The sequence below is a fragment of the Bacillus luti genome (assembly GCF_001884105.1).
Taxonomy (GTDB): domain Bacteria; phylum Bacillota; class Bacilli; order Bacillales; family Bacillaceae_G; genus Bacillus_A; species Bacillus_A luti.
On sequence record NZ_MACI01000053.1, the window covers coordinates 1 to 57,671 of the forward strand.

At 36.4% G+C, this 57,671-nt stretch carries 62 protein-coding genes (1 of these 62 running past the window's edge); 59 read left to right on the top strand and 3 right to left on the bottom strand.

The annotated features are described in order from the left end of the window. Window positions 1-80: 80 nt before the first annotated feature. Together BAQ48_RS11650 and BAQ48_RS11655 are read right to left on the bottom strand one after the other, a co-directional pair. Window positions 81-692, bottom strand: a complete 612-nt coding sequence (locus BAQ48_RS11650) for a flavin reductase family protein (RefSeq protein WP_071711202.1) — start codon at window positions 690-692, stop codon at window positions 81-83. Between the two features lie 167 nt (window positions 693-859). Then, the gene (locus BAQ48_RS11655; RefSeq protein ID WP_000968694.1) at window positions 860-1,246 is read right to left on the bottom strand and encodes a DoxX family protein; all 387 of its coding nucleotides are present in this window, start codon (window positions 1,244-1,246) and stop codon (window positions 860-862) included. Between the two features lie 386 nt (window positions 1,247-1,632). Between BAQ48_RS11655 and BAQ48_RS11660 the strand changes: the two genes are divergently transcribed. From BAQ48_RS11660 to BAQ48_RS11750, 20 genes are all read left to right on the top strand, one after another. After that, window positions 1,633-2,130: a PTS sugar transporter subunit IIA gene (locus BAQ48_RS11660; RefSeq protein ID WP_000473666.1), complete on the top strand. Its 498-nt coding sequence runs from the start codon at window positions 1,633-1,635 to the stop codon at window positions 2,128-2,130. Between the two features lie 235 nt (window positions 2,131-2,365). After that, entirely contained in the window at window positions 2,366-2,806 is a 441-nt protein-coding gene (locus BAQ48_RS11665; protein ID WP_071711203.1) for a low molecular weight protein arginine phosphatase, read from the top strand. Between the two features lie 97 nt (window positions 2,807-2,903). Then, window positions 2,904-3,347 (top strand): ribose 5-phosphate isomerase B, encoded by a 444-nt coding sequence (gene rpiB, locus BAQ48_RS11670; RefSeq protein WP_000869918.1) that lies wholly within the window; start codon window positions 2,904-2,906, stop codon window positions 3,345-3,347. Window positions 3,348-3,368: 21 nt separating this feature from the next. Then, window positions 3,369-3,986 (top strand): TIGR01440 family protein, encoded by a 618-nt coding sequence (locus BAQ48_RS11675; RefSeq protein WP_242660458.1) that lies wholly within the window; start codon window positions 3,369-3,371, stop codon window positions 3,984-3,986. Window positions 3,987-4,201: 215 nt separating this feature from the next. After that, window positions 4,202-5,443, top strand: a complete 1,242-nt coding sequence (gene glyA / locus BAQ48_RS11680) for a serine hydroxymethyltransferase (RefSeq protein WP_071711205.1) — start codon at window positions 4,202-4,204, stop codon at window positions 5,441-5,443. Between the two features lie 271 nt (window positions 5,444-5,714). Then, entirely contained in the window at window positions 5,715-6,344 is a 630-nt protein-coding gene (gene upp / locus BAQ48_RS11685) for a uracil phosphoribosyltransferase (protein ID WP_000517536.1), read from the top strand. A 377-nt stretch (window positions 6,345-6,721) separates the two neighbouring features. Further along, window positions 6,722-6,835, top strand: coding sequence for a DUF4024 domain-containing protein (locus tag BAQ48_RS11690; protein ID WP_000232963.1), 114 nt, complete (start codon window positions 6,722-6,724; stop codon window positions 6,833-6,835). Between the two features lie 26 nt (window positions 6,836-6,861). Then, the gene (locus BAQ48_RS11695; protein ID WP_001171223.1) at window positions 6,862-7,086 is read left to right on the top strand and encodes an AtpZ/AtpI family protein; all 225 of its coding nucleotides are present in this window, start codon (window positions 6,862-6,864) and stop codon (window positions 7,084-7,086) included. Next, entirely contained in the window at window positions 7,086-7,478 is a 393-nt protein-coding gene (locus tag BAQ48_RS11700) for an ATP synthase subunit I (protein ID WP_071711206.1), read from the top strand. The genes BAQ48_RS11695 and BAQ48_RS11700 overlap by 1 nt, the downstream gene beginning before the upstream one ends. Before the next feature lie 7 nt (window positions 7,479-7,485). Continuing rightward, window positions 7,486-8,205: a F0F1 ATP synthase subunit A gene (gene atpB, locus BAQ48_RS11705; protein WP_000399876.1), complete on the top strand. Its 720-nt coding sequence runs from the start codon at window positions 7,486-7,488 to the stop codon at window positions 8,203-8,205. A gap of 56 nt (window positions 8,206-8,261) precedes the next feature. Then, window positions 8,262-8,480, top strand: coding sequence for a F0F1 ATP synthase subunit C (atpE, locus tag BAQ48_RS11710; protein ID WP_000052064.1), 219 nt, complete (start codon window positions 8,262-8,264; stop codon window positions 8,478-8,480). A 129-nt stretch (window positions 8,481-8,609) separates the two neighbouring features. Further along, on the top strand, window positions 8,610-9,116 hold the full coding sequence (gene atpF / locus BAQ48_RS11715) for a F0F1 ATP synthase subunit B (protein ID WP_001142621.1): 507 nt from the start codon (window positions 8,610-8,612) through the stop codon (window positions 9,114-9,116). Continuing rightward, complete coding sequence (gene atpH / locus BAQ48_RS11720; protein WP_000064676.1) at window positions 9,113-9,655, top strand: F0F1 ATP synthase subunit delta; 543 nt, start codon at window positions 9,113-9,115, stop codon at window positions 9,653-9,655. The genes atpF and atpH overlap by 4 nt, the downstream gene beginning before the upstream one ends. A gap of 11 nt (window positions 9,656-9,666) precedes the next feature. Next, complete coding sequence (gene atpA, locus BAQ48_RS11725) at window positions 9,667-11,175, top strand: F0F1 ATP synthase subunit alpha (protein ID WP_000027520.1); 1,509 nt, start codon at window positions 9,667-9,669, stop codon at window positions 11,173-11,175. Between the two features lie 214 nt (window positions 11,176-11,389). Then, window positions 11,390-12,250, top strand: a complete 861-nt coding sequence (gene atpG, locus BAQ48_RS11730; protein WP_000157703.1) for a F0F1 ATP synthase subunit gamma — start codon at window positions 11,390-11,392, stop codon at window positions 12,248-12,250. 29 nt (window positions 12,251-12,279) lie between these two features. Further along, window positions 12,280-12,417 carry a hypothetical protein gene (locus tag BAQ48_RS27945; protein ID WP_165613794.1) on the top strand — a complete coding sequence of 46 codons (138 nt, stop codon included), beginning with the start codon at window positions 12,280-12,282 and terminating at the stop codon, window positions 12,415-12,417. 70 nt (window positions 12,418-12,487) lie between these two features. Then, window positions 12,488-13,894, top strand: coding sequence for a F0F1 ATP synthase subunit beta (gene atpD, locus BAQ48_RS11735; protein WP_001032594.1), 1,407 nt, complete (start codon window positions 12,488-12,490; stop codon window positions 13,892-13,894). A gap of 20 nt (window positions 13,895-13,914) precedes the next feature. Then, window positions 13,915-14,316, top strand: a complete 402-nt coding sequence (gene atpC / locus BAQ48_RS11740; protein WP_000847215.1) for a F0F1 ATP synthase subunit epsilon — start codon at window positions 13,915-13,917, stop codon at window positions 14,314-14,316. Window positions 14,317-14,446: 130 nt separating this feature from the next. Then, entirely contained in the window at window positions 14,447-15,232 is a 786-nt protein-coding gene (locus tag BAQ48_RS11745; RefSeq protein ID WP_071711207.1) for a DUF975 family protein, read from the top strand. A 44-nt stretch (window positions 15,233-15,276) separates the two neighbouring features. Beyond that, a complete protein-coding gene (locus tag BAQ48_RS11750) occupies window positions 15,277-15,930 on the top strand; it encodes a DUF975 family protein (protein ID WP_071711208.1) in 654 nt (217 codons plus the stop codon). A gap of 76 nt (window positions 15,931-16,006) precedes the next feature. Here BAQ48_RS11750 and BAQ48_RS11755 read toward each other — a convergent pair whose 3' ends face one another. Then, entirely contained in the window at window positions 16,007-18,736 is a 2,730-nt protein-coding gene (locus BAQ48_RS11755) for a putative bifunctional diguanylate cyclase/phosphodiesterase (protein ID WP_071711209.1), read from the bottom strand. Window positions 18,737-19,028: 292 nt separating this feature from the next. Here BAQ48_RS11755 and nuoA point away from each other — a divergent pair, with 292 nt between their 5' ends. The 39 genes from nuoA to BAQ48_RS11950 form a co-directional block, all read left to right on the top strand. After that, window positions 19,029-19,397, top strand: coding sequence for an NADH-quinone oxidoreductase subunit NuoA (gene nuoA / locus BAQ48_RS11760; RefSeq protein ID WP_000179277.1), 369 nt, complete (start codon window positions 19,029-19,031; stop codon window positions 19,395-19,397). Further along, on the top strand, window positions 19,388-19,906 hold the full coding sequence (gene nuoB / locus BAQ48_RS11765) for an NADH-quinone oxidoreductase subunit NuoB (protein ID WP_071711210.1): 519 nt from the start codon (window positions 19,388-19,390) through the stop codon (window positions 19,904-19,906). Before nuoA ends, nuoB begins: the two co-directional genes overlap by 10 nt. Continuing rightward, entirely contained in the window at window positions 19,903-21,141 is a 1,239-nt protein-coding gene (locus tag BAQ48_RS11770; protein ID WP_071711211.1) for an NADH-quinone oxidoreductase subunit C, read from the top strand. The genes nuoB and BAQ48_RS11770 overlap by 4 nt, the downstream gene beginning before the upstream one ends. 3 nt (window positions 21,142-21,144) lie before the next feature. Beyond that, window positions 21,145-22,245 (top strand): NADH-quinone oxidoreductase subunit NuoD, encoded by a 1,101-nt coding sequence (gene nuoD, locus BAQ48_RS11775; protein WP_071711212.1) that lies wholly within the window; start codon window positions 21,145-21,147, stop codon window positions 22,243-22,245. Continuing rightward, window positions 22,245-23,246 carry an NADH-quinone oxidoreductase subunit NuoH gene (gene nuoH, locus BAQ48_RS11780; protein ID WP_071711213.1) on the top strand — a complete coding sequence of 334 codons (1,002 nt, stop codon included), beginning with the start codon at window positions 22,245-22,247 and terminating at the stop codon, window positions 23,244-23,246. Before nuoD ends, nuoH begins: the two co-directional genes overlap by 1 nt. A 25-nt stretch (window positions 23,247-23,271) precedes the next feature. Beyond that, a complete protein-coding gene (gene nuoI, locus BAQ48_RS11785) occupies window positions 23,272-23,691 on the top strand; it encodes an NADH-quinone oxidoreductase subunit NuoI (RefSeq protein ID WP_000677191.1) in 420 nt (139 codons plus the stop codon). Continuing rightward, window positions 23,688-24,215 carry an NADH-quinone oxidoreductase subunit J gene (locus tag BAQ48_RS11790; protein ID WP_071711214.1) on the top strand — a complete coding sequence of 176 codons (528 nt, stop codon included), beginning with the start codon at window positions 23,688-23,690 and terminating at the stop codon, window positions 24,213-24,215. Before nuoI ends, BAQ48_RS11790 begins: the two co-directional genes overlap by 4 nt. Further along, a complete protein-coding gene (gene nuoK, locus BAQ48_RS11795; protein ID WP_000100075.1) occupies window positions 24,208-24,522 on the top strand; it encodes an NADH-quinone oxidoreductase subunit NuoK in 315 nt (104 codons plus the stop codon). Before BAQ48_RS11790 ends, nuoK begins: the two co-directional genes overlap by 8 nt. 29 nt (window positions 24,523-24,551) lie before the next feature. Next, the gene (gene nuoL / locus BAQ48_RS11800) at window positions 24,552-26,414 is read left to right on the top strand and encodes an NADH-quinone oxidoreductase subunit L (RefSeq protein ID WP_071711215.1); all 1,863 of its coding nucleotides are present in this window, start codon (window positions 24,552-24,554) and stop codon (window positions 26,412-26,414) included. Continuing rightward, a complete protein-coding gene (locus tag BAQ48_RS11805) occupies window positions 26,411-27,913 on the top strand; it encodes an NADH-quinone oxidoreductase subunit M (protein WP_071711216.1) in 1,503 nt (500 codons plus the stop codon). The genes nuoL and BAQ48_RS11805 overlap by 4 nt, the downstream gene beginning before the upstream one ends. Window positions 27,914-27,920: 7 nt before the next feature. After that, entirely contained in the window at window positions 27,921-29,435 is a 1,515-nt protein-coding gene (gene nuoN / locus BAQ48_RS11810; protein ID WP_071711284.1) for an NADH-quinone oxidoreductase subunit NuoN, read from the top strand. Between the two features lie 211 nt (window positions 29,436-29,646). Further along, window positions 29,647-29,883, top strand: coding sequence for a DUF1146 family protein (locus BAQ48_RS11815; protein WP_000057886.1), 237 nt, complete (start codon window positions 29,647-29,649; stop codon window positions 29,881-29,883). Window positions 29,884-29,934: 51 nt separating this feature from the next. Next, window positions 29,935-30,639 carry a YwmB family TATA-box binding protein gene (locus BAQ48_RS11820; protein ID WP_415783957.1) on the top strand — a complete coding sequence of 235 codons (705 nt, stop codon included), beginning with the start codon at window positions 29,935-29,937 and terminating at the stop codon, window positions 30,637-30,639. 39 nt (window positions 30,640-30,678) lie between these two features. Beyond that, the gene (gene murA, locus BAQ48_RS11825) at window positions 30,679-31,983 is read left to right on the top strand and encodes a UDP-N-acetylglucosamine 1-carboxyvinyltransferase (protein ID WP_000411264.1); all 1,305 of its coding nucleotides are present in this window, start codon (window positions 30,679-30,681) and stop codon (window positions 31,981-31,983) included. 254 nt (window positions 31,984-32,237) lie between these two features. Then, entirely contained in the window at window positions 32,238-33,257 is a 1,020-nt protein-coding gene (gene spoIID / locus BAQ48_RS11830; protein WP_071711218.1) for a stage II sporulation protein D, read from the top strand. Between the two features lie 98 nt (window positions 33,258-33,355). After that, window positions 33,356-34,363 carry a LytTR family transcriptional regulator DNA-binding domain-containing protein gene (locus BAQ48_RS11835; RefSeq protein ID WP_071711219.1) on the top strand — a complete coding sequence of 336 codons (1,008 nt, stop codon included), beginning with the start codon at window positions 33,356-33,358 and terminating at the stop codon, window positions 34,361-34,363. Between the two features lie 181 nt (window positions 34,364-34,544). Then, on the top strand, window positions 34,545-35,387 hold the full coding sequence (locus BAQ48_RS11840; protein WP_071711220.1) for an ABC transporter ATP-binding protein: 843 nt from the start codon (window positions 34,545-34,547) through the stop codon (window positions 35,385-35,387). After that, on the top strand, window positions 35,387-36,091 hold the full coding sequence (locus tag BAQ48_RS11845) for an ABC transporter permease (protein WP_000144440.1): 705 nt from the start codon (window positions 35,387-35,389) through the stop codon (window positions 36,089-36,091). The genes BAQ48_RS11840 and BAQ48_RS11845 overlap by 1 nt, the downstream gene beginning before the upstream one ends. 161 nt (window positions 36,092-36,252) lie before the next feature. After that, the gene (spoIIQ, locus tag BAQ48_RS11850) at window positions 36,253-37,158 is read left to right on the top strand and encodes a stage II sporulation protein SpoIIQ (RefSeq protein WP_071711221.1); all 906 of its coding nucleotides are present in this window, start codon (window positions 36,253-36,255) and stop codon (window positions 37,156-37,158) included. A 141-nt stretch (window positions 37,159-37,299) separates the two neighbouring features. Then, window positions 37,300-37,434, top strand: coding sequence for a hypothetical protein (locus BAQ48_RS11855; protein WP_002019771.1), 135 nt, complete (start codon window positions 37,300-37,302; stop codon window positions 37,432-37,434). A 307-nt stretch (window positions 37,435-37,741) separates the two neighbouring features. Beyond that, window positions 37,742-38,014 carry a sporulation transcriptional regulator SpoIIID gene (gene spoIIID / locus BAQ48_RS11860; protein ID WP_000544012.1) on the top strand — a complete coding sequence of 91 codons (273 nt, stop codon included), beginning with the start codon at window positions 37,742-37,744 and terminating at the stop codon, window positions 38,012-38,014. 161 nt (window positions 38,015-38,175) lie between these two features. After that, a complete protein-coding gene (mreB, locus tag BAQ48_RS11865) occupies window positions 38,176-39,177 on the top strand; it encodes a rod shape-determining protein (RefSeq protein ID WP_000457992.1) in 1,002 nt (333 codons plus the stop codon). A gap of 468 nt (window positions 39,178-39,645) precedes the next feature. Beyond that, complete coding sequence (gene fabZ, locus BAQ48_RS11870; protein WP_000931959.1) at window positions 39,646-40,080, top strand: 3-hydroxyacyl-ACP dehydratase FabZ; 435 nt, start codon at window positions 39,646-39,648, stop codon at window positions 40,078-40,080. Window positions 40,081-40,461: 381 nt separating this feature from the next. Next, window positions 40,462-41,139: a CpsD/CapB family tyrosine-protein kinase gene (locus BAQ48_RS11875; RefSeq protein WP_071711222.1), complete on the top strand. Its 678-nt coding sequence runs from the start codon at window positions 40,462-40,464 to the stop codon at window positions 41,137-41,139. Between the two features lie 268 nt (window positions 41,140-41,407). Then, the gene (locus tag BAQ48_RS11880; protein ID WP_071711223.1) at window positions 41,408-42,151 is read left to right on the top strand and encodes a YveK family protein; all 744 of its coding nucleotides are present in this window, start codon (window positions 41,408-41,410) and stop codon (window positions 42,149-42,151) included. After that, the gene (locus BAQ48_RS11885; RefSeq protein ID WP_071711224.1) at window positions 42,141-42,845 is read left to right on the top strand and encodes a CpsD/CapB family tyrosine-protein kinase; all 705 of its coding nucleotides are present in this window, start codon (window positions 42,141-42,143) and stop codon (window positions 42,843-42,845) included. The genes BAQ48_RS11880 and BAQ48_RS11885 overlap by 11 nt, the downstream gene beginning before the upstream one ends. Before the next feature lie 108 nt (window positions 42,846-42,953). After that, complete coding sequence (locus BAQ48_RS11890) at window positions 42,954-43,721, top strand: tyrosine-protein phosphatase (RefSeq protein ID WP_071711225.1); 768 nt, start codon at window positions 42,954-42,956, stop codon at window positions 43,719-43,721. 241 nt (window positions 43,722-43,962) lie between these two features. Continuing rightward, window positions 43,963-44,844, top strand: a complete 882-nt coding sequence (gene bpsC, locus BAQ48_RS11895) for a UTP--glucose-1-phosphate uridylyltransferase BpsC (protein WP_071711226.1) — start codon at window positions 43,963-43,965, stop codon at window positions 44,842-44,844. Window positions 44,845-44,861: 17 nt separating this feature from the next. Then, window positions 44,862-45,542 (top strand): sugar transferase, encoded by a 681-nt coding sequence (locus BAQ48_RS11900; RefSeq protein WP_071711227.1) that lies wholly within the window; start codon window positions 44,862-44,864, stop codon window positions 45,540-45,542. A gap of 18 nt (window positions 45,543-45,560) precedes the next feature. Beyond that, window positions 45,561-46,505 (top strand): GDP-L-fucose synthase, encoded by a 945-nt coding sequence (fcl, locus tag BAQ48_RS11905; protein ID WP_071711228.1) that lies wholly within the window; start codon window positions 45,561-45,563, stop codon window positions 46,503-46,505. 37 nt (window positions 46,506-46,542) lie between these two features. Continuing rightward, window positions 46,543-47,514, top strand: a complete 972-nt coding sequence (gene gmd, locus BAQ48_RS11910) for a GDP-mannose 4,6-dehydratase (RefSeq protein WP_071711229.1) — start codon at window positions 46,543-46,545, stop codon at window positions 47,512-47,514. Next, window positions 47,504-48,778 (top strand): lipopolysaccharide biosynthesis protein, encoded by a 1,275-nt coding sequence (locus BAQ48_RS11915; protein WP_071711230.1) that lies wholly within the window; start codon window positions 47,504-47,506, stop codon window positions 48,776-48,778. The genes gmd and BAQ48_RS11915 overlap by 11 nt, the downstream gene beginning before the upstream one ends. A gap of 25 nt (window positions 48,779-48,803) precedes the next feature. Further along, window positions 48,804-50,090: a polysaccharide pyruvyl transferase family protein gene (locus BAQ48_RS11920; RefSeq protein ID WP_278248814.1), complete on the top strand. Its 1,287-nt coding sequence runs from the start codon at window positions 48,804-48,806 to the stop codon at window positions 50,088-50,090. 548 nt (window positions 50,091-50,638) lie between these two features. After that, window positions 50,639-52,054 (top strand): O-antigen ligase family protein, encoded by a 1,416-nt coding sequence (locus BAQ48_RS11925; protein WP_165613796.1) that lies wholly within the window; start codon window positions 50,639-50,641, stop codon window positions 52,052-52,054. Between the two features lie 84 nt (window positions 52,055-52,138). Then, window positions 52,139-53,365 (top strand): glycosyltransferase family 4 protein, encoded by a 1,227-nt coding sequence (locus tag BAQ48_RS11930; RefSeq protein WP_071711233.1) that lies wholly within the window; start codon window positions 52,139-52,141, stop codon window positions 53,363-53,365. Between the two features lie 5 nt (window positions 53,366-53,370). Then, complete coding sequence (locus BAQ48_RS11935; protein ID WP_071711234.1) at window positions 53,371-54,573, top strand: glycosyltransferase; 1,203 nt, start codon at window positions 53,371-53,373, stop codon at window positions 54,571-54,573. Then, complete coding sequence (locus BAQ48_RS11940; protein ID WP_071711235.1) at window positions 54,551-55,336, top strand: WecB/TagA/CpsF family glycosyltransferase; 786 nt, start codon at window positions 54,551-54,553, stop codon at window positions 55,334-55,336. The genes BAQ48_RS11935 and BAQ48_RS11940 overlap by 23 nt, the downstream gene beginning before the upstream one ends. 34 nt (window positions 55,337-55,370) lie before the next feature. Next, window positions 55,371-56,756 carry a sugar phosphate nucleotidyltransferase gene (locus BAQ48_RS11945; RefSeq protein ID WP_071711236.1) on the top strand — a complete coding sequence of 462 codons (1,386 nt, stop codon included), beginning with the start codon at window positions 55,371-55,373 and terminating at the stop codon, window positions 56,754-56,756. 41 nt (window positions 56,757-56,797) lie between these two features. Beyond that, a protein-coding gene (locus BAQ48_RS11950; protein ID WP_071711237.1) for a glycosyltransferase crosses the window boundary here: on the top strand, window positions 56,798-57,671 show its 5' portion. 194 nt of this gene lie beyond the right edge of the window; the window shows 874 of its 1,068 coding nt (coding positions 1-874); the start codon lies at window positions 56,798-56,800; the stop codon falls past the right edge of the window.

A 57,671-nucleotide genomic window follows, 5' to 3' on the forward strand; every position in this document is an offset into this window, starting at 1 on the left:
CGCGTCTTCCTGCGAGGCAAAAAGCGCCTCTACGTCAGAAGCTCCATCCTCCTCCCATTCTGGACGAGCCACTTCCGCTTTTAAATAGGCCTCACCAATTCAAATTGTTCTCCTAGTTTTGCGTAGTTGTGTCCTGCTAGGCGGCTTATTGGTTTTAGTCCTTCGGCGTGAATGCGGCCGTTTTCGTATAGGTGTTCTGCGACGTGGAAACGAACGACGCGTCCGATTAGTAGGTCGCAAGCCGGTGCGTCTTCTGTTCCGCCAAGAGGAATTGCCTGTTCTAATACGCATTCCATTCGAATGTTTGCTTCTTTTACACCTGGTACTGAAATGACATCGCTGTCGACCGGTGTTAGTTTTGCTAATTCGATTTCACTTTCATCAGGAGGTAGGTTGGCTGCTGTTTCGTTAATTGCTTCTACGTAAGATTCATCAGAGATATGTACGACAAATTCCCCTTTTTCAATTGCGTTTCGGGAAGTGTCCTTTCTTTCTCCAGCTTTTCGTTGTACAGAAACTGAAATAAGTGGTGGATTGGCAGCAACGATATTGAAATAACTATATGGTGCTCCATTTAATACACCGTCTTTTGTTACAGAAGTAACGAATGCGACAGGACGCGGAATGATACTTCCTGTTAGTAATTTGTAATTATCTTTTTCGGTTTGTTCGTTTGGATTAATGGATAACATGTTGTAATCCCCTTTCTAAATATGAAGACTTATTGTTTGTTTACAAGATATCAATGGGAATCTCCTGCTGGAAACAATATTTTTTTTGATGGTGTAAAAAAAGAGATTACCTCAATTGCCCTGAAGTAATCTCTTTTTTGGTAAATGTCTCGAAATTGAGATAAAAATTATAGTAAAACGTATGCGCCAGGTCCGATTAAAGCTACACCAATAGCGACAGCGATTAACATTAAGTTATATTCATATCCATTTTGAGTTACCCAGTAACCATTTTTTCCGTGAACAGTGAAGATTGCCATTAACATTGTTCCAACGATAAATAATGAACCAATTGCAGTGAAAATCCCTGATGCGAATAAGAAACCACCTAATAATTCAGTTGCGCCAGCCATAAATGCCATGAATACACCAGGGCGTAAACCGATTGATTCCATCCAGCCACCTGTTCCTTTTAAACCGTAACCGCCGAACCAACCAAATAATTTTTGAGCACCATGACCCATGAATGTAATACCTATAATAAGACGAATAATAAGAAGACCGATATCCATCATTTCAAAAACCTCCTAAAAGTTATTAACTTACCTTATGTAAGTAATAATAAAATAGTTACTTACTTTAGTCAAGCGGATTTTGAAAAAAGTTTGAAATTAATTTTACAAATTAACGACAAAAAATAAAATGTAGTAAAGACCTCTAGACAAGTTGGGTAAAAAAAGAGAAAATATAAGTAGAAGTTAACTTCTTATTGTTATTCAGACAATCAGAATTGACTGGAATTTTGTGAAGCGCTACAATAAGAGTCTATTAGTAATGACGTAATTTATTTCGAAAGCGTTTTTACAATATGATATTCGAAGTATGAAGTCTTACATGTATCCCGAGCTTTACTAGGGATTGCCCTATAAACTTTTAGGTAAATTATAAGGAGGACTATCCTATGTTTAAAAAATTATTCGGTCTTGGTTCAAAAACAAATGAAGAAACAATTGTAGCTCCATTAACTGGAGCAGTGAAAAATATTGAAGAAGTACCAGATCCAGTATTCGCTGGTCGTATGATGGGTGATGGTGTTGCAATTGATCCTACTGAAGGTGTTGTTGTATCTCCAGTTGATGGTGAAATCGTACAATTATTCCACACAAAACATGCTATTGGAATTAAAGCGAAAAACGGTACAGAAATCTTAATCCACGTTGGATTAGAAACTGTTAAAATGGAAGGCGAAGGTTTCGAAGCTCACGTTTCTGAAGGCCAAGCTGTAAAAGCTGGAGATAAATTAATCTCATTCGACTTAGAATTAATCCGTGAAAAAGCGAAAAGTACAATTACTCCAATCGTTATCACAAACACAGATGCAGCTGAGTCTATTAAGACAACTGTAGGCGTAACAGCTACAAAAGGTTCAACAGAAGTAATGAAAGTTACAATGAAATAATTATTGTATAGAAGGAATCCGTTTCGTATGAAATGGATTCCTTATTTTGTTTTGTAGTGCGCGCGTTATGTATGATAAAATACTTTGGGCACTTGGAAACAGGGTTTCACATATATGTGGATAAGGCGTATTTTTCTTAGAAAAATACGCCTTTCGTATATTCACATTTCTTTTGTTCTATCCTAATGTAAGCTATTATTAAAAGGAAAAGATACAGTATAAGGGGTGGGTTTGGATGAAACGAGTGTTATTTGTTTGCACTGGAAATACATGCCGTAGTCCGATGGCTGAGGCTTTACTTCGTCATTATGGAGAAGGTAAGTTTGAAGTGCAATCTGCTGGTGTTTTCGCCTATCCTGGAAGCGATGCATCGGTTTATGCGAAAGAAGCACTCATTGAAAAAGGGATTTCAATCGATCATGCTTCAAAGCAAATAAATGAAACGTTGCTTGATTGGGCTGATATTGTAATAACAATGACAGAAAATCATAAGGGAATTGTACTTGGGCATTATCCTAATAATGAAGAGAAAGTCTATACATTATATGGATTAACAGAAGGCGTAAGTAAGGATATTTCTGATCCGTTTGGAGGCTCTCTTTCTGTTTATAAGGAAACGTTAAAAGAGATGGAAGGTCTTGTACAAACTTTATTGAAAAAGCATTCAGAAGGTTGATGTTTCGTGTATAATACGATATTGGAGAGCATTTCATACCATTCAGGTAGTGGAGTGTGCGATGAAGATAATTGATTGAAATTTTGGAGGGGTAAAAATGAAAGTAGTAGTAGCATCTGATCACGGCGGTATGAATATCCGTAAAGAACTTGTAAGTTTATTAGAAGAATTAAATATTGAATATATTGATTTAGGTTGTGAATGTGAAGCTGGTTCTGTTGATTACCCTGATTTTGCATTTCCTGCAGCAGAAATGGTAGCGAATGGTGAAGTAGATCGTGGTATTTTAGTTTGTGGGACAGGCATTGGTATGTCAATTGCAGCAAACAAAGTAAACGGTATCCGTTGTGCGTTAGTTCATGATACTTTCAGTGCGAAAGCAACAAGAGAGCATAATGATACAAACATGTTAGCAATGGGCGAGCGTGTAATTGGTGCTGGTTTAGCACGTGACATCGCAAAAATTTGGTTAACAACTGAATTTGAAGGTGGCCGTCACGAAAACCGCGTAGGAAAAATTAAAACATACGAAACAAAGTAATAGATTCTAACTAGAAGCAGTATGAAATATAATTTGGTGAACCAACCTGTGAAAGGAAGAGGCGTAATGACAGAAATCGTAAAGGTAAGAGAACAGCTACAAATGTCGTTTTCTGATTTCCAAGAGCAAGCTTCATTACAAAGTGGTCAAATTTTTGTAGTGGGGTGTAGCACGAGCGAAGTGCTAGGAGAAAGAATTGGAACATCGGGAACGATGGAAGTGGCAGAAGCGATTTTTTCTGAGTTAAAACAATTTCAAGAGCAAACAGGTATCGAATTGGCTTTTCAATGTTGTGAGCATTTAAATCGTGCTTTAGTAGTTGAGAGAGATGTGGCGATGAAATATCAATTTGAAATTGTAACAGTTACGCCTGTTAGATCAGCAGGTGGTGCATTGGGGACATACGCGTATCACAATTTGAAAGATCCGGTAGTAGTTGAATTTATTAAAGCAGATGCTGGAATGGATATTGGCGATACATTTATCGGTATGCATTTAAAGCATGTAGCCGTTCCAGTTCGTACAAGTGTAAAGGAAATTGGAAGTGCGCATGTAACGATGGCGAAAACGCGTGGAAAGCTAATTGGTGGAGCACGTGCTGTATACGCGGCGAAGGAAGAAACTATCACTTGCCGTTAAATACGATAAAAAGTATGTTGTCTGACTTCATAATAGAAGAAAGAAAAGACCGATTTTCGGTCTTTTTTTTCTTTTATGATATAGAAAGTCATGTTAGAATGTAGTTGAAAACATGAAGGTTCGAAAGAATTACAACCTGAATTTTCGTTTTTTCTGAATAAAAAAGAAAAAACTATTGGGAATCGATGTAATTCGTTCAGAAAAGGGGGATTTTGGTGGATCATTTAAAACGTCAAGATGAAAAGGTATTTGCTGCAATTGAGGCAGAACTAGGTAGACAGCGTTCAAAGATTGAGTTAATTGCTTCAGAAAACTTCGTAAGTGAAGCGGTAATGGAGGCGCAAGGTTCTGTTTTAACGAATAAGTATGCTGAAGGATATCCTGGAAAACGTTACTATGGTGGCTGTGAACACGTAGACGTAGTAGAAGATATCGCACGTGATCGCGTAAAAGAAATTTTCGGCGCAGAGCACGTAAATGTTCAACCGCATTCTGGTGCACAAGCGAACATGGCAGTATACTTCACAATTTTAGAGCAAGGCGATACAGTACTTGGTATGAATTTATCTCATGGTGGTCACTTAACACACGGAAGCCCTGTTAACTTCAGTGGAGTACAATATAATTTCGTAGAATATGGCGTGGATGCTGACTCTCACCGTATTAATTACGATGATGTATTAGCAAAAGCGAAAGAACATAAACCAAAATTAATCGTTGCAGGTGCAAGTGCATACCCTCGTGTTATCGATTTCAAACGATTCCGTGAGATTGCAGATGAAGTAGGCGCATACTTAATGGTGGATATGGCTCATATCGCTGGTTTAGTAGCGGCTGGTTTACATCCAAACCCAGTACCATATGCACATTTCGTTACAACGACAACACATAAAACTTTACGTGGCCCACGTGGTGGTATGATTTTATGTGAAGAGCAATTTGCAAAACAAATTGATAAATCAATCTTCCCTGGTATTCAAGGTGGCCCACTTATGCATGTAATTGCTGCGAAAGCTGTTGCGTTCGGTGAGGCACTTCAAGATGATTTTAAAACATATGCACAAAACATTATTAACAATGCACACCGTTTAGCTGAAGGTCTTCAAAAAGAAGGACTTACACTTGTATCTGGTGGAACAGATAATCACCTAATCTTGATTGATGTTCGTAACTTAGAAATTACAGGTAAAGTAGCAGAGCACGTATTAGATGAAGTTGGTATTACAGTGAACAAAAATACAATTCCATTCGAAACAGCAAGCCCATTTGTAACAAGTGGTGTACGTATCGGTACAGCAGCAGTTACATCTCGTGGTTTCGGTTTAGAAGAAATGGATGAAATTGCGTCACTTATTGCTTATACATTAAAAAATCATGAAAATGAAGCTGCATTAGAAGAAGCACGTAAGCGTGTAGAAGCGTTAACGAGCAAATTCCCAATGTATCCAAATCTATAATAGATTGAAAAAGACTGCTGAGACGTAATTGTTTTGGCAGTCTTTTTTTTGGACATATATCGTTTTTAAAGTATGTATACAAATGATGAATAAATTTTGGCGATATAATGAAGGATACAGCTCCCAGAATTGGTAAAGATACTAGATAGATTCATGTAAAATCAGGATTTTACCAAATTTGCCCTTGAATATTAGTAGCGTTTTCTTTACAATCGTAAATAGTGTAAAAAAGCGTGTAAACGCATGAATATCATCTAAAGGAGAGATTCACATGGGAAAACTGTATGTATTTGATCACCCGTTAATTCAACATAAGATTACATATATTCGCGATAAGAATACAGGTACGAAAGATTTTCGTGAATTAGTGGATGAAGTAGCAAGTTTAATGGCTTTCGAAATTACTCGCGATCTTCCACTTAAAGACATTGAAATTGAAACACCTGTAAGCAAAGCGACAACAAAAGTGATCGCTGGTAAAAAACTTGGTTTAATTCCGATTTTACGTGCAGGCTTAGGAATGGTTGATGGAATTCTGAAATTAATTCCAGCAGCAAAAGTAGGACACGTTGGTTTATATCGTGACCCTGAAACATTGCAACCGGTAGAATACTATGTGAAACTTCCAACGGATGTAGAAGAGCGTGACTTCATCGTACTAGATCCGATGCTAGCAACAGGTGGTTCTGCAGCTGAAGCAATTAACTCTCTGAAAAAGCGCGGTGCGAAACAAATTAAATTAATGTGTATCGTAGCTGCTCCAGAAGGCGTGAAAGTAGTACAAGAAGAGCATCCTGATGTGGATATTTATGTTGCAGCATTAGATGAGAAATTAAATGATCACGGATATGTAGTGCCAGGTCTTGGTGATGCTGGTGACCGTTTATTCGGAACGAAGTAAGACAACTGACGAGAAGGGGAGATTCCCCAGCTCGTCTTTTTTTGTTCGAAGCAGGTGGGGGAGGGGAGGATAAATATACATCGTGTATACAACATAAGTAGTATACACATCGCATATAATATAGAAGTCTTACGTCTAGAGAACACTATATTATGGAAGGAAAGCGTTATATCTTAAAAATATAATAGTGACAAAGTTGTGAACATTTTCTTCTATTATAAAGAGAAAACTGTTAGAAATTGCATATCTCTAACCAGTATTTAGAAGGGGAACGTTTTCATTTTTGGGAGGAAATGACTAATACTCAAATTTTTTGATTTTTTACGATTTCTCGTTGACACTGTTAATACCCTATTGTATGCTAACAACGGGGATAGATGGTAGGGCTTTCAGTGACAAAAATGCATCTATTCCGTGACGAAAATGTAAACTTTTTATTTTGTATAGAATTTATGCAGAAAAATGAGTTATTATTAACACATCGTGAATGAGGGTTACATATTGGAGGGATGAATCCTTGCAAAAAAACGATCGCAGCCATATAAAAGCTTATGCTTTAATGTCAGGAATTCTTGCTCAGTTAGTCGGTTCTATTCTTGTTGGAATCTTTGGGGGGCAATGGATTGATAATAAGGTTGGAACGTTTCCGTTGTTTCTTATTATAGGGTTATTACTCGGATTAGGAACAGGGGTATACGCAATGATTCGACTCATTCGACATTACTATTCGGGAGAGCAATGATGATAGACGTACATGGACTTGTCCAAAGACAAAAGAAATATATGTACTACTTGCTTGCGCTTCTAGTGCTAGGATGGTGCTTTACCTCTTACAAGGATGTATTTCTTGGGCTGATTATCGGAACGATTTTCAGTTTTCTTAGTTTGCGCATCATTGCACGTAGAACAGACAAGCTGTTAGATCGCGTAACAAATGGAGAAAACGTGAAGTTTAAGGCAACAGCGGTAAGTACATATTCAAGGTTCGCCACGATTGGGTTATTAATTTTATTTGCAGCCAAATATCAAGAGTTAATTGCGATGTGGGGCTTAGGTGTAGGATTGCTGACAGGATACCTTGTCATGATCATAGATTTTCTTTATTTAGAGTATAAGAGCAGGGAAGAGAGGTGAATTACTAGTGGAACACGGTAAATTAGTTGAATTTCTAGGTTTAACGTTCGATTTGTCATCAGTTATGATGGTTACTGTAGCAGCAGTTATTGTTTTCTTAATCGCTGTTATCGGAACTCGCAGCTTAGCTCTTCGCCCAACAGGAATGCAAAATTTCATGGAATGGGTGTTTGACTTCGTGAAAGGGATTATCAATAGTACGATGGACTGGAAAACGGGTGGACGTTTCTTAACGCTTGGCGTTACGCTTATCATGTTTATCATCGTATCGAACTTCCTTGGTTTACCATTCATGTATTCAACAGTTGAGGCTGGCGAACATATTGCATGGTGGAGATCACCAACGTCTGATCCAGCAGTTACATTAACATTAGCCGTGATGGTAGTTACCCTCACCCATTATTATGGAATTAAGATGAAGGGTACGAAAGAATACGTTAAAGGTTATTTCCAACCTATGAAATTCTTATTCCCATTAAAGGTTATTGAGGAGTTTGCTAACACATTAACGTTAGGTCTTCGTTTATTCGGTAACATTTATGCAGGTGAGATCTTATTAGGATTACTTGCTAAGTTAGGCGGAGCATCAGTTCTTGGAGCATTAGGTGCACTTGTACCGATGTTAGCATGGATGGGATTCAGTGTATTCGTTGGATCAATCCAGTCATTTATTTTCGTTATGTTAACGATGGTTTATATGGCTCATAAAGTAAGCCATGACCATTAATATAATTTAAGTAAGAAAAAATTTATTTTTTTATAATACAAAGGAGGACAAATTAAATGAGTTTAGGTGTAATCGCAGCTGCAATTGCAATTGGTTTATCAGCATTAGGTGCAGGTATTGGTAACGGTCTTATCGTATCACGTACAATCGAAGGTGTTGCTCGTCAACCAGAATTAAAAGGCGCACTTCAAACAATTATGTTCATCGGGGTTGCTTTAGTTGAGGCACTTCCAATCATCGGTGTAGTTATTGCTTTCATCGTAATGAACAAATAAGGGAGACTCCCCTTACATAGATGGCGAAGAGTGTTTTTCCGAACTTTCTTCGCCATTGCTTTATGAACGAAACGTATGTCTTTTTTTTTCATATGATCAATTTAGATATTTTGAAGGGAGTGAATCCTTGTGCCAACTTTATTATTAGGGGCTGCCGTTCCATTTGGAACGATTGCTTATACATTGTTCATTTTCTTACTTCTATTAGTAATGCTACGCAAATTTGCGTGGGGTCCTTTAATGGGAATTATGAAAGAACGTGAAGAGCATGTTACTAATGAAATCGACGCTGCAGAAAGAAGTAACGCTGAAGCGAAGAAGTTAGTAGAAGAACAACGTGAAATGTTAAAACAATCACGTGTTGAAGCACAAGAGTTAATCGAAAGAGCGAAAAAACAAGCTGTAGATCAAAAAGATGTTATTGTTGCTGCTGCGAAAGAAGAAGCAGAATCAATTAAAGCATCTGCTGTACAAGAAATTCAACGCGAAAAAGAGCAAGCGATTGCTGCTTTACAAGAACAAGTCGCTTCTTTATCTGTTCAAATTGCTTCTAAAGTAATTGAAAAAGAATTAAAAGAAGAAGATCAAGTGAAGTTAATTCGCGATTATATTAAAGAAGTAGGAGAAGCGCGATGAGCAATGGGATTGTAGCAAAACGTTATGCTGTCGCTCTTTTTAAAATTGCAAAAGAAAAACACGTATTAGAAATGTTTGAAGAGGAATTACGCCTTGTACAAAACGTTTTTGTAAAGAACGGAGAACTACATAGCTTTTTAACGCAACCGAACATTTCAAAGGAGCAGAAGAAAACGTTTCTTGCAAACGTATTCGGATCTGTTTCTGAATCTATTTTAAATACGTTATATATTTTAATTGATAACAAGCGTATCGATATCTTACCTGAAATTGCAGATGAATATGTTGTTCTTGCTAATGAAGAACGTAACGTAGCGGATGCAACTGTATATTCTACTCGCCTTCTATCAGAGGAAGAGAAGCTTAACATTGCAGAAGCATTTGCAAAGAGAACAGGAAAAGATGCTATTCGCGTGAAAAATGTTGTAGATGAAGATTTACTAGGCGGCATTAAAGTACGCATTGGAAATCGCATTTATGACGGAAGTTTACAAGGAAAATTAGCACGTATTCAGCGTGAATTAATGAAGAATAGATAGGGGTGAAGCACATGAGCATCAGAGCTGAAGAAATTAGCGCACTGATAAAGCAACAAATCGAGAACTATCAGTCTGAAATCGAAGTTAGTGATGTTGGTACAGTTATCCAAGTTGGTGACGGTATTGCGCGTGCTCATGGTCTTGATAACGTTATGGCTGGTGAACTTGTAGAGTTCTCTAACGGCGTTATGGGACTAGCACAAAACTTAGAGGAAAACAACGTAGGTATTATCATTTTAGGACCTTACACAGAAATCCGTGAAGGTGACGAAGTTCGTCGTACTGGTCGCATCATGCAAGTACCAGTAGGAAAAGAACTAATCGGTCGTGTTGTAAACCCATTAGGTCAACCAGTTGATGGTTTAGGCCCAATCAATACAACAAACACTCGTCCAATCGAAAGTCCAGCACCAGGTGTAATGGATCGTAAATCTGTTCATGAGCCACTTCAAACAGGTATTAAAGCGATCGATGCTCTTGTACCAATTGGTCGTGGTCAACGTGAGTTAATCATTGGTGACCGTCAAACAGGTAAAACAGCAGTTGCACTTGATACAATCATTAACCAAAAAGATGAAGATATGATTTGTATCTATGTAGCTATCGGACAAAAAGAATCAACTGTACGTAACGTAGTAGAAACACTACGTAAGCACGGTGCATTAGAGTACACAATCGTTGTAACTGCATCTGCTTCTCAACCAGCTCCATTATTATACTTAGCTCCTTACGCTGGTGTAACAATGGGTGAAGAGTTCATGTACAATGGTAAACACGTATTAGTAGTATATGATGACTTATCAAAACAAGCAGCGGCTTACCGTGAGCTGTCATTACTATTACGTCGTCCTCCAGGTCGTGAAGCTTATCCAGGGGATGTATTCTACTTACATTCTCGCTTATTAGAGCGTGCAGCAAAATTAAGTGATGCAAGAGGCGGCGGTTCTTTAACTGCACTACCTTTCATCGAAACACAAGCAGGGGACGTATCAGCTTACATCCCAACAAACGTAATCTCGATTACGGATGGACAAATCTTCTTACAATCTGACCTATTCTTCTCTGGCGTACGTCCAGCGATTGATGCGGGTACTTCTGTATCTCGTGTTGGTGGATCTGCTCAGATTAAAGCGATGAGTAAAGTATCAGGTACACTTCGTCTTGACCTTGCATCTTACCGTGAGTTAGAAGCGTTCGCTCAGTTCGGTTCTGACCTTGATAAAGCAACACAAGCGAAATTAAACCGTGGTGCTCGTACTGTTGAAGTATTAAAACAAGGATTACACAAACCGTTACGTGTAGAGAAACAAGTTATCATTCTTTACGCTTTAACACGTGGATTCCTAGATGATATTCCAGTAGTAGACATCACTCGTTTCGAAGAAGAATTCCATGCTTGGTTAGATTCAAATGCAGCTGACTTATTAAACGAAATTCGCACAACTAAGAAACTTGCGGATGACGACAAATTTGCAGCAGCAATTAACGGATTTAAAAAAGTATTCGTAGCTTCTGAGTAATAAATAAAAGCCGAAGCGGCTCGTACAAACCGCCGAAGCTAGATAATATATAACGGCATCTCGGGCTCTGAGATTGCTAAAGGTCATGTAAAGGAAAAGAGTAGGTGCACCTATTCTTTTCCTTCAATCATGAGCAAGAATATCTTGCAACGTAGATTAGGAAGAGGATTCTTACTAATCGTGCCAACTTCCGGAAAAAAGGTGGTGAAAACCTGTGGCATCTTTACGCGATATAAAAGCGAAGATTACCTCGACAAAGAAAACGAGTCAAATTACGAAAGCGATGGAGATGGTATCTGCATCTAAGTTAAACCGTGCAGAGCAAAATGCTAAATCTTTCGTTCCGTATATGGAAAAGATTCAAGAAGTAGTAGCGAGCATTGCGCAAGGAAGCAAAGGGATTAATCATCCAATGCTAAATGCGCGTCCTGTAAAGCGTACAGGATACATCGTTATTACATCTGATCGCGGACTAGCAGGTGGTTATAACAGTAACGTATTACGTACAGTTAGTAACGTAATTCGTGAACGTCATAATATGGATTCAAACCAATATTCTATTATTGTGCTTGGACGACTAGGACGTGATTATTTAAAACGTCGCGGCTTTAACATCATTGATGAAGTAGTTGGATTATCTGACCACCCATCATTTACTGATATTAAAGACCTTGCTTCTCGAGCAATTGCGATGTTCGCAGATGGTGCTTATGATGAGCTGTACATTTACTACAACCATTACGTAAGTAAAATTTCACAAGAAGTAACGGAAAATAAAATTTTACCGCTTACTGATGTGGCGTCTGATAAACCGACGACAGCTTATGAATTCGAACCTTCTGAAGAAGAAATTTTAAAAGTATTATTGCCACAATACGCAGAAAGCTTAGTGTACGGTGCATTACTAGATGGTAAAGCAAGTGAACACGCAGCGCGTATGACAGCAATGAAGAGTGCTACAGACAACGCAATGGAAGTTATCGATTCACTTACACTTTCATTCAACCGTGCGCGTCAAGCAGCGATTACGCAAGAAATTACGGAAATCGTTGGTGGAGCAGCAGCGTTAGAGTAGTATTAAAAAGCGTAGGCGGTTCGTTCAGAATGAGAGGGGATGGAGCTTTTGACGTAGAGGCGATTTGTGCCTCGCAGGAAAAAGCGAAGCCACCGAACATTCTAACCGCAGGAGCTAGATTCAATAAAAGGTGGAAGCGGTTCGTTCAAAAGAGCTGCGTAAGCTAAACTAATAAAAATTAAAAGCCGACTTCTCTTAGAAAGCTGGCTAATTAAAAGAAAGCTAGGAGGGAACCCGATGAATAAAGGGCGCGTTACGCAAATCATGGGTCCGGTTGTAGACGTTAAGTTTGATGGCGGAAAGCTACCAGAAATCTACAACGCCCTTACGGTAAAACAAAGCAACGAAAACGGAAGCATGAACCTAACATTTGAAGTTGCACTTCATTTAGGTGATGACACAGTTCGTACAGTTGCGATGTCTTCCACAGATGGACTTGTTCGTGGCACAGAAGTAGAAGATACTGGTAAAGCAATCTCTGTACCAGTTGGTGATGCAACACTTGGTCGTGTATTCAACGTATTAGGTGATGCAATTGACTTAGATGGTGATGTTCCTGCGGATGTACGTCGTGATCCAATTCACCGTCAAGCACCTGCATTTGAAGAATTATCTACTAAAGTAGAAATTCTTGAAACTGGTATTAAAGTAGTAGACTTACTTGCTCCTTACATTAAGGGTGGTAAAATTGGTCTATTCGGTGGTGCCGGTGTAGGTAAAACAGTATTAATTCAGGAGTTAATCAATAACATCGCACAAGAGCACGGTGGTATCTCTGTATTCGCTGGTGTAGGTGAGCGTACTCGTGAGGGTAATGACTTATACCACGAAATGAGCGATTCTGGCGTAATCAAGAAAACTGCGATGGTATTCGGACAAATGAACGAGCCACCTGGAGCACGTCAACGTGTTGCATTAACAGGTTTAACAATGGCTGAACATTTCCGTGATGAGCAAGGACAAGACGTACTATTGTTCATCGATAACATCTTCCGTTTCACGCAAGCGGGTTCTGAAGTATCTGCCCTTCTTGGTCGTATGCCATCTGCGGTAGGTTACCAACCAACACTTGCAACAGAAATGGGTCAATTACAAGAGCGTATTACATCTACAAATAAAGGGTCTATCACGTCTATCCAAGCGGTATATGTACCAGCCGATGACTATACTGACCCAGCACCAGCTACAACGTTCGCTCACTTAGATGCAACAACAAACTTAGAGCGTCGTTTAACTCAAATGGGTATTTACCCAGCCGTAGATCCATTAGCATCTACATCTCGTGCACTTTCTCCAGAAATCGTAGGAGAAGAGCATTACGAAGTAGCACGTCAAGTGCAGCAAACTTTACAACGTTACAAAGAGCTTCAAGATATCATCGCTATCTTAGGTATGGATGAGTTATCTGAAGAAGATAAGTTAGTTGTACATCGTGCTCGTCGTATTCAATTCTTCTTATCTCAAAACTTCCACGTAGCTGAGCAGTTTACGGGTCAAAAAGGTTCTTATGTACCTGTAAAAAATACAGTTAGTGGCTTCAAAGAAATTCTAGAAGGAAAATATGATGACCTTCCAGAAGATGCATTCCGTTTAGTTGGTGGCATTGAAGAAGTTATTGAGAACGCGAAGAAAATGATGGCGTAAGGCCTTAGGAGGGACGAAGTATGAAGACATTTCCAGTCAGTATTGTAACTCCTGATGGACCGGTTTACGAAAAAGAAGTAGAAATGGTAAGTGTAAAAGCAGAGAGTGGGGAAATGGGGATCTTACCAGGTCACATTCCAACTGTTGCACCATTAAAAATTAGTGCAGTTCGTCTGAAAAATGGTGGACACACTGATTATGTAGCAGTAAGCGGTGGCTTTATCGAAGTTCGTCCAGATAAAGTAACTGTATTATCATCATCTGCTGAAGAAGCAAACCATATCGATATCCATCGTGCAAATGAAGCGAAGCGTCGTGCTGAGCAACGTATGCAAGACAAACAAGCACATGTTGACTTTAGACGTGCAGAAATGGCATTACAACGTGCTGTGAACCGTTTAAATGTTTCTGATATGAAATAAAAAATCCGTAAAGGCTTTGCCTTTACGGATTTTTTTGTGTAGTTTATGGATAATTTTACAAAAATGGTATAATTATATTGATGCTCGTATAAGTAGAGAATGTACAACAATTTATAAAGGGGATGAAAACATGATCGGTGAAATGAAACGAGAAGCATTGCACTCTTTAAAGGGAAAATGGGGACTAGGTGTTGGATCAACAATTTTATATTTTATTTTAAGTTATGTTGTTTCAATGGCTGCAATGCTTATACTTTTAATTCCAGGAATTATTATATTTTTCTTAGTTGTTAGCTTAGCTGGGTCAGTTGAAGCGGAAACGATGTCAATTGGAGCAGCTATTACATTTGGGATTTTCTATTGCATAATGATTATTTTGAGTAATGCATCTTATGGTATTACCTCATACGGTTACACGAATGTGTTTCTACAAATTAGTAAACGAGAAGATGCTAAAGTAGATTACTTGTTTGAAGGATTCCGTGGTTTTAAAAGAATGATCAAAACAATGTGGGCAATGCTTGCGATTTTATTATATACAGGTACATGGATTCCGATGTTGTTAACAGGTTTATTCATATTCTTAGGTGAAGAAGGAAATCTGTCGTTTACAATTGCCTTCTTCGTACTATTAGCTATTTCAATTGTTGGTATGATTGTAATGTACTTTTCTTATGCGCTGACGTACTATGTGATGATTGAAAATCCAGAATACAGTGTGTCACAGGCAATGAAAGAAAGTAAGCATCTTATGAAGGGACATAAGTTAGATTTATTCCTTTTATGGCTGAGTTTTATAGGTTGGGCACTTTTAGCAATTCTTACACTTGGAATAGGTTTTCTTTGGGTTAGTCCGTATATGAGTACAACGACAGCACATTTTTATCGCTACATTTCAAAAGGTGAATTGCAGTAGGAACATGCTATACTAATAGAATTATTGAGTATAGGAGGAAAGTTATGATTAGTGATTTAAAAGGAGAAGCGCTAGACTCGCTTGAAGGAAAATGGGGCTTAGCAGTTGGAGCAACATTACTTATTTCGATCCTTATCACGGCTTTTAGTTTTAGTATTGATTGGGGATTTTATTCCATTTTGGATTGGCAAGAAACAGGAAGTTCACTAATAATAAACACTCTCACATTTTTTGTTAGTGGGCCGTTAACTTTAGGTGGATATTATCTTGCTTTAAATATCATTCGTGAAAAACAAGCTAGCATCGGTAATATATTTGTTTGGTTTACGGATGGGAAAAGATTTCTAAAATCATTTTTAGTATATTTATTAGTGAATCTTTATCTTTTTTTATGGACGTTACTTCTCATTATTCCGGGCATTATTAAATCGTTTTCTTATGCGATGACATATTTTATTATAAACGATCATCCTGAGTATTCATTAAACCAAGCTATTACAGAAAGCCGTCGTATGATGGATGGACATAAAATGGAGTATTTCCTTTTATGTTTAAGTTTTATTGGCTGGTTTATATTAAGTTGTATTACACTGGGGATTGGATTCCTATGGTTAATTCCATATTTCTATACAACAGCTGCAGCTTTTTACGAAGAGATTGCAGAAGAATATTATGAGAAAACAATTCCAACAATATAACGTGAAACTGTAAGTAGTCTGGGGTCATCCCCTGCTATTTACTGCCGGCAACTAGCGGATAAAAACACCCAGTGAACTATTTGTTCATACTGGGTGTTTTTTGTAGAAACCTTATAAATTGCTTACTTGTTAGAGGTTTACTGAAATAGTAACCTTGCATATATTTACAGTTGTTTTTTTGTAAAAATTTCAGCTGTTTTTCTGTTTCAATTCCTTCGGCAACGACTGAAAGATTTAAAGTGTTCGCAAGAGAAAGAATGGTTGAAACGATGGCTCTTTCTTCAGGACGATGGTCGGCTAGTTGTGTAAATTCTCTTGGGATTTTTAATGTATCGATAGGGAAAAGTGACAAATATGCAAGAGAAGAGTAGCCGGTACCGAAGTCATCAATAGATGTGTGAATGCCATATTCTTTCAATTGCTTTAGTCTTAATAATGTTTCCTGCTCATTAATCATCGCGATTCTCTCAGTTAGCTCGAGTGTTACGGATTTAGGATTAACTTTGACTTCTTGTAGTATTTGGGAAATGTTTTCGATTAATTGATCCTGCCGAAATTCTTTCGCTGATAAATTTACACTCATTTTTAAATCTGTGTAGCCGAGAGTTTGCCACATTCTTAATTGGCAACATGATTCTTTTAGCACCCAATGTCCAAGCGGGATGACTTGGGGAGTCTCTTCTACAATAGGAATGAACTCACACGGCGGGATGTCGCCTAGTAGTGGGTGTTTCCAGCGTATTAATGCTTCCGCACCGATAATTTTTTTCGTTGTAGTATCAATTTGTGGTTGATACACGAGATAGAACTCTTTATTTACTAAAGCGAGTGGCAAATCTTTTTCAATTCGAGCTTTTCGTTCTATTTTTTTATATAGTTCTTTCGTGTAAAGAGAGCTACCGTTTTTCCCTCTGTTTTTTGTTTCATACATGGCCATGTCAGCATGCTGTAAAATGGACAAAGGATCTTCCCCTGCTTCAGGATATATCGCGATTCCGATGCTCGGTGAGATTTGTAAATGTTGATTTTCGATTTCAAATGGTTCGTTCATGGCTGCTACAATCGTATCAGCCATTTTTTGTACATCTGGCTTTTTGTTATAATTTTCGATGAGGATTGTGAACTCATCCCCAGCTAGTCGAGCAAGTTTCATATTTGATGTCGATATTTGTTCAAGTCTTCTTGCTACTGCAATTAAAAGGAGATCTCCTACCCGGTGTCCGAGGGTGTCATTAATTACTTTAAAGCGGTCTAGGTCAAGAAACATAACCGCAAAAGGCCTTTTTGTTAGTTTTGCTCGTGCAATCGCCTTTTCTAAATATTGATGAAATGAACGGCGATTTGCAAGCTCAGTTAAAGTGTCGTGATATGCTAGGAAATTAATTTGTTCCTGTTGTTGTTTACTTTCCGTAATATCTTTAATCATTAAATAAACCCCAGAAATATGCTCCTTTAAAAAGATGGGAACGGCCGTAACATGCAAGTAGTAAATATCTCTGTTTTTGTGATATGCCCGTATTTCTAAAGAAATAGAACTTCCTTTTTTCACATGATGAAAGGCATGGATAATTTCTTCTAAATCTTCTTCATATATGAGTGAGTAATAGGGCTGATTTAATAATTCATTCGTTTGATAACCGAGTAACGTAGTACCAGCGTTATTCACTTTGAGAAAATTACCGTACAAATCTAATGTGAAGATTGGATCTGGATGATGCTCGTATAAAGATTTAAACATTTGTTGGTTATGATATAATTCGTTTTTTTGTTTAACTAAATCTTCTGTACGTAGTTCAATTTGTTTCTCAAGTTCTAAATTAAATTGCATTTGGGCTAATAATAATATTTTATTTTGTTTTCGAACTAAACTATGACGTATGAGGACGAAAGTGAAAGTGATCATAAGCCCGATTACTACAATAGGTGCAAAAACATTTTCGACCAATATAAAAACAATCAACATGACTACTGAAATATAAGGTAATGATAATCGGATGGATTCACCAAATTTAGGCGTTAATAGTACTTGTTCTTGTTTTTCAGGTTCTTTTGTATGGAGAATACAGGCGATTGCTACTAGTACTAAGACAACTTGATAGAGCGGAGTAACTGTAAACATAGAATAGTCTGGTGTGAAGTATTTTATATAAGCATAAATAGCATCCGTAGTAGCATATAAAATTAAAGCACTGCCAAGAAGTGCACCAACCCCTTTTGGTAATAAGGATAATGGTCTAAATAAAAGATTGATTCCTATTAAAAGAAAGAGTAAATCAACCATTGGATAGGTAAGTTGAACAAATATGTCGATATAGGATGTTGTAAAAACGTGAATGGTTCGTTCAATGAGCAAGTAGTAACTTAAAGTAAACTGGGCTGTAACGATAATGCAAATATCACATATCATAAAAAGCTTTTCTAATAAATCTCGGTTGTAAATGATTTCGTATAGAAAGGCAAGCGCAAAGCTAGTTAAAAAAAGTAAGTAAAAAAAATCGGACGGATCAACGAATGTATAGAAGTCTTTTAAAATTAAACGTTGATAGGCAACGACTATATCACCGATGAAATAAGAAAGAGTTCCAACTGATAATATCATCCAAAATAAACGAGGTAATCCTTTTTTTATATTTGAAAAATAGAGTATATAGCTACAAGCGATAATATCAATTAATAAGGTACTTATTCCGATTACTATTTGAAAAGGAAAAGAGTATTCATATAGAAAAGGCATTGCTACGTAATGAATCACTATAGACAACAATATAATGCTTATAAGAATACTTACATGTGTTTGTTTTTTCATTTATATCACCTACGTTGTTATATACATATAAACTTTTCTTTTTATTTTTTTACGATTGCTAAAAGACATATATAATTTCTATGTTTATTTTGCACAGATATAGCAAGTTATAAAAATAGATTTTAATAATTTTTGTTTCTGCCCCCAACATATCGACATAGGAATTTGAAGTTTGCTATAATGATTAAAATAGTTGCATTATTTAGAAAAATTTAAAAATAATAATTACTGCAACTAGGACATATTGTTTACTATGTGAACTTGTTCTTAATTTAGGGGGGAGGGTTTCACAATGGCAAGTGTATATGAAAATAGTTATATGATCGTTTTGATTTTCTTGCTAGTAGGCATATTGCTGCCGGTAGTGGCTCTTACATTAGGAAGAATGTTGCGCCCAAACAAGCCGAGTGCAGCGAAAGCGACGACGTATGAGAGTGGAATTGAGCCTTTTCATGATGCGAATATTCGGTTTCATGCTCGTTATTATATTTTTGCCTTATTGTTTGTCATCTTTGATGTAGAAACTTTATTTTTATATCCGTGGGCTGTTGCGTATGACAAGCTAGGTTTATTTGCATTAATTGAAATGCTCATCTTTGTAGTAATGTTGCTAGTTGGATTAGCGTATGCTTGGAAAAAGAAGGTGTTACAATGGTTATAAATTTTGAGGAATTACATCCAAATGAACGAGCGGAATTAGAACAAAATATCTTTTTTTCTACATTGGAACAGTTGAAAGGATGGGCACGGAGCAATTCTTTATGGCCGATGACGTTTGGACTGGCATGCTGCGCCATTGAAATGATGGGAGTAGGTTCATCACATTACGATTTAGATCGATTTGGGTCATTTTTTCGGACTTCACCAAGGCAATCGGATGTCATGATTGTGTCGGGAACGGTAACGAAGAAGATGGCTCCTATTGTTCGGCGCTTATACGATCAAATGCCTGAACCGAAATGGGTTATTGCGATGGGATCTTGTGCGACAGCTGGTGGTCCATATGTAAATTCGTACGCTGTTGTGAAAGGTGTAGATCAAATTGTTCCAGTTGATGTGTATATTCCTGGATGCCCACCAAATCCTGCAGCTTTAATTTATGGAATTAATAAGTTAAAAGAAAAAATTCGTTACGAGGCAAAGACAGGAAAGCAGGTGACGAATAAATGAGTGATCCAAATAAAGAGTTAGAGGATTTAAAAAAAGAAGCTGCTAGGCGGGCGAAGGAAGAGGCGAGAAAACGCCTTGTTGCGAAACATGGGGCAGAAATAAGTAAAATTGAGGAAGAAAATCAGGAAAAAGAGAAAGCGCTACCAAAAAATGACGAACTGACTGTAGAAGAAGCCAAACGACTTGCAGCAGCAGCGAAAGCAAAAGCAGCGGCGTTAGCGAAGCAGAAAAGAGAGGGAAGCGAAGAAGTACCGGAAGAAGAAAAGGCAAAAGCAAAGGCGAAGGCAGCAGCGGCAGCAAAAGCAAAAGCGGCTGCACTAGCGAAGCAAAAGAGAGAAGGAACAGAAGGAGTACTGGAAGAAGAAAAGGCCAAAGCGAAGGCGAAGGCAGCAGCGGCAGCGAAAGCAAAAGCGGCTGCACTAGCGAAGCAAAAGAGAGAAGGAACAGAAGGAGTACCGGAAGAAGAAAAGGCCAAAGCGAAAGCAAAAGCAGCGGCGTTAGCGAAGCAGAAAAGAGAGGGAAGCGAAGGAGTAACGGAAGAGGAAAAGGCAAAAGCAAAGGCGAAGGCCGTGGCAGCAGCAAAAGCGAAAGCGGCGGCATTAGCGAAGGCAAAATCCTCGCAAGGTGATGGCGATTCGGGAGATGAAAAGGCAAAGGCAATTGCAGCAGCAAAGGCAAAAGCGGCAGCAGCGGCAAGGGCGAAGGTAAAGGGTGCTGAAGGTAAGACAGAAGATGAGCCGAAGCAGGAAGAACCTTCTATGAATCAGCCTTATTTAAATCAGTATGTTGAGGTTATTAGGGAGAAAGTAGGAGAGAGTGCATTAGTAGATTCCTACATTAATAAACTTTCAAAAGATGTACCAACTCTTGTGGTGGATTCCGCGAAATATTATGAAGTGATGGAGTCATTGCGATTCCATGAGGGACTTGCTTTTGATTACATGTCCGAGCTACATGCGACGGATTTTGTGACACATATGGAAGTGTATGTCCATTTATTTTCATATGGAAAGAAACAGTCAGTAGCGGTGAAGGTAAAGCTGGATCGGGAGGCGCCGCAAGTAGAGTCGGTGACAAAGCTTTGGAAAGGGGCAGATTGGCCGGAGCGGGAAGCGTATGATTTGCTCGGTATTGTATTTAAGGGGCATCCGAATTTATCACGCATATTAATGCCTGATGATTGGGTTGGATATCCGCTTAGAAAAGATTATGAACCGTATGATGTGGAGGTGTAGCTTATGATTCGTACGGAAGAGATGCTTTTGAATGTAGGGCCTCAGCATCCAAGTACACATGGTGTGTTCAGACTTGTTATTAAGATTGACGGGGAAATTATTAAAGAAGCTACGCCGGTTATTGGATATTTGCATCGCGGGACTGAAAAAATTGCTGAGAGCTTACAGTATACGCAAATTATTCCTTATACAGATCGAATGGATTACTTATCGGCCATGACGAATAATTACGTCATTTGCCATGCTGTAGAGACGATGATGGGGCTTGAAATCCCAGAGCGTGCCGAATACTTGCGAGTACTTGCGATGGAGCTCGGAAGAATTGCGAGTCATCTCGTTTGGTGGGGGACGAATCTTCTTGATATAGGGGCGGTTAGTCCGTTTTTGTATGCGTTTCGTGAACGAGAGATGATTATCAATTTATTAAATGAATTATGCGGTGCAAGGCTTACTTTTAACTATATGAGGGTCGGCGGTGTGAAGTGGGATGCGCCGGATGGCTGGATTGAAAAGGTGGAAGAGTTTATTCCATATATGAGAGAGCAATTGGCAGGTTACCATGACCTCGTTAGCGGTAATGAAATTTTCTTGAATCGTGTGAAGGGCGTTGGTATTTATAGCGCGGAAGAAGCAATTGCGTATTCTTTAAGCGGAGCAAATTTGCGGTGCACCGGAGTAAACTGGGATCTTCGCAAAGACGAGCCGTATTCGATTTATGATCGCTTCGATTTCAATATTCCTGTTGGGAGCGTGGGGGATGCTTGGGATCGCTACGTTTGCCGAATGGAAGAAATTGAGGAGTCGTTAAAAATTGTCGAGCAAGCAGTCCAGCAATTCCCGAAAGACGGAGCTGTACTGGCGAAAGTACCTAAAATTATTAAGGCTCCTAAAGGGGAAGCGTTCGTCCGTATAGAGTCACCGCGCGGAGAGATTGGTTGCTATATTGCTAGTGATGGAAAGAAAGAGCCGTATCGCTTGAAATTCCGCAGACCTTCTTTTTATAATTTGCAAATTTTACCGAAGTTATTGAAAGGTGAAAATATCGCCAATTTAATTACGATTTTAGGTGGGGTTGATATTGTACTTGGGGAGGTTGATGGCTAATGATTGAGACGCTCTTACAATCACCTTCAAGCTGGACGAATTTTTTTATTTTTTTCGGATTAGCGGTGCTCCTATTATTTGCAGTCCTTGGCTTCGTTACATACGGTATTTTGGCAGAGCGAAAAGTGATGGGATTTATGCAAGGGAGGATTGGACCAAACCAAGTTGGAGGCCGGTTCGGTCTACTGCAAACGGTAGCTGATGTTTTGAAACTATTATTGAAAGAAGATAGTATTCCGAAAGCAGCAGATAAACCGTTATTTATATTAGCGCCTGTCATTGCATTCGCACCAGCATTTATGGTGCTCGCAGTTATCCCGTTTACGGATAAATTTCAGTTTGCAGATATTGGAGTCGGGCTGCTTTATTATATTGCTGTTTCCGGCATTACGACGATTGGTGTTGTAACTGGGGGATGGGCGTCGAATAATAAATATTCCCTCTTAGGGGGGATGCGTGCGGCGGCGCAAATGATTTCTTATGAAATTCCGCTCGTAATGAGTGTAATTGGCATCGTTTTGTTAACCGGTAGTCTAAATTTAAATGAAATCGTAGCAGCGCAGGAGAATGTTTGGTACATTTTCGTGCAGCCAATCGGTTTCATCGTGTTTTTAATCGCGGCGGTAGCAGAGTTAAATAGGACGCCGTTTGATTTACCAGAAGCTGAGTCGGAACTTGTTTCTGGATATCATACGGAATACTCAGGGTTTCGCTGGGCGTTTTTCATGCTTTCAGAGTACGTATATTTCTTCGGAATGGCATCTTTAATTACAGTGCTCTTTTTAGGTGGATGGAATCCAGTTATGTTTCTTGGATTTATCCCGGGATCGGTATGGTTTGCTTTGAAATTTAGCAGTGTAGTCTTCTTATTAATTTGGTTCCGCGTCACGTTTCCGCGCATAAGAGGTGACCAGTTAATGGAGTTTGGTTGGAAAGTGTTATTACCAATTGCACTTGCAAATATTTTCTTAACGGCATTGATTAAGGAGTTATTCTTCTAATCTATGAGGGGGGTGCCAGCAAGAGATGAAAGGACTATTTAAAGGATTAAAATATACATTAAGTAATTTGAGTAAGAAGAAGGTAACGTACGATTATCCAAATCAGCCGTTGCCATTGCCCGACCGTTTTCGGGGGATTCAAAAATTTTATCCAGAAAAATGTATTGTTTGTAATCAATGTTCTAACATTTGTCCGACAGACTGTATTCAATTGACGGGAAAAAAACATCCTGATCCTACGAAGAAAGGGAAAATTATCGATACGTACGATATTAATTTTGAAATTTGTATTCTTTGCGATTTGTGTACAGAAGTTTGTCCGACAGAGGCAATTGTCATGACAAATAATTTTGAACTCGCGGAGTATTCGCGTGATGATTTGTTTAAAAATTTGCAGTGGCTTGACGAAAACGATGAAAACGTCAGGAAGGAGAATAAAGCATGAATGGCGAGTTTGTAGCATTCTTTATACTATCCTTGTCTGCAATTATCGGTGGAGTTCTTATGTTGAACTTAACGAAAGTCATGCATATGATGCTAGCTCTCGTTCTTACATTTCTCAGCATTGCAGGTTTGTACTTTCTTTTATCAGCCGAATTTATCGGCGTTGCACAAATTTTACTTTACTCTGGTGCGATCACAATCATTATGATTTTTGGCATTATGTTAACGAAACATAACGCGGAAAATGAATCGCGTCTTACTCTTCGAAAATGGATTATCTTCTTTGCGGTTGTAGCATTTGGAGCAGTTATGTATTTCGCTGTTAATAGTATCGATTTTTCAAATCAAAGCACCACACAAGGAAGTTTACCTCTCCATGAAAACAACACACTTCAAATCGGTACACTTCTCTATTCAAAATATATTATTCCATTTGAGTTAACCTCGGTTATTTTACTTGTAGCACTTGTTGGCGCAATTATTCTTGCGAAGAAGGATGAGAAAGAGGAGGATTCCAATGAGTAGTGTTCCAGCTTCTGCGTATTTAACACTTGCGATTATTTTGTTTTGCATCGGTCTATTTGGAGCTTTAACGAAGCGAAATACGGTAATCGTATTAGTTTGTATCGAATTAATGCTGGGCGCTGCCAATTTAAACTTAGTGGCGTTTAGCAAATTAGGTTTGTTTCCGAATTTAACAGGGCAAATTTTCGCGTTGTTTACGATGGCTGTAGCGGCAGCGGAGGCAGCGGTAGGACTCGCTATTTTAATTGCTTTGTACCGTAATCGTACGACAGTTCATGTAGATGAAATGGATACGCTCAAAGGATAGCATTGTGACCGAAAAGGGGGAAGGAAACAATGATCGATTATGCATGGCTCATACCGCTTTTCCCGCTTGTTTCGTTTTTGTTACTTATTATGTTCGGGAAGAAAATTAGAGAAGGAAGCAGCGTACTTAGTAGTTTCTTCATCTTTCTCTCCTTTATATTCGCGGTACTTGTATTAATAGAAAGGTTTTCGACAGTACCAGTGAAGCATAAGTGGGTATGGCTTAGAGTTGGAGATATAGATATATCATTTGGCTTTGAGGTGACGGCATTAGGAGCTTTAATGTTGTTTATCGTTACACTTGTAAGTTTGCTTGTACATGTGTATTCGAAAGGTTATATGAAAGGTGACGAAAGGTTACCAACCTTTTATGCGTACTTAGGGCTCTTCACATTTGCGATGCTAGGGCTCGTCATATCGACGAATTTATTACAGCTTTACGTATTTTGGGAGTTAGTGGGCCTTGGTTCATTTTTACTCATCGGTTTTTATTTCTTTAAAGAAGAAGCGAAGGCAGCTGCGAAAAAGGCTTTTATTATGACACGTATTGGCGATGTTGGTTTATTTATTGGGATGATTTTAATTTTTTGGCACGCAGGTAGTTTTGAATATGATGCAATTTTTAGGGCGATTCATACGGGGGATCTCTCTCCTTCTATGATTACAATAACGGCGATATTAATTTTTGTCGGTGCGATGGGGAAATCAGGTCAGTTTCCGCTTCATACGTGGCTACCTGATGCAATGGAAGGACCGACGCCTGTTTCAGCGCTTATTCACGCGGCGACGATGGTTGCAGCTGGCGTATATTTAGTAGCGACGATGTTCCCGTTATTTTCGGTAAGTGCGGTAGCGATGCAGACAGTGGCAGTCGTCGGAGCTTTCACTGCAATCTTTGCGGCCTCTATCGGCCTTGTACAAACGGATATAAAGAGAGTACTTGCTTATTCTACAGTTAGCCAGCTTGGATATATGATGCTTGCGCTAGGTTCTGCAGGTTATGTAGCCGGTGTCTTCCATTTAACGACACACGCCTTTTTTAAAGCGCTACTATTCTTGGCGGCAGGAAGTGTAATTCATGCAGTGCATACGCAAAACATTAATAAAATGGGCGGTTTACAGAAGAAGATGAAAGTAACGGGTGCGCTGTTTTTGATAGGGACACTTGCAATTAGTGGGGTTCCACTCCTTTCTGGGTTTTTTAGTAAAGATGAAATTTTGGCTGCGACTTGGATGAATGGCAATTACTTTTTATTCATATTAGCAGTCATTGCGGCATTCTTAACGGCATTTTACATGTTTCGTCTATACTTCCTTGTCTTTACTGGAGAAGCGAAGGCGAAGGAAGATGTGCATGAGTCGCCCCGCGTTATGACGTATCCGATGATTGTTCTCGGCGTTCTCGCGATAATAGCGGGATATATAAATACACCATGGTTTGGGACGTTTCTCGGAGATTGGCTTACGAAAGATGTGGCGTTCAAAGTGGAAGAAGCACATGGGCCAGTTTGGATTATGGTTGTTGCGACTCTCGTTTCATTTGCGGGAATTGCTCTTGCTTATGTCATATATGGAAAGAAAACTATCTCAAGAAATTGGGCTGGAGGAGAAGGATCCTTCCTTCATAATCTCCTGAAAGAAAAATATTATGTGGATGAACTATACAATGTTACGGTGTTGCCTATTACGAAAGGAATCGCTCATGTGCTTCGCTTGTTTGAAGTATATGTTGTAGAAGGAATCGCAGTTTTAATTGGAAGTTTGGTTAAAGGTGCGAGCAGCATAGGATCGAAACTTCAAAACGGGAATGTACAAGTATATGGCACTGTAACAGCAGTTTCGCTCGCATTACTCGTCATTATTTTGCTCTATACGGGAGGGGATTTACGATGAATGATTTGTTGTTAACGTTCTTCATTTTTTCCCCGCTGTTAGGAATTCTCTTACTTGTATTAACACCGAAAAAAGAATCGCGTACAGTACGAGCGCTCGGTTTATTCGGGACGGCGCTTCCATTTGGAATTGCTATCGTCCTCGCTTGTACATATGCTTCTGGAAAGAGTTTATCGCTATTTGATGAAAAAGTGAAATGGATTAAATTTGGGGATTTTACGGCAGTGGATAAAAGATGGTTTTCCATTTACTATGAACTCGGTATTGACGGGTTATCACTTGTCATGATGGTGCTGACGGCCCTTCTAGCGATGCTTGCAGCAATTGCTGCCTTTTCTATTAAAAGAAATTTGAAAGCATTTTATATGCTATTACTCATGCTAGAAATAGGGATGCTAGGTGTCTTCGCTGCTCAAAATTTAATGTTGTTCTTTATCTTCTTTGAAATTACGTTGCCGCCAATGTTCTTATTAATTGGGAAGTGGGGGAAATTGTCGAGTGAGAAAGCTGCATATAGTTATTTAATATATAACGGGATTGGCTCAGCTATTTTACTCATCGTTTTCTCGATTTTGTTTGCAAAAACAGGTACGACAAATATCGCGGAACTGAAAGAGATATTAACGAGCGGAAGTGCTGGGGAAGGACAAATCATCCCAAGTAGCTTACAACTTGGTGTATTTATTGCCATAATGGTTGCTTTTGCAATTAAACTACCCGTGTTCCCGTTGCATCGCTGGATGGTCAATGTGCATATTGAAGCGCATCCGGCAGTGGTCATGCTTCATGCGGGCGTTTTGTTAAAGATTGGGGCTTACGGTATTATCCGTTTCGGACAGGGATTATTCCCGGAATACTTTCGCGAGTTTGCGACGCTACTTGCGATTTTAGGAGTCATTAATTTATTGTACGGTGCTTTTTTAGCACTCATCCAAACGGATTTTAGGAAGGTACTTGCCTACTCTAGTATTTCGCATATGGGAATTGTTTTAATGGGGCTTGCGGCACTTAATGCACCGGGTACACAAGGGGCGCTATTCCAGGTTGTATCACATGGTTTAATTGCAGCCTTGCTGTTTTTCTTACTCGGTGTTATAGAACAACGTTTCGGAACATCAGACATTACAGCGCTTGGTGGACTAGCAAAAAGTGTCCCAATACTTAGCGGCTTCTTCTTAGCAGGAGGAATGGCATCGCTTGGATTGCCAGGGATGTCTGGATTCGTTAGCGAATTTCTTGCCTTTCTCGGTTTATTCCAAGGAAAACCAGTCATTGCGGCGGTCGGAGTACTTGGCATTATTTTAACCGCAGTGTACGTATTAAGGGCCACACTGCAAGTGACATTTGGTAAGAAAGAGTGGGAAGTGAAATCTGATATACACGGATGGGAGTATGTCCCCGTCCTATTGCTTATCTTCTGCATTATTGCAATTGGGGTAATGCCAGAAATATTAGGGGATCCGCTTCAAAATACATTGAAAACATTGGGGGTGAAGTAGGATGGATATGGATACGTTACTTAGCTTATCATGGCATTTGATGGTGCCAGAATTCATTATTCTCGGAGCCGCCATCCTTCTTTCCATATGTGATTTGTTTTTTAAGCTGAACCATAGGTATGTAGCGCTTGGTGCAATCGTCGCTGTCCTAATAGCAATCGTGTCATTAATTACGTTATATGGTGAACCAGCGGGAGATATTTTAAATGGATCGTTTGTGTTAGATGGATTTTCAAAAGGATTTAAAACGTTGTTATTAGGCGGAGCAGCCCTTATATTGTGCACCGCAATGAGCGATGACAAGAAGAATCCAATTGAGGATAAGGGAGAGTATTATTACTTATTTTTAATGGCGCTTCTTGGAGCGATGTTTATGGCTTCTAGCGTTGATTTCATTACACTGTTCGTCGGTCTAGAGCTACTATCACTTTCTTCATACATTTTAGTAGGAATACGAAAAAAGAACCTTGCATCAAATGAAGCGGCAATGAAGTATGTTATTAACGGAGGGATTGGAACAGCAATTACGCTCTTTGGAATGAGTTATTTATACGGTATTACAGGATCGACTAACATGTTGGATATGCAAAAAGCATTCACCGGGGAGCTAACTAGCGGTATTCATTTATTGCTAGCTCTCGCATTTCTATTATTGCTTGTTGGGCTCTCATTCAAAATTGCAACAGTGCCATTTCATATGTGGGCACCTGATGTATATGAAGGAGCTGCTACACCTGTTACTGCTTTCCTCGGAACGATTTCTAAAATTGCTGGTTTTCTCCTTATTATTCGCCTGTTCCTTATGGTTTTTGCAAATGTTTCAATACAAGGAGATGCACAATCTTTGTACGGGCATATGAGCATATACATTGCGGTATTGGCAAGTATTACGATGATTGTTGGGAACGTAGTCGCATTAAAGCAATACAGTGTAAAACGTTTATTTGCCTACTCAGGAATTGCACATGCAGGGTATTTACTCGTTCCGCTTGTGGCGTTATCGCCATTCACAATGGATAGTATGTGGTTTTACATGCTTGCGTATATGCTTATGAATATAGGAGCATTTGCCATTATCCACGGCTTAATCTTACAAAGCGACAAAGAAAATATAACCATTTTCACTGGATTATATAAAAGGTCACCATTTACAGCGATAGTGATGACGATTTTTATTTTATCGTTAGCCGGGATACCAGGAACGGCTGGTTTCATCGGGAAAATTAACATCTTTTTAGGCGCCCTTCATGTAGAACCAGCTCATTACGTACTAGCTTCTATTATGATGGGGACGACGGTCGTTTCATTCGTATATTATTTCCGGATTTTACAACAAATGTTTTTCCGCACGGGAGAGACAGAAGAGAAGATTCGGTTACCGTTAAATATACAAGTTGTTATGAGCCTTTGTGCAATTTTGATTGTAATACTGGGGATTATGCCGATGATTGGATACAATTTCTTTTATGAATATTTTCCATTAATGAAAGATTTCTTCTTCCTAGGGAACGTGGTACAATAGTAAAAATAAAAGGTGTGGAGTCAGTACTCTGCGCTTTTTATTTTGTGTGAATCACAAATGAAAATGCACATAAGTATATGTTCTTTGAAAGAAAATTACGATCTAAAATGTAAGATGCTTATTTGCATTTGAACAAGTGTGGCTCCTACTTATTATGGTATCGTTTTTATATTTTGTATAAGTAGTAGCCAAGTAAAAAGGGGTCGATTTTTTGGCACAACTTTTAGGGCAACAAGCACTGATTGCCATTGTTTCGCATTTATTGTTTATTACCATTACGTGGTGGGCCCTGCAAGGCATTCACATTGAGCGTTTAATGAAGCCTGGAAAAGTGATGCAGACGAGGGTGCTACTAATCCTAGTTACAATTGCAATCGGGACATCTGTAAGTAACTTTTTCCTTGATTATTTAGGCTATTCAAAGAGTTTAACGTATTTAGTAAAGTAAGTGTATAGAACCTCATATCTCCGTTAACAATGGGGATAGGAGGGGATGAAATTGAAGCTTAAAGCCATTCTTATTGTTGCCTTGAGTGTTATTTTCTTTTTGGTTGGATATAGAGAGATGAAACCGATAAGCGATGAACAGAAAATGGAGAACATGATCGCAGCATTAGAGAAAAATGATGCTAAAGTAGAGAAATGGTCATGGTTAGCGCGAGAAACAAAAACAATTTCTAATATACATACGTTTCAAAAGTTGTTAAACGATGTGAAGGACAAGACCAATATTCAAAAATGGGAATTAGAGCAATCTCCAGATGGATATAAAGCTACATCCTATAAAAAGTTTACTTCATATGAAGAACGAGTAGTAGTAACATGGAGTAAGGAAAATACTAAAGAAAACACTTTCATTATTTTTGAAGTGAGCGGGGCAAAATGGGACCCGAAGTACGTTCAGAACATGAATAAAATTTTTAGTGAAAAACCTATAATTTACACTTGTGTTCAAGGTGTACTGAATGATAAGATTGAAGGTGTTTTGCAAAATAAAACCAATCAGGTTTTGAAAGATCTTTCAGCAAGAGCGATCGAACAGATAGAAGAAAGAGCATTTGTATCAGTCTCCGCATACAATAAAAAGTGGGATGACGCTCTTTCAACAAATAGAGAGAAAATAAATGTGCAAATAGCAATACGTTCTACAGACAACAAAGATACAATTGTGGTTGGCACACCGATCATAACTTCTGAGTATTGAGTGAATAGATACTGAAAAAAGGACACGGAGGGGAATAATTTGGAAAAGATCATCGTCCGTGGCGGAAAGCGGTTAAACGGCACAGTGCGTGTTGAGGGCGCAAAAAATGCTGTATTACCTATAATCGCTGCAGCCCTATTAGCGAGTGATGGAAAGAATGTACTATCTGAAGTACCAGTTTTGTCTGATGTATACACAATTAATGAGGTATTACGTCATTTAAATGCTGAAGTCGTATTTGAAAATAACCAAGTAACAATCGATGCTTCTAAAGAACTAAACATCGAGGCACCATTTGAATATGTGCGTAAAATGCGTGCATCTGTTCAAGTAATGGGACCATTATTAGCACGTAACGGTCGTGCTCGTATTGCACTTCCTGGTGGATGTGCAATTGGTTCACGTCCAATTGATCAACATTTAAAAGGCTTCGAAGCAATGGGAGCAAAAGTACAGGTTGGTAATGGTTTTGTTGAGGCATACGTAGAGGGAGAACTAAAAGGAGCTAAAATCTATTTAGACTTCCCAAGCGTGGGCGCGACAGAAAACATTATGTCTGCAGCTACATTAGCAAAAGGGACAACAATCCTTGAAAACGCAGCGAAAGAACCAGAAATCGTTGACTTAGCTAACTTCTTAAATGCGATGGGAGCGAAAGTACGCGGAGCTGGAACTGGAACGATCCGTATTGAAGGCGTAGATAAATTATATGGTGCAAACCACTCTATTATTCCTGACCGTATTGAAGCGGGAACATTCATGGTTGCAGCAGCAATTACTGGTGGAGACATCTTAATTGAAAATGCTGTACCTGAACATTTACGCTCAATTACAGCGAAAATGGAAGAAATGGGTGTTAAAATTATTGAGGAAAACGAAGGTGTACGTGTTATCGGCCCAGATAAGTTAAAAGCGGTTGATATTAAAACTATGCCTCATCCAGGTTTCCCAACAGACATGCAATCACAAATGATGGCATTATTACTACAAGCTGATGGAACAAGTATGATTACAGAAACGGTATTCGAAAACCGCTTTATGCACGTTGAAGAATTCCGTCGTATGAATGCTGATATTAAAATCGAAGGTCGTTCTGTTATTATGAACGGTCCAAACAGCTTACAAGGTGCTGAAGTAGGTGCAACTGATTTACGTGCAGCTGCAGCGTTAATCTTAGCTGGTTTAGTATCAGAAGGTTACACTCGTGTAACTGAGTTAAAGCATCTTGACCGTGGTTATGTAGATTTCCATAAGAAATTAGCTGCATTAGGTGCAACTATTGAACGTGTAAACGAAAAAGTAGAAGAAGTGAAAGAACAAGAAGTTTCTGATCTTCACGCTTAATTGAAATAGTCTCTATGTCTTTTGACATAGGGGCTATTTTTTTGGGCTTATTACTGTTATAGTCAATAAATTCTATACTTATGCACGTACCAGTAAAAATATTTAGAAAATTTCAGTTTTATTTTGCTATTTGTGGTCAGCGAAACTCCACCGCATTAAAAGTTCACTTTATACCGATACCCTCAAGTATGTTCTAAAAAATTCCGTAGTTCCATAAGAATGAAAGGAAGCCAACTTTATATTGGGGGAATAAGATGAAATTTTCAAAGCCACTTTTTATTACAGTAGCGCTCTTAATAGCGCTCGTTATCATTGTACCTGCAGCCCTTGTTATTCCATTTGCGAAAGCAAAAGTAGGGGAAGAAGCAGCCTCTAAAACTCCTCCAGCGATAGAAAGTATACCAGCTCCAGGGAAAGTGGATACAGCGGTTCAAGTTGCTGTATATCGTGATCAGCAGAAGAAGGTAGAAACATTACCTATGGAGGAGTATGTGACCGGCGTAGTAGCTTCTGAGATGAATGCCAGTTTTGAAATAGAGGCGCTAAAGGCGCAGGCATTAGCAGCGAGAACATTTGTCGTGCAGCGTATGCTAAGTGGAGGAAAGAAAAACAATGCGGACGTGACAGATACGGTGAAAGATCAAGTGTACAAAAGCAAAGAAGAATTGAAGAAACAATGGGGTAACAACTACGAAAATAATTTGAAGAAAATTGAGGAAGCAGTTTCGAAAACCGCAGGACAAGTTTTAACGTATGACGGGAAACCAATTTCAGCTTCGTTCTTCTCAACGAGTAACGGGCGAACAGAAAATGCAGCTGATTATTGGGGCAATGATTATCCGTACTTAAAGAGTGTAGACAGTCCGTGGGATGAAGCATCTCCAAAATTTACGAGTGAGCAAACATTCACCGTAGCTGACTTTCAAAAACGTCTCGGGGTGAAGGTGTTAGCAGACGGAAAAGTTGGCGATATTAAAGAACGTACAGAAGGAAAACGTGTAAAAGATGTAGCGTTTAAAGGTAAAACGTTAACCGGAAGAGATGTGCGTGACAAGTTAGCTTTACGTTCTTCTGATTTCACATGGAAACAAGATGGAGATAAAATCATTGTTACGACAAAAGGCTTCGGACACGGCGTCGGCATGAGTCAATATGGAGCGAACGGCATGGCACAAGAAGGTAAGAAATATACCGATATCGTCGCTCATTATTATAAAGGCGTTGAAATAAAGACGATGAACGATTATGAAGGAAAATTGATGGTGAAGAAGTAGGTGTCAGGGTCTCCTGGCACCTACTTTTTTGTTTAAAATATCATAATTTTCCATTAATTGTTTGGTATAATGAGAGAAAAACATTTGGAGGAGACGGAATGGCGTTATTGGAGTTGAAACAATTAGGGAAGACGAACCAGTTACCGGCAATTGAGCTTGAGGTTGGGGAAGGGCAATGTGTTGTTTTGCAATGTAATAACCATACAGCTAAAATATTGCATCGCATCATTATTGGCGAGGAAGAAGCTTCAACTGGTAATGTGCTATTTGAAGGCGAAGCAATGGGCAAGAAAAATTATTCCCGCATCGGCTTTTGTTTTTTAAAAGATGAAGCATACGATCGTTTGAAGGTGAAGGAATACTTTAAATTCTTAATAGGACTGTATGAATCAAATATGAGTATAGAAGAAGTGGTACAATATGTCGGTCTCCTAGATAGGTTAAACGTTAAAATAGAAAAATTATCATTTTCAGAGAAACGCCGTCTTCATATTGGGCGTGTTATGATTCATAATCCAGATTTAGTTATTTTGGAAGAGCCAGAGCAAAATGTAGATACAGAGAGTACGATTATTATCCGAAAAGCAATTATGAAAATGAAAGAGCAAGGAAAGGCAATCTTTATTACGTCATCTTTCTTATCGGACGCTCTTTCGTTGACAGAAGATGTATACATACTAAACAATGATGGTGTGAAAAAAATAGAAATCGAACAAGAGGAAGCTGAAGAGGTGGATGAAGAAAAGGTTATTCAAATGATTCCGCAAATGAAACTTGAAAGAATTCCAGCGAAAGTGAACGATAAAATCATTTTACTTGATCCGATGGAAATTCATTTCATTGAAACACAAAACGGAGTAACACATGTTCATGTTCGCGAAGGGGATTTCGTATGCGCATTAACATTAAGTGAACTAGAAGTAAGATTAACAGGTTTTGGTTTCTTTAGATGTCATCGCTCGTACCTTGTGAATTTACAAAGAGTACGAGAAGTGATTACTTGGACTCGTAATAGCTTTAGTTTAATTTTGGATGACGAAAGAAAAAGTTCAATTCCGCTTTCGAAAGGACGAATGGATGAGTTAAAAGGTGTAATTGGGCTATAAAATTCGCTCCAATAAGCTCAAAATATGATTCATTCACCGGTAAAAATACTCCTTTTACCGGTATTTTACTGCGTAACCTCTTTGTTTTTCATATGATTGAGTCAAGAAAAGCGAAACAAACAAACGAAAAGCGCTAAAGCGACTTTCATCTATAAAAGAAAAAAACAAAGGGGATGACGAGATGACATTGGCAATTGAAATGAAAGATGTAATGAAAAGTTTCAACGAAAAAACAGCACTTCGAAATGTAAATATTGAAGTGAAGCAAGGAGAAATTTTTGGATTCCTCGGACCGAGTGGATCTGGAAAAACGACAACAGTAAAGATTTTAACTTCTCAATTACTTCATAGCGTTGGAACGGTAAGGGTACTAGGAAAAGATATTACAGGACCAAGCAGCATCGATTATAAACGAATTGGTATTTTAACAGACAATAGCGGTTTATACGAAAGACTTAGCATTTATGATAACTTACTATTATTTTGCGACTTATACGATTGCAAAAAAGAGCGAATCGATGAAGTACTAGCGCAAGTGAACTTACTAGATGATAAAAAAACATTAGTAAAGAAACTATCAAAGGGAATGAAGCAGCGCGTTACACTAGCAAGAGCAATTCTTCATAAACCAGATATCCTCTTCTTAGACGAACCAACATCTGCACTCGACCCAGTAAACGTACAAAACATTCATAAAATCTTAAGAGACTTAAATAAAGAAGGAACGACGATTTTCTTAACGACGCACAATATGGACGAAGCAGAAACGCTTTGTAACCGCATCGCCTTCTTGTGCGGCGGGGAAATTGTAGCGCTTGATACACCGGAAAACCTTCGCTTACAATACGCGAAAGATCAAATACAAGTCGTATTAAAAGATAAACAAAAAGAAGTTGTGCAAAAAGATGAATTAGGTGCAAAACGTATTTCAGAATGGATGAAAAAAGGAGAATTACTATCCATTCATTCACACGAACCAACGTTAGGCGATATCTTTATTGAAGTTACTGGGAGGGGACTATAATGACATTTTCAATGAGACGTGTATCAGCTATTTTTAGAAAAGAAGTACAAGATTTTAAGGCGAATTCACAAGTGCTGTTAATGGCATCTTTACCAATTATATTTGCATTTATATTTAGCAGGTTTGGGCAAGGGAGTGCAGGAGTTGGTATTATTACTTTAATGTCCTGTATATTTGTTGCTGGGTTTGTTCAATCGATGGTAATCGCAGAAGAAAAAGAAAAATATACACTACGTGTGTTAATGTTATCACCAGCTTCTTCTGTTGAAGTTCTTCTTGGAAAAAGTATATTAACAGCATGTTTGACGCTTTGTATTTGTATTGTGAACTTATTCATTTTAGATCAATTCAGTGGCAATCTCGTATTGCTAGGGTTTATTTTCTTAAGTGGAACAATTCTATTTATCATAATTGGAACAACGATTGGGTTATTAGCTGATTCTGTACCGCAAACATCACTAATTGGAATGCCGATATTAATGACGATGTATTTAGCTGTACAATTTGAGCCGATGGTTGAAAATAAAGTAATTAAGACGATGATTGAGTATCTTCCAACATCTCATATGGCAAAAGCAATTAACAGCTTAGTAGAGGGAGCAGGGTTTAGTAGTATTAGTGGGCACGTACTAAATGTTGGAGTGTGGCTTATTATTTCAATTATTGCATGTTTAATCGTATATAAAAAGAAACAAATGGACTAAAAACTGAGCCGAAACGCTCAGTTTTTTCTATTTTCTATCATTTCCTCGGAAATTTTACAATTCTTATACATATTTTTACAGATTTTGTCGAAAAGTAATTAGTTATACGTTGTATAGGATGCGTCAATATTGTTCAAAATGATTGCTGAGGTGATGATAGAATGCGAGGAAGGAATAATAAAAAGTCGCAAAAGGTAGTACATTTATTTCAAAAAAGATGGGTGTTTCCGGCACTATACATTGCTTGTGCAGCGGTAATCTTAATGGTTGCACTATGGTTCCAAGGGGCTAATCCAAAGAAGACTCCGAACCATGATCAAGCAACACCGTATACACAATCGGAAGATCCAGCAGTACCAGTAACAAAATCTTCAGAAGTAGTGAAAATGCCAGCTGCCGCGAATGCGGAAGTAGTCGTACAGAAGAAGTTTTATGAAGACGTAGCAACTGAGGCGGAACAAGAAAAAGCACTTGTCTTTTATAACAACACATATTCCCCGAATAAAGGAATCGACATTGCTGCGAAGAATGGAAAAGAATTTAATGTAGCAGCTGCTTTAAGTGGTACAGTAACGAAAGCTGAAAAAGATTCACTTCTTGGTTATGTTGTAACAGTTGATAGTGGAAATGGTGTAGCAGTATCTTATCAAAGCTTAGGCAGTGTGAAAGTAGAAAAAGGTGCAAGAGTTGCACAAGGTGAAGTATTAGGAAAATCCGGTCTAAGTGCAATGAATAAAGAGGCAGGTTCTCACGTTCACTTTGAAGTACGTAAAGACAATGTAGCTGTGAACCCTGAGCGTTACTTAAATAAATCAGTAGCAGAAATTAAAGCTGATGCAGGTGCTGCAAAGGCAACGAATGCTTCTGGCAAAAAAGCTGATGACAAATCTCAAAAAGAAGAAAAGTCAACAAGCACGAAACCAGAAAGTAAAACAGAAGATAAGTCTCAAAAAGAAGAAAAATCGACAAACGGTTCGACTAGTGACAAAAAAGAAGAGCCGAAGAAAGAAGAAAAATCAACAAATGGTTCTACAGAATCATCTAACGGTTCTTCTTCACAAGAATAAGAATGTGAAAAAATCAGTTCTCATTAGGAGAGCTGATTTTTTCATTTTTATATAAAAATAATCAATTTCGAGAAAAAAGTTGCAATAACAAGGAAAAATGACGAGATTCTCGAATATATATTACAAAAAGGAGGGGATACTGTGTCATTTTTATTTGTTCTGTCGATTGCTATTATTTTATTGTTTGTTTTATTCACTTTATATTATTATATTGCCGGTAAAAAAGAGGTTCCCCACCATCAGTTGTTAGAAGAAGAATTTGAGCGAGAAGAATGACACCTTTCATATAAGGTGTCATTTTTTTTGCCATAATCGTCATTGTTAACGTATTTCTCACAAAAAAACGTAATTTTTCTTAACTTAGTCCGCAAAAATAGTGAACATGTAGCATATATCAGTAGTGCGGGCAATACAATGGTATAAACCAAAGCAAAGAGAGTGTTTGAGGTGAGAAATCGTGAATCATTTCATTATAAATCCAAGAATGTTTAACGCTTACAAACAGCACTCACACTTACTTCTTAGTCGTATGCAGCGAGGCTCATTTCACACTTCTCACATCCAATTTAGGGAGGCGAGTGGTGTGCACGATTACATCAAAGAGAGAACTATCAAGATTGGTAAGTATATCGTGGAGACAAGAAAGACAGTGCGTGTCATTGCAAAGGAATTTGGGGTATCAAAGAGTACAGTCCATAAAGATTTAACAGAACGTTTACCAGAAATTAATCCAGAGCTCGCAAATGAAGTGAAAGAAATTCTTGATTATCATAAGTCTATTCGTCATTTAAGAGGCGGAGAAGCAACAAAGCAAAAGTATAGAAAAGAAGATGTAGAAAAGCCTGTACGTCAATAAGGGTACGATAGCAAACATTCCGTTCAAATTCCGTAACATTTTTCAGAAGAATTCTTTTTGCGAATATTACGTTTCTGTTAAATTTATGATAAAATCAGAAATTAGGTGTAAAAGAATTCGGGTGTAACCTGATTTTGAATATCGAGGAGGAAATGACGGGAATGTTTGCGCGAGATATCGGAATTGACCTAGGTACGGCTAACGTATTAATTCATGTTAAAGGTAAGGGTATTGTATTAAATGAGCCATCTGTTGTGGCAATTGATCGTAATACAGGTAAAGTATTAGCAGTAGGTGAGGAAGCAAGAAGTATGGTGGGACGTACGCCTGGTAATATTGTAGCAATTCGTCCACTTAAAGATGGCGTAATCGCAGATTTCGAAATTACAGAAGCAATGTTAAAGTATTTCATTAACAAATTGGACGTAAAGAGCTTCTTTTCAAAACCTCGCATTTTAATTTGTTGCCCAACGAACATCACATCAGTAGAACAAAAAGCAATTCGTGAGGCTGCTGAACGTTCAGGCGGTAAAACAGTATTTTTAGAAGAAGAACCAAAAGTAGCCGCAGTTGGTGCTGGTATGGAAATCTTCCAACCAAGCGGTAACATGGTTGTTGATATTGGTGGAGGTACAACAGATATCGCTGTACTATCTATGGGTGATATTGTTACCTCTTCCTCTATCAAAATGGCTGGCGATAAGTTTGATATGGAGATCTTAAACTACGTTAAACGTAAGTATAAGCTATTAATTGGAGAACGTACTTCAGAAAATATTAAAATTAAAGTTGGTACAGTATTCCCAGGTGCACGTAGCGAAGAACTTGAAATTCGTGGACGTGACATGGTAACAGGCTTACCACGTACAATTACAGTATGCTCTGAAGAAATTACAGAAGCACTAAAAGAAGACGCAGCTGTCATTGTACAAGCTGCAAAAGGTGTACTAGAGCGCACGCCACCAGAATTATCTGCGGACATCATCGACCGCGGTGTTATTCTAACAGGCGGTGGAGCTTTACTACATGGTATCGACATGCTTCTAGCAGAAGAACTAAAAGTCCCAGTATTAATTGCTGAAAACCCAATGCAATGTGTTGCCGTTGGTACAGGTATTATGTTAGAGAATATCGATAAATTACCACGTCGTGCTTTGAAATAACAGATGGGGCAATCCCACTGATGAATAGCCCGCAAATAGCGGACTAAATTGAGAAGAACTAAGGTGTCATAGCTTTAGTTCTTTTTTGTTTTTATATTTTTATATTTTGATTTATTGAGAAAATAGAAGGAAAATAAAGAAAAACGAAGAAAATAGGTAAAATATTCATATATATGGTTAAATTTAATATTTCCTTATTTGAAAACGTTTATAATATAATGAGTCGAATACGACATTAAGGCAAAGAATGTTCAAATACATATTGCCTTTCCCTAATTTGGGCATACACTCTTTTCTACCTCCGTGTCAGTTGCAGGAATGTGCAACTATTTTAATGGAATAGAGTGTATGCATTTTTTTATAATAGAAGTAAAGTTTCACTTTATAATGACAAACAATAAACAAAATGGGATAATAAACAATATGTCCAAGTGGTAAGACCAATATTACAAAAGGGGCGATTGTTACATGCTAAATATAGAACAAATTAAAGAAATCATTCCTCACCGCTATCCATTCTTACTTGTTGATAAAATATTAGAAGTAGATGAAGGGAAAAGAGCGGTTGGAATTAAAAATGTATCCGCAAACGAAGAATTCTTTAATGGACACTTCCCTGACTATGCAGTTATGCCGGGTGTACTTATTGTAGAAGCATTAGCACAAGTCGGAGCAGTTGCTGTATTAAAGAAAGAAGAAAACCGCGGAAGACTCGCTTTCTTCGCAGGAATTGATAATTGTCGTTTCAAAAAACAAGTACGTCCAGGTGATCAACTTCGCCTAGAAGTAGAAATGACACGCGTACGTGGTCCAATCGGAAAAGGAAAAGCAATCGCAACAGTAGATGGCGAAGTTGCATGTGAAGCAGAAATTACATTTGCAATTGGTGATAAGAAGGAATAAAAGGTATAAAAGTCTCCTTGTGAAAATACAGGGAGATTTTTTTGTTTCCGTTATATATCGATGGAAATATTAAAATGCAGATTAGTCAGAAAACTAGTTGTGAATAAATGGATATTCCTATATAATTACTTTAGAATTTATTTCAAAGGTGAGATAAATGAAGAAAAGAACATAAGCGATTGTCATATTATTAATGCTTACATATAAGGGAAGATGGAATGTTTTTGGTTATTATGAGGCACGTGTATATTTGGACGGAATTACCAGTGGGAAAAAGTGGAGAATGAGTGTAATATATCCTTCATGAATGGAATAGGCGTCGTGTATATCGAGTATAAAGAAATAGGGAGAGTTTCGCATTTTAACAGAGGAGATTAGAACATGTTCGGGAGAAAAAAAAGAAAACCAATACGACAATTAATTACACATCAGGAGCCTAAATCACGTATTACGGAACAATACCGTAACATTCGTACAAATATTGAATTTACATCTGTAGATAATCATATTCGTTCTATCATGGTCACATCAGCAAATCCAGGTGACGGAAAAACAACGACAGTTGCAAACTTAGCAGTTGTTTTCGGCCAACAAGGAAAGAAAGTTTTAGTCATTGGAGCTGATTTACGTAAGCCCTCCATACAAGACCTATTTGCAGCCCATGCTTCAAATGGACTAACAAATGTATTATCAGGACAAACAAATGTAATGCAATGCATTCAAAAGACAGATATAGAGAATGTATATGTAATGGCATCAGGTCCAATACCACCAAACCCAGCGGAACTGTTAGGAAATCGAGTAATGGACGAGGTATTACTAGAAGCATATAACATGTTTGATATTGTTTTAATAGATACACCACCAGTTCTTGCGGTTACCGATGCACAAATACTTGCGAATAAGTGTGATGGAATCATACTTGTTGTACGCAGTGAAAAAACAGAAAAAGATAAAATCGTAAAAACGAAACAAATATTAGACAAAGCATCAGGAAAAATACTTGGAGTCGTTTTAAATGATAAACAAGAAGAACAAGAGCAATATGGCTATTACTAAAATAGTAAAAGTGACCAATAAGAAATACTTATTGGTTGTTTTTTATTTTGGAATTTTTATAAAATTCCGCATTACATTATGCAAAAAACATGATATAATATAAAATTTTGGAAATTTGATGGAATGTGTTGTCATATTTAAGATTATTTTGTAAGATTATATATGTTTTTAAATACTAATCGTACGTAGATATTACTAAAATAAAAAAATGTAAGATTATATGTTATAATTTTTCTTATGTGCAAATTTTAGAAAGTTGGAGGAACTTATGGAAGAAACAATTAGTTTAAAAGAGTTATTTCACATTTTAAAAAAACGTTTAGCAATGATCCTCGTAATCGCCTTTGGTGCAGCTATAGTAAGTGCTATTATTAGCTTCTTCTTCATGACACCAATCTATCAATCTTCAACGCAAATTCTTGTTAACCAGAAGAAACAAGAAGGTGCAATGATCCAAGCTGGTGAAGTTCAAACGAATATTCAATTAACGAATACATATAAGGTTATTATTAAAAGTCCAGTAATCTTAGATCAAGTAAGTGAAAAATTAAATTTAAATATGACAGCACAAGCGTTAACAGGAAAGATTAATGTTGCGAATGAAAAGGATTCACAGGTTATTTCTGTAACAGCTGAGGATAAAGATCCAAAGCTAGCTCGCGATATTGCAAATGCAACCGCTGATGTATTTAAAGGTGAAGTTGCAAAAATTATGAGTGTTGATAACGTAACAGTACTATCGAAAGCAGAAGTTGCGGAAAATCAATCACCGATTAAACCACGTCCGATGTTTAATGTAGTAATTGCTTTTGCTGTTGGTCTAATGGCATCTGTTGTTCTTGCATTCTTATTAGAATACCTAGATAACACAGTGAAAAAAGAAGAGGATGTAGAAAAGCTACTTGGCTTACCAGTGTTAGGTATTGTAGCTCGAATGGGTGAAGAAACAACGAACGTGAAGTCGCATGCTCCATCATCAAGAAAAGTGAGGGGACAAACAATTGGCTCTTAATAGTTTATTTAAAAAGAAAACAAATCATCGTCAACGCCGTCAATTAATTGCTCATCAACAACCGAAATCACCTATTTCAGAACAATTTCGTAACATTCGAACGAATGTTGAATTTGCATCTGTTGATACGAATTTACATTCGATAATGGTAACATCTGCAAACCCGAGTGAAGGGAAAACAACGATAACATCGAATATGGCAGTTGTGTTTGCGCAACAAGGGAAGAAAGTACTATTAATTGATGCAGATATGCGTAAACCTGCGATGCATCAAGTGTTCCAAGTAGATAATATTTTCGGATTAACGAACGTATTAGCACATAGTGAACGTTTAGAAAAATGTGTACAAACGACAGCGGTAGACAATTTACACTTTTTAGCGTGTGGACCAATCCCGCCAAATCCAGCGGAATTGTTAGGGTCGAAATCTATGCAAGAACTGCTTGCACAAGCGTATAGTATGTACGATTTAGTAATCTTTGATTTACCGCCAATTTTAGCTGTTACAGATGCGCAAATTATGGCAAATGTATGTGACGCCTCTATTCTCGTTGTACGTAGTGAAGCAACGGAAAAAGAAGCAGCAGTAAAAGCAAAAGGTTTATTACAATCGGCAAAAGGTAAACTGTTAGGTGCCGTTCTAAATGATCGTGAACGTGAACATGGCTTATATTATTACTACGGTGCGAACTAATTGAAAAGAGAGATATGACATGGGCATATCTCCTTTTTTCCCTTGAATATGAGATAAGTCTCATATTCAAGGGAAAAAAGATAATTACGGGAGAGGAGGATGAAATAAGTGATTGATTTACATTGTCACATTTTACCTGGTATCGACGATGGTGCACAAACGGTAACAGATAGTTTAGCGATGGCACAAAAAGCTGTTCAAGAGGGGATCCATACAATTGTTGCAACACCACACCATCAAAATGGAAAATATGTAAATGAGCGTACTTCGATTATTCATCAAGTGAAACAATTAAATGATGAACTACAACAACATAATATCCCACTTACTATTTTACCGGGACAAGAGGTCAGATTATATGGTGACTTACTAGAAGACTATGAAGCTGGTAAAATTGTTACTTTGAATGAAACGAATAAATATATATTCATTGAATTCCCGTCGAACCATGTACCTCGTTATGCGGAGCAACTACTATATGAATTACGTGTAAAAGGAATGATTCCAATTATCGTTCATCCAGAGCGTAACGCTGAGTTAATCGAGAGGCCGGATAAGTTGTATAACCTTGTAAATAAAGGTGCATTAACGCAAGTGACGGCAGGTAGCTTACTAGGGAAATTCGGTAAAAAAATTAAAAAGTTTTCCCTGCAACTGGTGGAATATAATTTAACACATATGATTGCATCAGATGCACATAATACGACATCAAGAGGATTTCATTTAGCAGAAAGCTACGAATTAATCGGAAAAGAATTTGGATTGAGTGTGATGAGCGATTTAAAAGAAAATCCGTACTTATTAATTAGTGGAAAAGTCATTTATAAAGAAGATCCGGAACAAATTCGTCGTAAAAAATTGTTCGGTATTTTTTAAATAGAGAACTGGTGATGTCTCCTAACCGTTATCAATGGGGGCACTCGGTCGTGCTGTGGGTAGAAATTTTTATTTCGAACCTACCTTAGACGCTTGTCGTCGGGAGTATGGCGTGAGGTTGGGTTAGATGCCCATCATTTATTTATGATAGAAACTCTACCTATGGAGTTATAAAAATGACTTTATAGGTAGGGTTTTTGTTATTGCTACATGAAAATAAAACAATATAGGAGGACTACAATTGAAAAAAGTAAGAAAAGCGATTATTCCAGCAGCTGGTCTTGGGACAAGATTTTTACCAGCGACGAAAGCGATGCCGAAAGAAATGTTACCGATTGTTGATAAGCCAACGATTCAATACATAGTAGAAGAAGCGATAGAATCAGGGATTGAAGATATTATTATTGTGACTGGAAAAGGAAAGCGTGCGATTGAAGATCACTTTGATCATTCTTTTGAGTTAGAACAAAACCTTTTAGAAAAAGGAAAGCATGAAATACTTGAAAAAGTACAAGCTTCATCAAAAATTAATATTCATTACATAAGACAGAAAGAACCGAAAGGATTAGGGCATGCGGTATGGTGCGCACGTAAATTCATTGGAAATGAACCATTTGCGGTATTACTTGGTGATGATATTGTGCAAGCAGAAACACCTTGTTTACGTCAATTGATGGATCAATACGAAGGAACACAATCATCTGTTATTGGTGTACAAACAGTACCTGAAAATGAAACACATCGTTACGGTATTATCGATCCGGTTGAACAGAATGAGCGTAGTTATCAAGTGCGTCAATTTGTAGAAAAGCCAGCTCAAGGTACAGCACCATCTAATTTAGCAATTATGGGGCGTTACGTATTAACACCAGAAATTTTTACGTTCCTTGAAAATCAACAAACAGGTGCTGGTGGAGAAATTCAGTTGACAGATGCGATTCAACGATTAAATGAAATTCAACGTGTGTTTGCGTATGATTTTGAAGGGACGCGTTACGATGTTGGGGAGAAATTTGGATTTATTAAGACGACAATTGAAATGGCACTTCAGCATGGGGAACTGAAAGAAGAATTGATGAAGTATATGAGTGAACTTGTAAGAAAAGAAAATGTATACGTATAAAGTGAGGTGGAAGGGCATTGGCCTTAACGAAAGTAACCAGTGGAACTGTAAAGGAACAAGGATTACTTGCTGCTGAAGAGGTAAATCAAAATGGATTGTATTTATTAGTGAAGCGTTTGATGGATATGTTTGGTGCGTTATGTGGTGTTATTTTGCTTTCACCTGTTTTTATTATTGTTACTATATTAATTAAGTTGGAAGATCCGAAAGGCCCTATTTTTTTTAAACAAGTTCGTATTGGAAAAGATGGGAAAGAGTTCGGAATGTATAAATTTCGTTCGATGGTAACAGATGCGGAAGAACGTTTAAAAGATTTATTGCAACATAATGAAGTATCGGGTGCTATGTTTAAAATGAAAGATGACCCACGTGTGACGAGAATAGGTAAATTTATTCGTAAAACAAGCATTGACGAATTACCACAGTTATTAAATGTTATAAAAGGTGAGATGAGTTTAGTTGGACCACGTCCGCCACTTCCAAGAGAAGTAAAGGAATATACCTCCTATGATAAGCAGAGGTTACTTGTCACTCCGGGGTGTACAGGATTGTGGCAAGTTACAGAAAGAAATAGTGTTGGATTTGCTGAAATGGTAGAATTAGATTTGAAATACATAAGAAATAGAAATATTTTCTATGATATAAAAATTATATTAAAAACAATAAAGGTATTATTAGGATCAAATAATGCATTTTAAAAAGGGGTTTAAACAGTCATGAAAAAAGATTCTAAAATTTATGTAGCAGGTCACCGTGGATTAGTTGGTTCAGCTATTTTACGTAAATTAGAAGAACAAGGCTATACAAATTTAGTATATAAAACAAGTAAAGAATTAGATTTACGTGATCCAAGACAAGTAGAAGAGTTTTTCCAGACAGAAAAAATTGATTATGTATTTTTGGCAGCAGCTAAAGTAGGCGGAATTGTTGCAAATAATCAATATCCGGCGGACTTTATTCGTGATAATTTAATGATTCAAACGAATGTAATTGATTCAGCATATCGTTCGGGTGTAGAGAAGTTACTATTTTTAGGTAGTACTTGTATTTATCCAAAATTAGCTCCGCAACCTTTAAAAGAAGAATATTTATTGACAGGCGAGTTAGAGCCAACGAATGAGCCGTATGCACTTGCCAAAATTGCAGGTATTAAAATGTGTGAATCATACAACCGTCAATATGGTACAAAGTATATTTCAGCAATGCCAACAAATTTGTATGGTGAAAATGATAACTTTGACTTACATACATCACATGTATTACCAGCGTTAATTCGTAAATTCCATGAAGCAAAAGAAAATAATGCTGAGTTTGTAGAAGTTTGGGGAACGGGTACGCCATTACGTGAGTTCCTATATTCTGATGATTTGGCAGATGCTTGTGTATACTTAATGAATAACTATGAAGGAAATGAAATTGTAAACATTGGTGTAGGTGAAGATTTATCTATTAAAGAACTTGCTGAGAAAGTAAAAGCTACAGTAGGTTTTGCTGGAGAGCTTCGTTTTGATACTTCTAAGCCAGATGGTACGCCCCGAAAATTAGTAGATGTGACTAAGATTAATGCTTTAGGATGGAAGGCAACAACTTCTTTAGATGAAGGTTTAAAGAAAGCATATGATTGGTTTTTGCAAACAGAAAAAGAATTAGTAAGAAAATAACAAAAAAAAATAATAATAGAGATAATTGGAGGATATTATGAAAAAGGCACTTATTACAGGCGTAACAGGACAAGATGGATCTTATTTAGCAGAGCTTTTATTAGAGAAGGGGTATAAGGTATTTGGACTTCGTCGCCGTACAAGTACACCCAATTATGAAAATGTTGAGCATATTCATAATCAAATAGAGTGGATTGATGGAGATTTAACAGACTTAGCCTCTCTTGTTACTGCAGTTCAAATCGCGCAGCCAGATGAGGTTTATAATTTAGCTGCACAATCATTTGTAGCAACATCTTGGCCACAACCGATTGCAACTGGTCAAATTACAGCTATGGGTGTAACAAATATGCTAGAAGCAGTTCGTATTGTGAAGCCGGATGCACGTTTTTACCAGGCATCAAGCTCTGAAATGTTCGGTAAAGTAGTAGAGACACCTCAAAAGGAAACAACACCGTTTTACCCTCGTAGCCCATATGGTGTTGCAAAGGTATATGGACACTGGATTACCGTTAACTATCGTGAAAGTTTTGATATGTTTGCATGTTCAGGTATCCTGTTTAATCATGAATCTCCAAGACGTGGTCAAGAATTTGTAACACGTAAGGTAACAGATGCTGTAGCAAAAATTAAATTAGGATTAGCAAATGAATTAAGATTAGGAAATTTAGATGCAAAACGTGATTGGGGATTTGCTGGAGATTATGTAAAGGCTATGTGGTTAATGCTACAACAGGATACACCAGATGATTATGTTATTTCTACTGGAGAGATGCATACAGTAGAAGAATTAGTAGAAATAGCATTCTCTCATGTAGGATTAAATTGGAAAGATTATGTTGTAATTGATGAAAAGTTTGTACGTCCAGCAGAAGTGGATCTTTTATTGGGGGATTGTTCAAAAGCAAAAAAAGAACTGGACTGGAAACTAGAAGTGAGCTTTGAGGAACTTGTAAAGATGATGGTAGATGAAGATATGAAAAAACTAAAGAAGTATAATGATAAATAACATATTCATAAAGTGGAGGGCTTTATTAGAAAAGAAATCTAGCAGTATATACGCAATTTTAGATCAAGCTGTAGTATCAGCCTCTAACTTTATGTTAGCCTTTTTATTAGCTAGATTTCTACCTCCAAATGAATATGGAGCATACGTATTAGCTCTATCAGTTCTATTATTTATTAATGGGATACAAACGGCATTATCTACAATTCCTTTAAATGTAAGAGGGTCTAGTTTAAAAGAAAAAAAATTGCAAGAGTATATACAATCTTTATTCTGTTTCCATATTTTATATGGTTTTCTATTCTCGTTTATATTAATTTTGATATATTTTATATTGTATAAAAATAGTGGGTCTACAGAAATTACTCAAGCTTTTTTAGGAGTATGTATAGCTTTTTTCTTTATACAATTTCAAGAGTTTTTTAAGAGGTTGTTATATTTTTGGTTTAGGGTTAAAGAAGTATTTATTATAGATTTTGTTATCAATAGTTGTCTGGTGATAAGTATTATTATTATGAATTTAATGGGAAGATTAGATAGTCTATCGATATATATAATGATGAGTGTGACTAATCTTTTAGGTATAGTTCTATGCATTTATAAGATTGGAATTAGAAAACAATGGAAAACATTAAATTTAAAATCAATTTTATCAGGGGTTCTATGGAATTTAAATTATGGAAAATGGATTTTGGGCGGTAATATATTTTATTGGATAGGGAGTCAATCTTATTTATTTGCTGCTACTATATTCTTAGATATTTCAAGTACAGCAAAGATAGCGGCTACTCAAAATATTATTAATGCTGTAAATGTTTTAGTTATGGGGATACAGAATATTGCTATGCCTATGGCTAATAAAAAGTTGGAGACTTACGGAATAGTTGCGTTGAAAAAGTACATAAAAAAATTAATATTGATAATTAGTGTGAGTGTAGGGCTATATGGGGTTGTAATAACTGTATTTTCTGAAAAAATAATGGATTTTTTATACAAAGGTCAATATAGCGATGTTCTATATTTGATGGGTTTATGGTCTATTTCATTTTTAATTTCAGCAATTAATAGGATGTATACAATCTTTTTGAATAGTACCGGTAAAAATAAAGTTAATTTTTATATATATGCTTTCAATGCAGTGTTATCAGTCAGTCTAATTATTCCAATAACTAAGGTGTTTGAAATTTATGGAATGGCAATATGGACTATTATAGCAGGGAGTATTATGTTAATAATTAATATTAAGGTTTTTCAAAGCAGTAAATAGTAAAATAACATCTTAGAATAAGGAAGTGAATAGATTGAAGTCGATTTTAATAACAAACGCATATTCCTATAAGAATAAAGGAGATGCAGGAATAATACTTTCCATGATTGATTTATTAAAAGAAAAGTATCCCGATGCTCATATACAAATAATGTCTAGAAACTATAATGAGAACAAGGAATATTATGATGAAATATATGACAATGTGACGTCTATCAAACCAATTTGGTATATCAATAATAAACATAACCATAATAAAATACTACAGTTGTTTTTTGCTGTGATATCGCTTCTAAAGTGCATGTTGATTATGTTATTTTATCTGCTGTTAAAAGATAAGCTAAAAACAGTGAATTTTATAAAGAAAAATGAATCAATAATGGCATATTTAGATGCAAATATGGTTTGCAGCTGTGGAGGAGGCTATTTGTTCTCAACTAATAAATGGCCGATTAGTATTGGTTTATATCAACATTTATTTCATATATATTTAGGGAAATTTTTCAATAAAAAGGTGATAATGTTCCCGCAATCTATAGGTCCGATTAATAAAAAAATAGATAAGATATTAACTAGTAAATTATTAAAAAAAGTGGATATGATTTATCCTAGAGAAGAGTTTTCTTATCAATTTCTCATTGAATCTGGATTTAGTTCAGAGCGTGTAAATAAGTTGCCAGATGTTGCTTTTACGATGGGAATAGAAAAATATCCTTTAAAAGATATTGAGGGATTAAAAATTGGTATCACTGTACTAGATTGGCATTGGGCTTATTCGGATGTAGAGGAAGGGAAAAAAAAGGTAGATGGTTACATCAATAGTACAGCGAATGCCCTCAGAATTTTAATGGAAAAATATAAGGCTAAAGTTTATATTGTGCCACAAGTTGTTGTGGGTAAAGAAGATTCTGATATGGCAGTTTCTAAGCAACTATTTAATAAGCTTGATGATCCAGATAATACAGTACTTATTGAAGAAGATCTATCAGCAAAACAATTGAAATATTTGTATGGGAATTTTGACTTATTCATAGGATCACGAATGCACTCTTGTATATTTGCAATAGGTGCGGGGGTTCCTACCATTGGTTTAGCATATCAACCTAAAACAGTTGGTACTTTTGAATTAATTGGATTAAAGCAAAGAACCTTTAATGTGGATAATTTTTCGACAGAAGAACTTGTAGAAATGTGTGAACTAATTTTGACAAACTTAGAGACAGAAAATCAATTAAACAGACAAGTTGCAGATGCTACGGATAAAAATATAAGAACTTGTTTAAATGAATATTTTAATCAGAATATTTCATAGGAAGTATAGTGTTAGTTTAGTTTGATAAAAAACTATTAAAACAATAGGAGTTAAAAACACATCATTGAATGTATTCAATGATGTGTTTTTATAGTAAAATAATAAAATTTATTTATTAAATTTTAAATAATTATAAACGTAGGTTTAGATGACCTAACAAATAAATTGATATAGAGTTAAATTAATTTTCCGATGTATTTAAGCTTTATTTTGCAGGGGACACTATCTGTAATAAAATAAAAGCTATAATAAGGATAGAAATTAGTGAAGTTTAACTATAATTTAATAGTATGTTCATGAAGCATAGTAATCAACTTTTGTAGCTTTGGGTGGACTTTTGTGTTGCTACGCATAAAAAAATATATTGAAAATGTTAATTGGATCTTAGATACCTAAATAAAAAAGAAAAAATTGTTAACGATTTTTTTCAAATTCATTAACAAAATATAGTCGGATTTTTAAGTGTATTAAATGTGTCGAAAAATTAATATAAGTTTATACGTAAAAATAGTTAGGATGATTTTATGTATGGTTTGAATAACAAATTAATGAAAAAACAATTGGTTATTTATAGTATTGTGATTATTTTCTTATTGGTAATGTCTTTTACTTATTTTGATATTATGTACATCTTACCTGTAGTATTGTGTATGATACTTTTTATAGTTTTTACTTTAAGTATATCGGGTACAGCTATATATAAAATAAGAGATTTAATTAAAAAAGTCAAAAAAGATTATTTGTTAGTAATTCCATTTTATATCGGTTGTCTTTCTTTCAGAGTAAGGGATGTTAATGCAATAGAAGAAACTCCCCTAGATATCGCATCTTTAATCAGGGTCATTATGTGGATGATTCCAATTATAGTTTGTCTATTATATATTATAAAGTCAAATAAGCTTATATTGGAAGGGTTTAAGGGGATTATATTTATGATGACAATTTATGCCCTGTATGCTTTGATTTCATCATTTTATTCTGTGATTCCCACATTATCTTTTTATAGATCTGTAGAGCTATTGGTAGTAATAATAGTAGTGTCATATGTCAGTAATAAAATTCGAAATTTGGATGAATTAAGAGTGTTTCTTAATTTAAATTATTTTATTTTAACGTGTTTAATTTTTATTACATGGATTATTTTTCCGTTTCTACCTAATTTGGTGAGTTTTGGTTTTGGTGATGGAGGAGGTACAAAATTTCAACTAGGAGGGGTATTTATACATCCTAATGCACTAGGAACAATTGCGACGATAGTATTTATAATCTCCTTTTTCAGAACATTACGTACTAAAATTTTACGTGAAAAATATATGTATGCATGGATAACTTTATTTAGCTTTATCACCTTATTTTCGACGGTCAGTAGGACAAATCTCTTAATAGCGGTAGGAGTGACCGTAATAGCCCTAATGGTTAGCAAGTACTATAAAGTTTTAATAATGATGTTTAACTTAAGTGTTATTACAATTCTTATAATTCCTTTTATAAGAGAAAAATTAATAGATTTTTTCATGAGAGGACAAGATCTAAGTTTATTATTTAGTTTGTCAGAAAGACTTCCTATATGGAATGCTGCAATACAAGTTTCTCAAAATAAACCTATTTTAGGTCATGGATTCGTTTCTTCTAGAGTAATTATGCCAGACGCTTACCGTGTAGCTCATTTTGCACCCACAAGCGCTCATAATAGCTTTTTAGATGTACTAGTTAATTTAGGATATACGGGAATGATTTTAATAATCATTATATTTCTTTATATGTGGATACTATTATTGAAAAATTATAAGAAGCTAAAGCATATTAATATCGAATTATTAGCTATTGTATTTTGTATTTCAATAGCTGCCATGACTGGTGTAAGTTTTGGGGGACAAGTTGACCATAAATTTTTAATTACTATTATAGCTATAGCTGTTTTACAAAAAGCTAATTTGTTATTAAAAGATTACAAATTGTCTTAAGTAAATAATAGAAAAAATTTAGAGTTAAACGTTTAGCTAGAAACTGATATTTAAAATATAATTTTAAATTAAAGGAGTATAATAATGAAGGTGCTTATATCAGCATACGCCTGTGAACCTCAGGCTGGATCCGAGCCAGGAGTAGGGTGGAATTGGGTTTATCAAATTGCCAAAAATGGGGATCAGGTATGGGTAGTTACTAGACCGATGCATAAAAAAATAATAGAAAACTATTTAAAGAGTATAGATTTAGAGATAAGAAAAAATATGAATTTTTTGTATTATGATATTCCAATTTGGAAGAGAAAGAGGGGAGGAAGAGGAGTTCATGCTCACTACCAATTATGGCAATTAGGTATTTATAAAGTATGTAAGCAGTTAATAAAAGATTATGATATTGATTTAATTCATCATATAACTTTTGTAAGTACTAGGTTTCCAAGTTTCTTAGGGTTGTTAGGGAAACCTTTTGTGTTTGGTCCAGTTGCGGGAGGAGAAAAACCACCTAGAAGCTTAACAAAAGGATATTCTTTAAAAGGAAAGCTGAAAGATACCGTTAGAAATCTAACAATGTTATCTGTAAAGGTAAATCCTTTAATGCATATGACCTTTAAAACTGCCGATAAAATAATCGTAACCTCGAAGCAAACTAAAGATGTTATACCAAAAAGATATCATTCAAAAACAGAAATAGGTTTTGCAATTGGGATTGATAAAATTTGCACTGATTTGAATAGAAAAGAGTTTGATCAATTTAGAGTATTATATGTAGGGAACTTACTTTATTGGAAGGGTGTTCACTTAGCTTTAAAATCCTTTGATAGTTTTAATATGAAAATTCAAAATAAAAATAGTATATTTGCATTAATAGGTGATGGTCCTGATAAAAATTGGTTAAAAAGTCAAGGGAAAGGACTAGAATCTAAAGACCAGATTAAATGGCTAGGGAAAATGGATAGATTAGAACTTATGGAAGTTTATAAAGAGTATGATGTACTATTATTTCCTAGTTTACATGATTCTGGGGGAATGGTTGTATTAGAGGCATTAGCTAATGGGTTACCAGTAATCTGTCTAGATATTGGAGGACCTGGAACAATTATTAACGAAGATTGTGGTATGGCTGTTAATGTAAATGGAAAATCTGAAGACCAGATAATTTTAGAGTTAAGTGAAGGTTTGAGTAAATATTATAAAGATAAGGATAAATTGAGAACTGATTCTAAGCAGGCGATTAAAAGGGCTGAAGACTTTGTTTGGGAAAATTTAGTTGAAGATGTGTATAAATCTTTATCTTACAAAAGAGGTTAACTACTATGCGAGTGTTATTTATTCATAATTATTATCAACAAAGTGGTGGAGAAGATAACGTTGTTGCTCAAGAAATGATGTTATTAAAAAAATATGGAATAGATGTACAATTATACTCGGTCCATAATGATGAAATTAAACAAAAAAGTAAATTTAGTAAAGCGAAATTGGCCGTGGAGGCCGTATGGTCATATACAGAATATAAAAAAATGAAAAATTATTTAATGGAAATAAAGCCTGATGTAGTTCACGTACACAATTTTTTTCCATTACTTTCTCCCTCAATCTATTATGCTTGCCAAAAATTAGGTATACCAATTGTACAAACGCTGCATAATTATCGTTTGATTTGTCCATCAGCAATGCTAATGAGGAATAATCAGATTTGCGAAAATTGCCTTGATTCCTCATTATGGAATGCTGTTAAATACGGTTGCTATAGAGATTCAAGAGCACAAACCCTTCCTGTTACAATGATGATTAAATTTAACAGGATAATTGGAACTTGGGAAAATACTGTAGATAGATATATAGCTCTTACAAACTTTTCAAAGAAAAAGTTTACTCAAGGTGGAATTTCGGAAAGTAAAATAGTAGTAAAGCCTAATTTTCTTATGCAAAATTCTGAACAGATACATAGGAATTTGGATGAAGAGTATATTCTTTTTGTGGGGAGAATCTCTGAAGAAAAAGGGATTAGAAATTTACTGAATGCATGGAAGCAGATAGATAATAAGAAGGGCACAAAATTATATATCATTGGTGATGGGCCAGATAAAAAAATGCTAGAGTCGGAACATTTCGCAGATGATATTTGTTTTTTAGGTAAAAAAGATTCGAAAGATGTACTTTTTTACATGAAAAATGCCAAATATCTTATTGTCCCCTCAATATGGTACGAAGGTTTCCCTATGACTATTGTAGAGGCATATTCAGTCGGGACCCCTGTATTATGTAGTAAAATAGGATCCCTGCAAGAAGTTGTTATAAATGGTGAAACGGGTTTTCATTTTAAACATAATAATATAGAAGAAATAACTTCCGTTATTCAAAAATCATTAAATTACGAAGGATATGGTAATATGAGGGGAAATGTTTCGGATGTATTTAGGACTCATTACACAGAAAGTGTTAATTTTAATTATTTGATGAGTATATATAGTGAAGTAATTAAGGAGAAAAAAAATGAATCGAAAAGAACAATATGAATTTGGGCGGGTTATAAATTCAAATATCACAGCATTAACTCTTCAAGAAACGATAGATGCTATTGAAAAATGGATTTTGAATAAAACAAATGATTATGTTTGTGTATGTAATACGCATTCTCTTGTCACTGCTAGTAACGATAAGCTGTTTGAAAAGGTGTTATTGAATGCTGGAATTTGTACCCCAGATGGTATGCCTTTAGTGTGGGCGTTAAAGTTATATGGATATAGTAATCAAGACAGGGTTGATGGTCCTAATTTGATGTTAAGATTATGTGAGATTTCAGCTAAGAAAAATTATAAGGTTTTTTTATATGGTGGAACAACGGAAACATTAGAACAATTGGAAAAGGAATTGAAAAGGCGATATGAAGGAATAAATATTGTAGGTAGTTATTCGCCACCATTTAGGCCTCTTAACGATGATGAAGAGATGAAAATCGTAGAAATGATAAATAATTCTGGGGCAGATTTAACATTTGTTAGTTTGGGATGTCCAAAGCAAGAAATCTGGATGTATAACCAAAAAGATAGAATTAGAGGTACTATGTTAGGTGTAGGAGCAGCTTTTGAATTTATTATAGGCAATATTAAAAGACCACCATTAATTTTACAAAAATTAGGGTTAGAGTGGTGTTTTCGTTTGATAAGTGAGCCGAAGCGCTTATGGAAAAGATATGCATATAATAATCCAGTTTATGTTTATCGCTTCTTAAAGACATATAGAAAAAATAAAACATATACAATTAAGATGAATAAATAATATTTGCTATTCATTAAATTAAGGAGGGATAAAATTGAAGCTAATTCTTTTATCAGGTGGATCAGGTAAGCGTTTATGGCCACTATCAAATGACACTCGTTCTAAGCAATTCTTAAAAGTGTTAGAGAGTGAAGATGGTGCAAGGCAATCGATGGTGCAACGTGTATGGGGACAATTAGAGTCAGTTGGTTTAAATGAGTCTTCAGTTATTGCTACATCAAAAACACAAACGGAGATGATTTATAATCAGTTAGGAATGAATGTGCCGTTAATTGTTGAACCGGAGCGTAGAGATACATTTCCGGCAATTGCTCTTGCTAGTGCATTTCTATTTTCTGAACAACATACAAATTTAGACGAAACAGTTATTGTATTACCAGTAGATCCGTACGTCGAAGATAGCTTTTTTGAAAGAGTAAAAGATTTAGAGGTGGCATTACAAAATTCGGATGCAGATTTAGCTCTTATGGGAGTTGAGCCAACATACCCATCTTCTAAATATGGGTATATTGTACCAACTGAAGACGGTACTACATATGAACATTTTAATGTATCACGTTTTACAGAAAAACCAAGTGAGGAAAAAGCAGTGACATTAATGGAGCAAAAGGCTTTATGGAACTGTGGCGTATTTGCCTTTAAGCTACGTTATCTAATCAATATTTTGGAAGAAAAAAATCTTCCAATTTTATATCACGATTTGGCTAAACATTATAGCCATTTACCAAAAATTAGTTTTGACTATGAAGTTGTAGAAAAGGCAAACCACATTGTTGCCTTGCCTTACAGTGGATATTGGAAAGATTTGGGGACGTGGAATACATTAACAGAAGAAATGGTTACAACCCAAATTGGTAAAGGCGTAATTAGTGAGGATTCTCACAATACACATGTGGTCAATGAATTAGAAGTTCCGGTAACAGTTGTGGGTCTTTCAGATGTTGTTGTTGCGGCTAGCCCGGATGGTATTTTAGTTTCGGATAAAGCTTCTAGTCCAAAAATTAAAGATTTAATTGGTTCATTTGATCAACCACCAATGTACGAAGAACGTATTTGGGGCTGGTCTAAAGTGTTAGATTATGCAAAATATGAAAATGAAGAAATGGTAACGAAAAGAATTTGTATAGAAGAAAACCAGAACTCTACTTATCATTACCATAATCTGAGGAATGAAGTGTGGACAATTATTCGTGGTGAAGGGGAACTTATTTTAGAAGATCATATTCGTCGCGTAAAAGCTGGAGATATTGTACATATTCCAGCTGGTAAAAAACATGCTATTCGTGCATTGAGTGAATTAGAATTTATTGAAGTACAAACGGGGAAAGAAGTAGTAGATACAGATTTCGTTCGCCTGTATACAAAGTGGGACGATATTTTAAAACATTATTATCAGTCACAAGCACAAGTAATTATGTAACAGCTAGTGTATTCTAGCTGTTATTTTTTGAGGATAAATTTATGAAAACATTTGTTTTTTATGTTTCGGAATATGGATTTGGGCATGCGACAAGGTGTATCGCACTTATTAGAGAAATGTTGAGTGTGAGAAAAGATGTACAAATTATTGTTTGTAACTCATTTGCATTGCAATTTATTCGCGCATCATTAACTGGGCATGGTGACAGAGTTATCTTTCATGATGTGGAGACTGATGTTGGTTTTATTCTAAAAGAGCATTCGTTAGATTTAGATAAAGAAAAATTGGGACAGTCGTATGAGCAATTTTGTGTGAAGTTACCACACAAGATTAAAAATGAAATTGATTTTTTAAGTGCTTTTTCTGTGGATTGTATTATTTCCGATATTTCACCAATTGCTTTTGAAATAGCAGATAAATTGGAAGTACCATCCATAGGGATTTCTAATTTTACTTGGTATACAGCCTATAAAAATATTGTTCCAGATAGTTCGCTTCAAGTATTTAAAAATATGTATAAAAAAATGGATTATTTTTATAAGTTAGCTGGAAGTAATGAAGAAAGTTGTGCGAGATTAAATACATCTTCGTTTAATTTTTATAGTAGAATAATTAATTCTTTAGAAGTAAAGAAACTAAGAAAGAAGTTAAATCCGACAGGTGAAAAACAAATTATATTTATTCCATTAGGAATGAAAATTGATATAGGAGATATAACCAAATTTCCAATTTGGAAAGATGAAAGATATGTTTTTATCGTGTCTCATAATATGAAAATTGAGCATAAAAATGTGCACAAAATCCCGGAAAACTATACAGAATCACAAAACTATGTAGCAACTGCTGATTGTATTATTTCAAAAGCAGGTTGGGGTACAGTTAGCGAAGCAATTCTTCAAAATAAACCGCTATTAA

Excerpts from the sequence above, each read along its gene's own strand:
- BAQ48_RS11650 (WP_071711202.1), bottom strand. The coding sequence starts at position 692 with ATGTTATCCATTAATCCAAACGAACAAACCGAAAAAGATAATTACAAA.
- BAQ48_RS11770 (WP_071711211.1), top strand. The coding sequence starts at position 19,903 with ATGAGTGATCCAAATAAAGAGTTAGAGGATTTAAAAAAAGAAGCTGCT.
- nuoD (WP_071711212.1), top strand. The coding sequence starts at position 21,145 with ATGATTCGTACGGAAGAGATGCTTTTGAATGTAGGGCCTCAGCATCCA.
- nuoH (WP_071711213.1), top strand. The coding sequence starts at position 22,245 with ATGATTGAGACGCTCTTACAATCACCTTCAAGCTGGACGAATTTTTTT.
- BAQ48_RS11655 (WP_000968694.1), bottom strand. The coding sequence starts at position 1,246 with ATGATGGATATCGGTCTTCTTATTATTCGTCTTATTATAGGTATTACA.
- BAQ48_RS11925 (WP_165613796.1), top strand. The coding sequence starts at position 50,639 with ATGAAAAAACAATTGGTTATTTATAGTATTGTGATTATTTTCTTATTG.
- BAQ48_RS11940 (WP_071711235.1), top strand. The coding sequence starts at position 54,551 with ATGAATCGAAAAGAACAATATGAATTTGGGCGGGTTATAAATTCAAAT.
- BAQ48_RS27945 (WP_165613794.1), top strand. The coding sequence starts at position 12,280 with ATGAGAGGGGATGGAGCTTTTGACGTAGAGGCGATTTGTGCCTCGCAG.
- nuoK (WP_000100075.1), top strand. The coding sequence starts at position 24,208 with ATGAGTAGTGTTCCAGCTTCTGCGTATTTAACACTTGCGATTATTTTG.
- BAQ48_RS11930 (WP_071711233.1), top strand. The coding sequence starts at position 52,139 with ATGAAGGTGCTTATATCAGCATACGCCTGTGAACCTCAGGCTGGATCC.
- BAQ48_RS11745 (WP_071711207.1), top strand. The coding sequence starts at position 14,447 with ATGATCGGTGAAATGAAACGAGAAGCATTGCACTCTTTAAAGGGAAAA.
- BAQ48_RS11805 (WP_071711216.1), top strand. The coding sequence starts at position 26,411 with ATGAATGATTTGTTGTTAACGTTCTTCATTTTTTCCCCGCTGTTAGGA.
- BAQ48_RS11790 (WP_071711214.1), top strand. The coding sequence starts at position 23,688 with ATGAATGGCGAGTTTGTAGCATTCTTTATACTATCCTTGTCTGCAATT.
- BAQ48_RS11835 (WP_071711219.1), top strand. The coding sequence starts at position 33,356 with ATGGCGTTATTGGAGTTGAAACAATTAGGGAAGACGAACCAGTTACCG.
- atpC (WP_000847215.1), top strand. The coding sequence starts at position 13,915 with ATGAAGACATTTCCAGTCAGTATTGTAACTCCTGATGGACCGGTTTAC.
- BAQ48_RS11660 (WP_000473666.1), top strand. The coding sequence starts at position 1,633 with ATGTTTAAAAAATTATTCGGTCTTGGTTCAAAAACAAATGAAGAAACA.
- BAQ48_RS11875 (WP_071711222.1), top strand. The coding sequence starts at position 40,462 with ATGTTCGGGAGAAAAAAAAGAAAACCAATACGACAATTAATTACACAT.
- atpH (WP_000064676.1), top strand. The coding sequence starts at position 9,113 with ATGAGCAATGGGATTGTAGCAAAACGTTATGCTGTCGCTCTTTTTAAA.
- nuoL (WP_071711215.1), top strand. The coding sequence starts at position 24,552 with ATGATCGATTATGCATGGCTCATACCGCTTTTCCCGCTTGTTTCGTTT.
- mreB (WP_000457992.1), top strand. The coding sequence starts at position 38,176 with ATGTTTGCGCGAGATATCGGAATTGACCTAGGTACGGCTAACGTATTA.
- BAQ48_RS11840 (WP_071711220.1), top strand. The coding sequence starts at position 34,545 with ATGACATTGGCAATTGAAATGAAAGATGTAATGAAAAGTTTCAACGAA.
- nuoB (WP_071711210.1), top strand. The coding sequence starts at position 19,388 with ATGGTTATAAATTTTGAGGAATTACATCCAAATGAACGAGCGGAATTA.
- BAQ48_RS11700 (WP_071711206.1), top strand. The coding sequence starts at position 7,086 with ATGATAGACGTACATGGACTTGTCCAAAGACAAAAGAAATATATGTAC.
- rpiB (WP_000869918.1), top strand. The coding sequence starts at position 2,904 with ATGAAAGTAGTAGTAGCATCTGATCACGGCGGTATGAATATCCGTAAA.
- BAQ48_RS11750 (WP_071711208.1), top strand. The coding sequence starts at position 15,277 with ATGATTAGTGATTTAAAAGGAGAAGCGCTAGACTCGCTTGAAGGAAAA.
- BAQ48_RS11665 (WP_071711203.1), top strand. The coding sequence starts at position 2,366 with ATGAAACGAGTGTTATTTGTTTGCACTGGAAATACATGCCGTAGTCCG.
- fcl (WP_071711228.1), top strand. The coding sequence starts at position 45,561 with ATGAAAAAAGATTCTAAAATTTATGTAGCAGGTCACCGTGGATTAGTT.
- BAQ48_RS11845 (WP_000144440.1), top strand. The coding sequence starts at position 35,387 with ATGACATTTTCAATGAGACGTGTATCAGCTATTTTTAGAAAAGAAGTA.
- atpD (WP_001032594.1), top strand. The coding sequence starts at position 12,488 with ATGAATAAAGGGCGCGTTACGCAAATCATGGGTCCGGTTGTAGACGTT.
- BAQ48_RS11935 (WP_071711234.1), top strand. The coding sequence starts at position 53,371 with ATGCGAGTGTTATTTATTCATAATTATTATCAACAAAGTGGTGGAGAA.
- BAQ48_RS11755 (WP_071711209.1), bottom strand. The coding sequence starts at position 18,736 with ATGAAAAAACAAACACATGTAAGTATTCTTATAAGCATTATATTGTTG.
- BAQ48_RS11880 (WP_071711223.1), top strand. The coding sequence starts at position 41,408 with ATGGAAGAAACAATTAGTTTAAAAGAGTTATTTCACATTTTAAAAAAA.
- fabZ (WP_000931959.1), top strand. The coding sequence starts at position 39,646 with ATGCTAAATATAGAACAAATTAAAGAAATCATTCCTCACCGCTATCCA.
- BAQ48_RS11690 (WP_000232963.1), top strand. The coding sequence starts at position 6,722 with ATGGTAGGGCTTTCAGTGACAAAAATGCATCTATTCCGTGACGAAAAT.
- spoIID (WP_071711218.1), top strand. The coding sequence starts at position 32,238 with ATGAAATTTTCAAAGCCACTTTTTATTACAGTAGCGCTCTTAATAGCG.
- spoIIQ (WP_071711221.1), top strand. The coding sequence starts at position 36,253 with ATGCGAGGAAGGAATAATAAAAAGTCGCAAAAGGTAGTACATTTATTT.
- BAQ48_RS11915 (WP_071711230.1), top strand. The coding sequence starts at position 47,504 with ATGATAAATAACATATTCATAAAGTGGAGGGCTTTATTAGAAAAGAAA.
- atpE (WP_000052064.1), top strand. The coding sequence starts at position 8,262 with ATGAGTTTAGGTGTAATCGCAGCTGCAATTGCAATTGGTTTATCAGCA.
- atpA (WP_000027520.1), top strand. The coding sequence starts at position 9,667 with ATGAGCATCAGAGCTGAAGAAATTAGCGCACTGATAAAGCAACAAATC.
- gmd (WP_071711229.1), top strand. The coding sequence starts at position 46,543 with ATGAAAAAGGCACTTATTACAGGCGTAACAGGACAAGATGGATCTTAT.
- upp (WP_000517536.1), top strand. The coding sequence starts at position 5,715 with ATGGGAAAACTGTATGTATTTGATCACCCGTTAATTCAACATAAGATT.
- nuoN (WP_071711284.1), top strand. The coding sequence starts at position 27,921 with ATGGATACGTTACTTAGCTTATCATGGCATTTGATGGTGCCAGAATTC.
- BAQ48_RS11675 (WP_242660458.1), top strand. The coding sequence starts at position 3,369 with ATGAAATATAATTTGGTGAACCAACCTGTGAAAGGAAGAGGCGTAATG.
- nuoA (WP_000179277.1), top strand. The coding sequence starts at position 19,029 with ATGGCAAGTGTATATGAAAATAGTTATATGATCGTTTTGATTTTCTTG.
- nuoI (WP_000677191.1), top strand. The coding sequence starts at position 23,272 with ATGAAAGGACTATTTAAAGGATTAAAATATACATTAAGTAATTTGAGT.